At 41.5% G+C, this 57,671-nt stretch carries 48 protein-coding genes (1 of these 48 only partly in view); 19 read left to right on the top strand and 29 right to left on the bottom strand.

Annotation, left to right across the window (positions count from 1 at the left end; all coding sequences use genetic code 11):
- From AN944_RS01890 to uvrA, 3 genes are all read right to left on the bottom strand, one after another.
- Positions 1–904, bottom strand: partial view of a DEAD/DEAH box helicase gene (locus AN944_RS01890; RefSeq protein ID WP_055022881.1) — the start only. Its footprint begins 911 nt before the window's first position; only the first 904 of its 1,815 coding nucleotides appear in the window; the start codon lies at positions 902–904; its stop codon lies off the left edge, out of view.
- A 166-nt stretch (positions 905–1,070) separates the two neighbouring features.
- On the bottom strand, positions 1,071–2,075 hold the full coding sequence (locus tag AN944_RS01885) for a M20/M25/M40 family metallo-hydrolase (RefSeq protein WP_055022880.1): 1,005 nt from the start codon (positions 2,073–2,075) through the stop codon (positions 1,071–1,073).
- 40 nt (positions 2,076–2,115) lie between these two features.
- Entirely contained in the window at positions 2,116–5,010 is a 2,895-nt protein-coding gene (gene uvrA / locus AN944_RS01880; protein ID WP_055022879.1) for an excinuclease ABC subunit UvrA, read from the bottom strand.
- Positions 5,011–5,381: 371 nt separating this feature from the next.
- Between uvrA and AN944_RS01875 the strand changes: the two genes are divergently transcribed.
- The 4 genes from AN944_RS01875 to rfaD all read left to right on the top strand — a co-directional run bounded on the left by AN944_RS01875 (position 5,382) and on the right by rfaD (position 9,823).
- The gene (locus tag AN944_RS01875; protein ID WP_055022878.1) at positions 5,382–6,749 is read left to right on the top strand and encodes an MFS transporter; all 1,368 of its coding nucleotides are present in this window, start codon (positions 5,382–5,384) and stop codon (positions 6,747–6,749) included.
- Between the two features lie 121 nt (positions 6,750–6,870).
- Positions 6,871–7,599, top strand: coding sequence for a single-stranded DNA-binding protein (locus AN944_RS01870; RefSeq protein ID WP_055022877.1), 729 nt, complete (start codon positions 6,871–6,873; stop codon positions 7,597–7,599).
- Between the two features lie 177 nt (positions 7,600–7,776).
- A complete protein-coding gene (locus tag AN944_RS01865) occupies positions 7,777–8,793 on the top strand; it encodes a glycosyltransferase family 9 protein (protein ID WP_055022876.1) in 1,017 nt (338 codons plus the stop codon).
- A gap of 76 nt (positions 8,794–8,869) precedes the next feature.
- The gene (gene rfaD / locus AN944_RS01860; protein ID WP_055022875.1) at positions 8,870–9,823 is read left to right on the top strand and encodes an ADP-glyceromanno-heptose 6-epimerase; all 954 of its coding nucleotides are present in this window, start codon (positions 8,870–8,872) and stop codon (positions 9,821–9,823) included.
- Between the two features lie 75 nt (positions 9,824–9,898).
- On the opposite strand, the gene AN944_RS01855 is transcribed toward rfaD, so the two are convergent.
- From AN944_RS01855 to AN944_RS01835, 5 genes are all read right to left on the bottom strand, one after another.
- Positions 9,899–10,300 (bottom strand): CBS domain-containing protein, encoded by a 402-nt coding sequence (locus AN944_RS01855; RefSeq protein ID WP_055022874.1) that lies wholly within the window; start codon positions 10,298–10,300, stop codon positions 9,899–9,901.
- Positions 10,297–10,647, bottom strand: a complete 351-nt coding sequence (locus AN944_RS01850) for a P-II family nitrogen regulator (protein WP_055022873.1) — start codon at positions 10,645–10,647, stop codon at positions 10,297–10,299. Before AN944_RS01850 ends, AN944_RS01855 begins: the two co-directional genes overlap by 4 nt.
- 3 nt (positions 10,648–10,650) lie before the next feature.
- The gene (locus AN944_RS01845) at positions 10,651–11,538 is read right to left on the bottom strand and encodes a DUF1538 domain-containing protein (protein ID WP_080914766.1); all 888 of its coding nucleotides are present in this window, start codon (positions 11,536–11,538) and stop codon (positions 10,651–10,653) included.
- A 64-nt stretch (positions 11,539–11,602) separates the two neighbouring features.
- Entirely contained in the window at positions 11,603–12,334 is a 732-nt protein-coding gene (locus AN944_RS01840; RefSeq protein WP_055022872.1) for a DUF1538 domain-containing protein, read from the bottom strand.
- Between the two features lie 390 nt (positions 12,335–12,724).
- Positions 12,725–13,519 carry an ABC transporter substrate-binding protein gene (locus AN944_RS01835; RefSeq protein WP_055022871.1) on the bottom strand — a complete coding sequence of 265 codons (795 nt, stop codon included), beginning with the start codon at positions 13,517–13,519 and terminating at the stop codon, positions 12,725–12,727.
- A gap of 443 nt (positions 13,520–13,962) precedes the next feature.
- Between AN944_RS01835 and AN944_RS01830 the strand changes: the two genes are divergently transcribed.
- Positions 13,963–14,955, top strand: a complete 993-nt coding sequence (locus tag AN944_RS01830) for an NAD(P)H-quinone oxidoreductase (protein WP_055022870.1) — start codon at positions 13,963–13,965, stop codon at positions 14,953–14,955.
- Between the two features lie 323 nt (positions 14,956–15,278).
- Positions 15,279–15,719 (top strand): hypothetical protein, encoded by a 441-nt coding sequence (locus AN944_RS01825; protein WP_055022869.1) that lies wholly within the window; start codon positions 15,279–15,281, stop codon positions 15,717–15,719.
- Positions 15,720–15,819: 100 nt separating this feature from the next.
- Here AN944_RS01825 and AN944_RS01820 read toward each other — a convergent pair whose 3' ends face one another.
- The 4 genes from AN944_RS01820 to AN944_RS01805 all read right to left on the bottom strand — a co-directional run bounded on the left by AN944_RS01820 (position 15,820) and on the right by AN944_RS01805 (position 21,809).
- Positions 15,820–16,854 carry an aldose epimerase family protein gene (locus tag AN944_RS01820; protein ID WP_055022868.1) on the bottom strand — a complete coding sequence of 345 codons (1,035 nt, stop codon included), beginning with the start codon at positions 16,852–16,854 and terminating at the stop codon, positions 15,820–15,822.
- Between the two features lie 85 nt (positions 16,855–16,939).
- Positions 16,940–18,082 (bottom strand): galactokinase, encoded by a 1,143-nt coding sequence (galK, locus tag AN944_RS01815; protein ID WP_055022867.1) that lies wholly within the window; start codon positions 18,080–18,082, stop codon positions 16,940–16,942.
- A 332-nt stretch (positions 18,083–18,414) separates the two neighbouring features.
- A complete protein-coding gene (locus AN944_RS01810; RefSeq protein WP_055022866.1) occupies positions 18,415–19,788 on the bottom strand; it encodes a sigma-54 dependent transcriptional regulator in 1,374 nt (457 codons plus the stop codon).
- Positions 19,785–21,809, bottom strand: a complete 2,025-nt coding sequence (locus AN944_RS01805; protein WP_082419848.1) for an ATP-binding protein — start codon at positions 21,807–21,809, stop codon at positions 19,785–19,787. Before AN944_RS01805 ends, AN944_RS01810 begins: the two co-directional genes overlap by 4 nt.
- 435 nt (positions 21,810–22,244) lie before the next feature.
- On the opposite strand from AN944_RS01805, the gene AN944_RS01800 reads away from it, so the two are divergent.
- The gene (locus tag AN944_RS01800; RefSeq protein ID WP_055022865.1) at positions 22,245–24,032 is read left to right on the top strand and encodes a flavocytochrome c; all 1,788 of its coding nucleotides are present in this window, start codon (positions 22,245–22,247) and stop codon (positions 24,030–24,032) included.
- A 96-nt stretch (positions 24,033–24,128) separates the two neighbouring features.
- On the opposite strand, the gene AN944_RS01795 is transcribed toward AN944_RS01800, so the two are convergent.
- The 4 genes from AN944_RS01795 to cutA all read right to left on the bottom strand — a co-directional run bounded on the left by AN944_RS01795 (position 24,129) and on the right by cutA (position 29,087).
- Positions 24,129–24,923 (bottom strand): ABC transporter permease, encoded by a 795-nt coding sequence (locus tag AN944_RS01795; RefSeq protein ID WP_055022864.1) that lies wholly within the window; start codon positions 24,921–24,923, stop codon positions 24,129–24,131.
- Positions 24,924–25,067: 144 nt separating this feature from the next.
- On the bottom strand, positions 25,068–26,750 hold the full coding sequence (locus AN944_RS01790) for a cation:proton antiporter family protein (protein ID WP_055022863.1): 1,683 nt from the start codon (positions 26,748–26,750) through the stop codon (positions 25,068–25,070).
- A 154-nt stretch (positions 26,751–26,904) separates the two neighbouring features.
- Positions 26,905–28,767 (bottom strand): protein-disulfide reductase DsbD, encoded by a 1,863-nt coding sequence (locus AN944_RS01785; protein ID WP_055022862.1) that lies wholly within the window; start codon positions 28,765–28,767, stop codon positions 26,905–26,907.
- Positions 28,764–29,087 carry a divalent-cation tolerance protein CutA gene (gene cutA, locus AN944_RS01780; protein WP_055022861.1) on the bottom strand — a complete coding sequence of 108 codons (324 nt, stop codon included), beginning with the start codon at positions 29,085–29,087 and terminating at the stop codon, positions 28,764–28,766. The genes AN944_RS01785 and cutA overlap by 4 nt, the downstream gene beginning before the upstream one ends.
- A gap of 252 nt (positions 29,088–29,339) precedes the next feature.
- Between cutA and AN944_RS01775 the strand changes: the two genes are divergently transcribed.
- The gene (locus AN944_RS01775) at positions 29,340–29,930 is read left to right on the top strand and encodes an FxsA family protein (RefSeq protein WP_055022860.1); all 591 of its coding nucleotides are present in this window, start codon (positions 29,340–29,342) and stop codon (positions 29,928–29,930) included.
- 152 nt (positions 29,931–30,082) lie between these two features.
- Here AN944_RS01775 and AN944_RS01770 read toward each other — a convergent pair whose 3' ends face one another.
- Positions 30,083–30,445: a hypothetical protein gene (locus AN944_RS01770; RefSeq protein ID WP_055022859.1), complete on the bottom strand. Its 363-nt coding sequence runs from the start codon at positions 30,443–30,445 to the stop codon at positions 30,083–30,085.
- A gap of 159 nt (positions 30,446–30,604) precedes the next feature.
- Positions 30,605–32,020 (bottom strand): MATE family efflux transporter, encoded by a 1,416-nt coding sequence (locus AN944_RS01765; protein WP_055022858.1) that lies wholly within the window; start codon positions 32,018–32,020, stop codon positions 30,605–30,607.
- A 223-nt stretch (positions 32,021–32,243) separates the two neighbouring features.
- On the opposite strand from AN944_RS01765, the gene AN944_RS01760 reads away from it, so the two are divergent.
- The 3 genes from AN944_RS01760 to AN944_RS01750 all read left to right on the top strand — a co-directional run bounded on the left by AN944_RS01760 (position 32,244) and on the right by AN944_RS01750 (position 34,957).
- A complete protein-coding gene (locus AN944_RS01760; protein WP_055022857.1) occupies positions 32,244–32,534 on the top strand; it encodes a co-chaperone GroES in 291 nt (96 codons plus the stop codon).
- Between the two features lie 52 nt (positions 32,535–32,586).
- The gene (gene groL / locus AN944_RS01755; RefSeq protein WP_055022856.1) at positions 32,587–34,230 is read left to right on the top strand and encodes a chaperonin GroEL; all 1,644 of its coding nucleotides are present in this window, start codon (positions 32,587–32,589) and stop codon (positions 34,228–34,230) included.
- A gap of 328 nt (positions 34,231–34,558) precedes the next feature.
- A complete protein-coding gene (locus AN944_RS01750; protein ID WP_055022855.1) occupies positions 34,559–34,957 on the top strand; it encodes a hypothetical protein in 399 nt (132 codons plus the stop codon).
- Positions 34,958–35,038: 81 nt separating this feature from the next.
- Here AN944_RS01750 and AN944_RS01745 read toward each other — a convergent pair whose 3' ends face one another.
- From AN944_RS01745 to AN944_RS01730, 4 genes are all read right to left on the bottom strand, one after another.
- Positions 35,039–35,425, bottom strand: a complete 387-nt coding sequence (locus AN944_RS01745; RefSeq protein ID WP_055022854.1) for a hypothetical protein — start codon at positions 35,423–35,425, stop codon at positions 35,039–35,041.
- Between the two features lie 59 nt (positions 35,426–35,484).
- Entirely contained in the window at positions 35,485–36,033 is a 549-nt protein-coding gene (locus tag AN944_RS01740) for an excalibur calcium-binding domain-containing protein (protein WP_055022853.1), read from the bottom strand.
- Positions 36,034–36,052: 19 nt separating this feature from the next.
- Complete coding sequence (locus AN944_RS01735; RefSeq protein WP_055022852.1) at positions 36,053–37,033, bottom strand: nuclease-related domain-containing protein; 981 nt, start codon at positions 37,031–37,033, stop codon at positions 36,053–36,055.
- Between the two features lie 255 nt (positions 37,034–37,288).
- A complete protein-coding gene (locus tag AN944_RS01730; RefSeq protein ID WP_055022851.1) occupies positions 37,289–38,008 on the bottom strand; it encodes a flagellar brake protein in 720 nt (239 codons plus the stop codon).
- 85 nt (positions 38,009–38,093) lie between these two features.
- Between AN944_RS01730 and AN944_RS01725 the strand changes: the two genes are divergently transcribed.
- Both AN944_RS01725 and AN944_RS01720 read left to right on the top strand, forming a co-directional pair.
- On the top strand, positions 38,094–38,897 hold the full coding sequence (locus AN944_RS01725; protein ID WP_235530830.1) for a zinc metallopeptidase: 804 nt from the start codon (positions 38,094–38,096) through the stop codon (positions 38,895–38,897).
- Positions 38,898–39,102: 205 nt separating this feature from the next.
- Positions 39,103–39,933 carry a sulfite exporter TauE/SafE family protein gene (locus AN944_RS01720; protein ID WP_055022850.1) on the top strand — a complete coding sequence of 277 codons (831 nt, stop codon included), beginning with the start codon at positions 39,103–39,105 and terminating at the stop codon, positions 39,931–39,933.
- A gap of 537 nt (positions 39,934–40,470) precedes the next feature.
- Here the strand turns inward: AN944_RS01720 and AN944_RS01715 are convergent.
- The 4 genes from AN944_RS01715 to AN944_RS01695 all read right to left on the bottom strand — a co-directional run bounded on the left by AN944_RS01715 (position 40,471) and on the right by AN944_RS01695 (position 45,412).
- Positions 40,471–41,577, bottom strand: a complete 1,107-nt coding sequence (locus AN944_RS01715; protein WP_055022849.1) for an acyltransferase — start codon at positions 41,575–41,577, stop codon at positions 40,471–40,473.
- Positions 41,578–41,585: 8 nt separating this feature from the next.
- A complete protein-coding gene (locus tag AN944_RS01710; protein ID WP_055022848.1) occupies positions 41,586–42,611 on the bottom strand; it encodes a hypothetical protein in 1,026 nt (341 codons plus the stop codon).
- Positions 42,612–43,306: 695 nt separating this feature from the next.
- Positions 43,307–44,359 carry a methionine synthase gene (locus AN944_RS01700; RefSeq protein ID WP_055022846.1) on the bottom strand — a complete coding sequence of 351 codons (1,053 nt, stop codon included), beginning with the start codon at positions 44,357–44,359 and terminating at the stop codon, positions 43,307–43,309.
- A 75-nt stretch (positions 44,360–44,434) separates the two neighbouring features.
- Positions 44,435–45,412: a DUF1852 domain-containing protein gene (locus AN944_RS01695; protein ID WP_055022971.1), complete on the bottom strand. Its 978-nt coding sequence runs from the start codon at positions 45,410–45,412 to the stop codon at positions 44,435–44,437.
- 409 nt (positions 45,413–45,821) lie between these two features.
- Here AN944_RS01695 and AN944_RS01690 point away from each other — a divergent pair, with 409 nt between their 5' ends.
- A complete protein-coding gene (locus AN944_RS01690; protein ID WP_235530829.1) occupies positions 45,822–46,271 on the top strand; it encodes a hypothetical protein in 450 nt (149 codons plus the stop codon).
- A gap of 136 nt (positions 46,272–46,407) precedes the next feature.
- Here AN944_RS01690 and AN944_RS01685 read toward each other — a convergent pair whose 3' ends face one another.
- The 3 genes from AN944_RS01685 to AN944_RS01675 form a co-directional block, all read right to left on the bottom strand.
- Positions 46,408–46,860: a YHS domain-containing (seleno)protein gene (locus AN944_RS01685; RefSeq protein ID WP_055022845.1), complete on the bottom strand. Its 453-nt coding sequence runs from the start codon at positions 46,858–46,860 to the stop codon at positions 46,408–46,410.
- Between the two features lie 142 nt (positions 46,861–47,002).
- Complete coding sequence (locus AN944_RS01680) at positions 47,003–47,518, bottom strand: thioredoxin fold domain-containing protein (RefSeq protein WP_055022844.1); 516 nt, start codon at positions 47,516–47,518, stop codon at positions 47,003–47,005.
- Positions 47,493–49,610 (bottom strand): TonB-dependent siderophore receptor, encoded by a 2,118-nt coding sequence (locus tag AN944_RS01675; RefSeq protein ID WP_055022843.1) that lies wholly within the window; start codon positions 49,608–49,610, stop codon positions 47,493–47,495. Before AN944_RS01675 ends, AN944_RS01680 begins: the two co-directional genes overlap by 26 nt.
- Before the next feature lie 535 nt (positions 49,611–50,145).
- Between AN944_RS01675 and AN944_RS01670 the strand changes: the two genes are divergently transcribed.
- The 5 genes from AN944_RS01670 (at position 50,146) to AN944_RS01650 (ending at position 57,622) form a co-directional block, all read left to right on the top strand.
- A complete protein-coding gene (locus AN944_RS01670; RefSeq protein WP_160319068.1) occupies positions 50,146–51,858 on the top strand; it encodes a diguanylate cyclase in 1,713 nt (570 codons plus the stop codon).
- A gap of 263 nt (positions 51,859–52,121) precedes the next feature.
- Positions 52,122–53,288, top strand: a complete 1,167-nt coding sequence (locus tag AN944_RS01665; protein WP_055022841.1) for a BamA/TamA family outer membrane protein — start codon at positions 52,122–52,124, stop codon at positions 53,286–53,288.
- 54 nt (positions 53,289–53,342) lie between these two features.
- Positions 53,343–54,083, top strand: a complete 741-nt coding sequence (locus AN944_RS01660) for a hypothetical protein (RefSeq protein ID WP_235530828.1) — start codon at positions 53,343–53,345, stop codon at positions 54,081–54,083.
- Positions 54,084–54,491: 408 nt separating this feature from the next.
- The gene (locus AN944_RS01655) at positions 54,492–55,661 is read left to right on the top strand and encodes an MFS transporter (RefSeq protein ID WP_055022840.1); all 1,170 of its coding nucleotides are present in this window, start codon (positions 54,492–54,494) and stop codon (positions 55,659–55,661) included.
- A gap of 476 nt (positions 55,662–56,137) precedes the next feature.
- Positions 56,138–57,622, top strand: a complete 1,485-nt coding sequence (locus AN944_RS01650; protein ID WP_055022839.1) for a lytic polysaccharide monooxygenase — start codon at positions 56,138–56,140, stop codon at positions 57,620–57,622.
- Positions 57,623–57,671: the final 49 nt, after the last annotated feature.

Here is a 57,671-nt window from a genome sequence, read left to right as displayed (position 1 = left end):
TCGCAATAAGAATATCTAGCTTGCCACGTTTTAGCTGGTCAACAGCACGTTCACGTGCTTGTTGGTTCATGTCACCATGTAATGGTGAAGAAGCGTAACCACGAGCTTCTAATTTTTCTGCTAGTTCAACACAGCTATTACGAGTACGTACGAAGATGATAATACCTTCTGTATTTTCAACTTCTAATACACGGACTAATGCTTCAAGCTTGTTGTGTTGAGATACTTGAACAAAACGTTGTTCAATAGATTCAACAGTCGTATGACTTGCTGCGATGCTGATATGAACAGGCTTGTTAAGGTGCTTGTTAGCAACACGCTTGATTTGCTCTGGCATAGTTGCAGAGAAAAGTGCTAATTGGCTTTCAGCTGGCTTGTGCTCAAGTACCCATTCGATATCGTCGATGAAGCCCATTTTTAGCATTTCATCAGCTTCATCAAGTACTAATGCTTTAAGCGCATCAAGTTTCAGTGTGCCACGACGCATGTGGTCCATTACACGACCAGGCGTACCAACAACGACTTGTGGGCCACGACGTAGCGCACTAAGTTGTTGATGCATGCTTTGACCACCGTAAATAGGTAGTACATGGAAGCCTTTCATGTGTTTTGCGTAGCTACCAAATGCTTCAGCAACTTGTACTGCTAACTCACGAGTTGGAGCCAATACTAAGATTTGAGGAGCATTGAGTTTTTGATCGACACTATTAAGTAGTGGTAGTGCGAATGCACCAGTTTTACCAGTACCAGTTTGAGCTTGACCTAAAATATCTTTACCTTCCATTAAAGGATCGATACTAGCAGCTTGAATTGGTGTTGGTTTTTCGTAACCTAAATCGTCAAGGGCACGAAGCAAATTCTCGGATAAACCAAGTTCGCGGAAAGTTCTTTCATCGGATGACATTGAGTTGTAGCCTTGTGGGTATGCACGAAAATAGTCGCATTCGTGCTAAAGTTTCACAGACAGAAAATCAACCCCGTGTCGATTTCCCGCGTCAAAGGGGCAATATTATAGCAAGCTTTAGCCTCTATGACTATATATTTTCAATATAAAACTAAAATTGGCCTGATTATTGAAAAGCAATTTGTTGCTTATCCACTGAGATTAATTCAAAAGCGGTCTCAGTGACGGCGGCTAAAAATCCGATATCCAGTGTTTCAATTGTATCTTCTACCGTGTGGTAATATTTATGGGTAGGAACACCTAAATAAAGCCATGGAATCCCTGCCTTATGAAACGGGTAATGATCCGAAGCTCGTAACCAGTCAATTTTTACCATGCTGCCGTTTTGCATTCTTGAACGACTTTCTCTGACACACAATTGATTATAGTCTTGGAGTTGATATTTAAGCTGATTAAATTCAGTTAAATTTCTCTCGCCTTCTATATAAATGGACTTTGGTCTTGAAGGGTGACCTACCATGTCTAAATTTATCGACATTTCTATCTGCATGCTAGGTTGTGCTGTTAACTGTTCAACCACCGCATAAGAACCATATAAGCCTGACTCTTCAGCGTCGGTTGCTACAAGCATTAAGTTAACCTTGTCATCACCATTTGACTGCCAATGCTCGGCGATGGCTAGCATAGCAGCAACGCCTGAAGCATTGTCATCTGCACCAGCAAATATTTTATTGCCTTTTTTGCCAAGGTGGTCGTAATGGGCGGTAATCACTCGCCATCGTTGGCTATCATTTTCGGCTCTAACTGTGCCAATAACATTTATCCCTTCTTTATCAGCGAAGTTTGACCGATATTGAAAGGGGACTAAAAACGAATCTTGCCAAGGGGTAAGTTCGAGTTCTTGAAAGCGTTTGATGAGATATTGCCGAGATTGCTCGGCGCCAAGCGTATTGGTTTTACGTCCTTCAAATTCAGGGCTAGTTAAAATACGTATATCTTCGAGCAGTTGGCTTTTATCTGCCCAAAGACTGATAGGTTGATTGCCGCAGTTTTTAGAGGCACAAGCAGATAGCGACAATATCATCATCAGGCTCAGTAATTTAAGCGCGAAGCGAATACCCTTGTTGATAACAGTAATCGCATTAGCCAGAGGCTTGATTAGAAATTCCATTTCGTTCCCTCTGGCTTATCGTCCGATGTTGCTTGATAGCTTATTTTTTAACAGATTTTTTTATCGTCTTTTTCGCCGCTTTCTTGGGTTTTGCCTCAGTAACTTGTGGCATTTTCTCCAACAGTGGCTGTAAAAAGCGTGCGGTATGCGACTCAGTGTTTATAGCGACATCTTCAGGCGTACCTGTTACGAGTATTGTCCCGCCGCCTGAACCACCTTCTGGCCCTAAGTCCACAATCCAGTCGGCTGTTTTGATCACATCTAAATTGTGCTCAATAACAACAATAGTATTACCTTTGGCTTTTAGTCTATGTAATACATCAAGTAATAACTGAATATCAGCAAAGTGCAACCCGGTTGTTGGTTCATCAAGAATATATAAGGTTTTACCCGTATCACGCTTAGACAGTTCTTTAGCAAGTTTGACTCTCTGGGCTTCACCGCCTGATAAGGTCGTGGCGCTTTGTCCGAGGCAAATATACGATAAGCCGACATCAACTAAGGTTTGCAGTTTACGTGCAATGGCTGGAATAGGGTCAAAGAATACACGTGCTTCTTCGATGGTCATTTGCAGCACTTCGTGGATGTTTTTGCCTTTGTATTTCACGTCTAAGGTTTCACGATTATAGCGTTTGCCTTTACATGAATCACATGGCACATACACGTCAGGTAAAAAGTGCATTTCTACTTTAATGAGCCCGTCGCCCTGACAAGCTTCACAGCGTCCACCTTTTACGTTAAATGAGAAACGGCCAGGTTGGTAACCACGGCTACGCGACTCTTGTGTTGCGGCAAATAGCTCACGTATCGGAGTAAAAATGCCCGTATATGTGGCTGGGTTTGAACGAGGTGTTCGACCAATTGGGCTTTGATCGATATCAACGACCTTGTCGCATTGCTCCATGCCCTTAATACTTTTATGCGGAGCGGGCTCATCAATTGTGGCGCCATTAAGCATGCGGTGAGCAATTTTATAAAAAGTATCGTTAATTAGGGTCGACTTACCAGAACCAGATACCCCAGTTACACAAGTGAATAGCCCGATAGGAATCGTTAAATCGACATTTTTAAGGTTATTACCCGTTGCTCCAGTGAGCTCAATGACCTTTTTCGGGTCTATTGGGGTGCGCTGCTCACTGACATGGATCTGTTTTTTACCCGAAATGTACTGACCTGTGATCGATTCTTCACATTCGATGATATCGTTTAAGCCACCAGAACAAATAACTTCACCACCGTGCACTCCTGCGCCAGGGCCAATATCGATAACATGATCTGCCATGCGAATGGCATCCTCGTCATGCTCAACTACAATCACGGTATTACCTAGATCACGAAGATGGATTAAGGTATTAAGTAAGCGCTCATTATCACGCTGATGCAGGCCAATAGAGGGTTCATCTAATACATACATGACACCAACGAGTCCGGCGCCAATTTGGCTCGCTAACCGGATCCGCTGCGCTTCCCCACCTGATAGTGTGTCTGCTGAACGATCTAAGCTTAAGTAATTTAATCCCACATTAACGAGGAACCCGAGTCGATCACCCACTTCTTTTAAGATTTTTTCGGCAATTTGTGCTTTTTGCCCTGAAAATTCGACACCGTTAAAGTAGGTCATGGCTTCGCCAATAGACCACTGCGTCAATTGAGGTAGTGTTAGTTCGCCAATAAAGACATTACGTGCTTCTTCACGTAAGCGAGAACCACCACAGCTTTTACACGGTTGTGTATTAATGAATTTAGAAAGCTCATCACGAACCGAGTTACTTTCAGTTTCACGGTAGCGGCGGTCCATGTTATTTAAGATGCCTTCAAATGGATGATTTCGGATCACCACATCGCCACGGTCATTAATATATTTAAAGGCAATGCTTTGCTTGCCAGAGCCGTGGAGTACAATTTTCTGCACTTTATCTGTAAGTTGTTGGAACGGTGTTTCAACATCAAACTTATAATGTTCCGCCAGTGAGCTGAGCATTTGAAAATAATAGAAGTTACGTTTGTCCCAGCCGCGTATTGCACCTCCAGCAAGTGATAACTCACCATTGGTGATCACTCTGTCGGCATCAAAATACTGTTGAACCCCTAAGCCATCACAGGTTTGACAAGCGCCAGCTGGGTTATTGAATGAGAAAATACGTGGCTCAAGTTCTGCCATTGAATAGCCACAATGAGGGCAAGCAAAATTTGCTGAAAAGATTATCTCTTCCGTTTCACCAGCCATATCAGCGACCACAGCAATACCACCTGACATTTCAAGGGTGGTTTCAAACGATTCCGCTAAACGTTGTTTAAGATCGTCACGCACTTTGAAGCGATCAACAACAACTTCAATGGTGTGTTTTACATGTAAGTCTAAGGTTGGTGGGTCTGATAAGTCACAAACATCGCCATCAATACGCGCCCGCACATAACCTTGGGCTGCGAGACTCTCTAGGAGTTTTACATGCTCACCTTTACGTGCTTTAACGACAGGCGCCAACAGCATCTGACGACTACCTTCAGGTAACTCAAGGACTTTATCGACCATTTGACTTACTGTTTGTGCGGCTAGGGGCTGACCATGAGTGGGACAGCGAGGTTCACCTACACGGGCAAATAATAATCTTAAGTAGTCATAAATTTCGGTAATCGTACCCACAGTTGAACGTGGATTATGTGAAGTGGATTTTTGTTCAATTGAAATCGCTGGGCTTAACCCTTCAATATGATCAACATCAGGTTTTTCCATCAAACTCAAAAATTGGCGTGCGTATGCTGACAAAGACTCAACATAGCGGCGTTGACCTTCGGCATATAAGGTGTCGAAGGCCAATGAAGATTTGCCTGAACCTGACAGCCCTGTAATGACAATGAGTTTGTCACGGGGAATTTTGAGGTCAAAGTTTTTTAGATTGTGGGTTCGTGCACCGCGAATTTCAATGGTATCCATTCTTCACTCTGATGTTGTTCTCAGGGGCTTGGTAAGAGAGCTACTTCTTTAAGCCGCCGAATTTTAAATGGGTTTAAGCTATTTTTGTCTAAATAGTTTATGTTGGTTTGTCGATTTTATGATGTATTTATACAGTATTTTATACAGTGTTGTATAGGGCTAAGTGCTTAGTTCATTTTCTGCGGTGTCATTCCTATTCGGGATAACCTGAACTGGGATATAAAACACATTATAACCTGTTTGTTTAATCTCATTAGCAAATACGACAATCAGTTGCTGCTTGGTTCATTATTCCTTTTGAGCTAAATTAGGACGCTGTGATAATATGCGCAACTCAAAATTTTTACTGTGACAAAATTAAGGGCAAGTGAATGGCCAAGAATGGACTATCCGGCATAGAGAAAAAAGTCGCTTTTTCGTTAGCCAGCGTGTTTGGTTTACGAATGATGGGCTTGTTTATGATCATGCCTGTGTTTGCGCTTTACGGCCAACACTTAGAAGGATTCTCGCCATTATGGGTCGGTATTGCCATAGGGGCATACGGCTTAACGCAAGCTTGTTTGCAAATTCCCATGGGCATGTTGTCTGACAAATATGGCCGAAAGCCTATCATTTTAGGTGGTTTAGTCATTTTTGCTATCGGTAGTATTGTCGCTGCGATGTCTGATCATATTTACGGTGTGGTGCTGGGCCGTGCTTTACAGGGCATGGGAGCAATTGCTGCGGCGGTATTGGCACTCGCTGCCGACTTAACCCGTGATGAACAACGAACCAAAGTCATGGCAATTATTGGGATGTGTATTGGCTTTTCTTTCGCTTTATCCTTACTTGCTGGGCCGATAGTCGCTCAATATGCTGGCCTTGAAGGCTTATTCTTTTTAACTGCCATTTTAGCTGTGTTAGGCATGGTGATTGTGCAGGTCTTAGTACCAAACCCTGTGTCTCAAGCCCCTAAAGGGGATACTGTTGCTACGCCGACCAAGCTTAAACGTATGCTGATGGACCCTCAGTTATTTCGATTAGATGCGGGCATTTTTATTCTTCATTTAGTATTAACAGCGGTGTTTGTCGCATTACCTTTAGATTTAGTTGATGCTGGCTTAGTCAAAGAAAAGCACTGGATGTTGTACTTCCCCGCTTTTGTTGGCGCATTCTTTTTAATGGTGCCTTTGATCATTATTGGCGTTAAGCGCAATAACACTAAAACTATGTTCCAAATCTCATTGCTTATAATGATGCTATCACTCGCTGCTATGGGAATTTATGCTGATAATTTGTGGGTGCTCAGTGGTGCTGTGGTGTTATTTTTTACCGGCTTTAACTATTTAGAGGCATCATTACCTAGCTTAATCGCAAAGTTTTGTCCTATGGGCGATAAAGGTTCTGCGATGGGGGTTTACTCGACCAGTCAATTTTTAGGTGCTTTTTGTGGCGGTATGTTAGGTGGCGGCGCTTATCAATTGGTCGGCGCTTCAGGTGTCTTTTATGTCGCGTTAGCGTTGATGTTTGTGTGGTTATTATTGACCATTGGCATGGAAAAACCAGTGCTTCTTAAAAGCTATACGCTTGAAGCTGAAGCGAAAGATAGAAATCATGCCCAAGATATGGCAACTCAGCTATCACAACTTGCAGGGGTTGCTGAGGCAATTGTCGTGATTGAAGAGAAAGCTGCTTATTTAAAAGTAGATGATCAATTCGATTTAAGAGAAGCCCGAGCTGTGTTAGGCTCTGTCAGCTAAGAATTAAATTCGGATTTTTGTGTGATAGTTGATGTGTCAACAGACATAAAAATGGCATAATTGATTCAACAGAATTTGAACATAAATAAATTTAGAACATGGTAAATCGCAGGAGATTTCAATGGCCAGTCGTGGTGTGAATAAAGTAATTTTGGTTGGTAATTTAGGTAAAGATCCTGAAGTTCGTTACATGCCAAACGGTAACGCAGTCGCTAACTTTACTGTAGCAACAAGTGAATCTTGGAAAGACCAACAAGGTCAGCAACAAGAACGCACTGAATGGCACAACATTGTGATGTACCGTCGACTAGCTGAAGTAGCTGGCGAATACCTGAAAAAAGGTTCTAAAGTTTACTTAGAAGGTAAACTGCAAACCAGCAAGTGGCAGGATCAGACAACGGGTCAAGATCGCTACAAAACCGAAATCAATGCAATGGAAATGCAAATGCTTGATAGCCGTGGCCAAGGCGGTCAGCAAGGTGGTATGAACCAAGGTCAAGGTGGCTATGGTAATGCGCCTCAGCAAAGTGCACAGCAATCTCAAGGCGGATACGGCCAACAGCAGCAATCTCAAGCTGGTTATCAGCAGCCTGCTCAACAGCAAGCAGCTCAAAAGCCTGCTTACACGCCTAAGCCTCAAGCGCCAGCGCAGCAGCAAGGTAGTTACCAGCAGCCTGCTCAACGTCCAGCACCTGCCCAGCAACAAGGCGGTTTCCAACAACCTGCTCAACAACAGCAAGGTGGTTTCCAGCAACAATCTGCTCCAGCACAGCGTCCTGCGCCAACACCACAACCGCAGAACACTACGCCAGATTTAGGCGGTGATTGGGATGACGATATCCCGTTCTAATTCACAGTATTTGTTGGATTAATCGAAGTGATATTTAAAATCCCTGTTATGCAGGGATTTTTTGTTGTTCATTAACAAGTTTGATTGATGATGAGTGTGAAGCACGCTTTGTTGGTATAAAATGAAACATTCATTGGTTTATTTTGACGGATAACAAAGAGTTTAGGAACTGAGTAAATGAAAAAAATCCTGTATGTTAGACATGATAAAATTGGTGACTTCACCACGAAGTGGCCCGCACTTAGCATGTTAAAACAGGCAATACCGGACGCAACAATTGACGTATTTGTTGCTCCTGTAGTGAAAAGTTTTGCCGAGGCATGCCCTCATGTGGATAACGTCTTAGTTGATACAGGTGATGACGCCGCTATTGCAGAGCTGATTAAAGAGCAACATTACGATGCCGCTATCGTTTCATTGTCTCAATACCGAGTTTATAAACTACTTAAACCCGCTCGAATTCCTTATGTACTGGTTCCCACGCTAAATTGGTACCAATATCTCTATAAACACAGAACCAACGCACAATATCAAGATGGCATTTCTGTTTGGCGAAGAGGTTGTAATGTTGTTGAGCACTTTCTAAAAGAGCACAATTACCCTATTCCAGAAGTGAAACGACCTTTTTGGGATATGAGCAATAAAAAGCACAAGTGGCAAGAGTATTACAATAAACAGGGTGAAGAAAAGTTGATTTTCGCTCACCCTGGTACAGGTGGCTCGTCGGGCGGGGTGCCTGTTGAGTCATTTTCGAATATGCTTATTGATATTAGTCAGCGTACTGCGTTAGATTGCCGATTTGTGGTCACTTACAGCGGCCAAGAAGAAGTGCTTGCCGACGAAATGGTCGCTATTTTGTCTGAAAAAGGCATTAAGGTTGAAAAAGCCAAACCATTATCGAGCCTGAGCGAATTTGCTGAGTCATTAGTGGCTGCTGATATGTTTATCGCAGGCTCTACCGGGCCTTTGCATTTAGCAGGTCTACACAATGTGCCGACATTAGGGTTTTATGCAGGCAGACGCTCTGCACCGCATATACGTTGGCAGTCGTTATCAGCGGATGATCGCCGTTTATCTTATACACCGCCTGTTGGAAAAAGAACGGGTCGCAATATGGCGTTAGTTGATTTTGACAAGGCAGCCACTGAGGCTGCAGCGTTTTTAGATTCATTTTATTCAGACGTTAGCCGTTAAGTTAAGTTAAGGCTATCAAAACAAGATTTGGTTTAAGCGTGATGTATGTTCACGCCAATACACAGGAATTGAGCTTATGATCGTGGTTACAGGTGCTGCAGGTTTTATCGGTAGTAATTTAGTTAAATCGCTTAATGAAATGGGCCGTACAGATATCATCGCCGTCGATGATCTTACTGATGGCACGCAAATGTTTAATTTAGCCGATTGCGAAATCGCTGATTACTTAGATAAAGATGCCTTTTTAGCCAGCATTAAAGCGGGCGAGTTTGACGGTAAATTAGAAGTGATTTTCCATCAAGGAGCATGTTCATCGACCACTGAGTGGGATGGCAAGTTTATGATGCAAAACAACTATGAATACTCAAAAGTATTACTGCATTATAGCCAAGCAAATAATGTGCAATTTATCTATGCATCATCGGCATCTGTGTACGGTGGTAGTGACACTTTTGTTGAGAAGCGCGAAGTTGAAAAACCGCTAAATGTGTATGCTTACTCTAAGTTCTTGTTTGACCAATACGTCCGTCAACAAGACACAACTGCCCAAGTTGCAGGTCTTCGTTATTTTAACGTTTACGGTCCTAGAGAGCAGCATAAAGGCGGCATGGCGAGTGTAGCATTCCACTTTAATAACCAAATCAAAGCGAACGGCGTTTGTCGTTTATTTGCCGGTGTGGATGGCTATGAAGATGGTCAGCAACTACGTGATTTCGTGTTTGTTGAAGACGTCGTTAAAGTGAACATTTGGTTATGGCAGAACAAGTCAGTGTCTGGCGTGTTTAACTGCGGAACAGGTGAAGCGCAAAGCTTTAATGATGTAGCAAATGCCGTTATTCAGTACCATGGTAAAGGCGACATTGAATACATTCCTTTCCCTGATAAATTAAAGGGTGCTTACCAGAGCTATACTCAAGCAGATTTAACCTTGCTTCGTTCAGTGGGTTGCGACCATGTCTTCAAAACGGTTGAACAAGCAGTGCCTGAGTATTTAGATTGGCTAAAAGACCAACATTTTATCGGTCAGTAATCATAGATTGATGGCAAATCTATAAAGCCTTGATGAGTCAATCATCAAGGCTTTTTTATTGGCAAAACCCTAATGCTATTGACTAACCATGCCTTTAAGCACGATATCGTCATAAGTCACAAAGCCAATAATGTTGCTGTTTTCAACCACAGGTGCTTTATTGATTTGGAATTGATCAAATAGCCTAGCGGTATAACGGATATCCATATCTGCACTGACAGCCATCACCGGCTTAATCATGATTTCATATACGTTAACTCGCTCCGGTGACTTATTTGTTGCGAGGACTTTTCTGGCAATATCGCTGAGCAATAGCATGCCATATTCATCATGTTCATTACGCTTGTTGACGACCAAAATAGAGACATTCTGTTCCACCGCGATGGCAATGGCTTCACTAATGGTCAGCATACCGTCAATCATAGCGTATTGATTCATCAATACATCTCGATTTTTAATAGGCGTTGTCGGCTTCATATTTGATCCTTAATATCATTGGTGAGTTTTTCAACTTGATGAGCAACACCAACGGCATCTTCAACATCAATTTGAATCGCAATACCTTGGCCTGGGTTAGTGTTAAACCCTCCCACCTCGCATATTGTCTCTAAAATATGGCGACTCATATGCTCTTCTACTAGCCATAAAATCACATCACGCTGAACATCTAAGCCTAAGCCCATGAAGGTTTTCTTTTTCTTTAGCCCTTCACCTCTAGCATGGTTGATAACTGTGGCGCCAGTAGCGCCAGCTTCTCGGGCGGCATCAAGTACAGTGTCTGTCGTGATGTCGTCAACAAAAGCGATAATTAACTTAAATCGCATTTATTACTCCTTAATGGAATGATTATTTTTTATTGTTGATGTTGGCACTGCTGAACTAGGAAGTGCCTCTGATATATCTGCTGGAACGGCTGCATTTTTTTCATTGAGCTCAGTTTCATCAATTGCTTGGGATTTTCGTTTGTCTAGCCAGGCTACAAGTTGGGCGTAGCTCATTACAGCAATAATGGGGAACAAACTGGCAAAAGCGATAAGCCCAAAGCCATCAATAAGTGGATTACGTCCTTCAACATTTGAGGCTAAACCTAAACCTAATGCTGCGACCAGGGGCACGGTAACAGTTGAAGTGGTGACGCCACCTGAATCATACGCGAGTGGGATGATGGATTTAGGTGCGTAGAAGGTTTGGATCACTACCACCACATAACCTGCCATGATGTAATAATGGATTGGGTCACCAACGACGATGCGAAAACAGCCTAGCGAGATGCCGAAAGCCACGCCAATTGCCACCGAAATACGTAACCCTTGAGTGCTAATCGTGCCACCTGACACTTCGTTCGCTTTAATAGCGACTGCAATCAATGAGGGTTCGGCAATGGTGGTGCTGAATCCAATAGCGGCAGCAAAGACATACACCCATAAATAGTCTTGCCAGATGTAAGGCCCAGCAGAACCATCAGGGTGCAAAATTTCTGGTGAGGTTAACTGATTTGCAAGATTTTCACCGATTGGGAACAGCGCCAGTTCGAGTCCTACTAAGAAAAAGCTTAACCCGAAGGTGACATAAACAAACCCAAGCACCACCGTTTTCCAGTTAGCTATAGGACGTTTAAGTACACCTAATTGGAATCCAAATAGAATTATGGCTATCGGGATCACATCTCGCATTGTGAGCAGCAAGGTTTCTAATAACTGATAAAGCCACGTCATTTGGCCTCCTTGGCAAATTGTACCTGCTCATTAAGTAAAGTAATGTCTTTATTGCACATCATTGTCATAACACCATGCCGTAAAGTAAGACAAAAATTACCGGCGTTAAACTTGCAAAAGCAATGAGTCCAAAGCCATCTAACATTGGGTTTCGGCCTTTAATCACAGTGGCTAAGCCCACGCCTAATGCCGTCACTAATGGCACTGTAATCGTTGACGTGGTCACGCCACCCGAGTCATAAGCGATGCCGATGATATTTTCTGGGGCGAAGCTTGTGAGGATCATGACAATAATGTAGCCACCGATGATCAAGTAATGAATTGGCCAGCCTTTAACTATCCTGATTACTCCAAGCAAGATGGCTAAGCCAACGGAGACTGCCACCGTTAATCTCAGTCCCATCGCATAACTGTCCATTGCTGCTTCTGTGGCGGCAATGGCGCCACCTTCTGCTGCGACTTCAGCCGCTTCAGCTGCCACAGCGGTCAGCGCGGGTTCTGCTAGGGTCGTGCCAAAGCCGAGTGAGAAAGAAAAAATGACTAACCAGAAAGTGCTACCTTTGCGAGCAAGGGCATGAGCTAAGGACTCACCGATTGGGAATAGGCCCATTTCTAATCCGAACACAAAAAAAGTCAGTCCTAAAACGATAAAGATGACACCGACAAGGATAGAAAAAAGGTTATCAGGAGCTTGTTGGAGGATAAAAATTTCAAAAAAACTCACCACTAAAATAATGGGGACTAAATCTCGAAAACTGCCGAGCATAGATTGTAATAACTTAACTAATCCGCTCATTCCACCTCCTGTGAAAGTTAATAATGACAATCGCTTAAGCGTAATTCCTCGCGTATAGGGAAAAGAAAACGCCTTATTGGAATGGTCTAACTTATGTATTCAGTTTGCCAAGGTTATACATTGAGGCAACAGAAATTTAACAAAAGTTGCAATAGTTTTGAGCTAGATCAATTTGTCTTTGAAAATGTGCGCTAGGTGAATCGAACCGAGGGTATTTGCAATAAACAATCAAACCTAAAAGGTGCTAATTGTGGGGGGGAGTCAAATGAGGCGGTAAAATAATGCTTATGTATTTTGTTGGATAAGCATCATTGGGAGAGTCGTTCAGTGCAAGGCATGTATAACTAGGGCGTGTATAACTAGGGTATTGTAAAGCTTAGCCATTTAAAATTAAGGAGTTAGCGCTAATGGATCTGCTGGGTGCTCAATATTGTATTTATCCAATATTTGTTGGTATTCCCCCGTTTTTTTGAGCTTAGTTAGCCCTTGATTAAACATTTTGGCAGCTTTAGTCGCGCCTTGGTTAAAGCCTACATACAAAGGCAATGGTTCACCGAAGGTACCTGCAAAGCGAATTTGATCATCTAGAGCTAGCTTTTCAGCCGTGTTTTGAATAACCACTTTATTACCCAGCATGACATGAAAACGGCCTTTGATAAGCCTTTTTAGGTTCATGGTTAACGGCTGGTTTCCAGTCGCAATGTAGAAACGATTTGAATTGGCAATTTTATCGTTTAATCGCTCGCCATAGTCATAACCACGAATGATACCAACTTGCACGTTATCTAAATCTTCAAGCTGATTAAATTGCCAAGCAAACCCTGTAGTGGTGTAGAAATCTTTGCTGGCATAACCCACAACGACTTCATCAGTATATAAATTAAATTGGCTAACATGTTCTGGCGTGACGGCTAAGATTGCATCAATATTTCCGTGTTGGACTTCTTTTAAAGCACGATTGAATGGCACTGCGATAAAATGAACCGGTTGATCCATTTCAGCAAAAGCCCTTTTGGTTAATTCAGTGACATAGCCTGTTTGACCTTCACATACGTAAGGGCACCAAATATCAGATGCGATTAAAAGGGGCTTGGCAGATAAAGACGCTGACCAAAGGCTACTAAGGCACAATAGACATGCTGTAGTGCAAGCGAACAACTTAGTTAAGGCTGTGTTTAGCGTCATTTTCACAATGATATAAATTCCAGTCAGTTTATGTGTTCGCAACTCATAACAGGCCTAACAAGCAACCCATTATTAGTTTGTTGAGTCAATAGAGAACAGTATAACTAAATCTTCCCGAGTAATAAGTTACTTCGTGTACATTTGAAGTCATAAGGTTAAGCAGTGAGTCTAACTCTTTGAGTTATTGTATCTTAAAGCGGCAATCTATTAGATTAAATTTAATCGTTCTTGGTATTTTTGCCAGTTTTGTAAAGCGAAATCGTTAATCGTCGTGAGTTATTGATAAGTTATGTAGCAATGCTATCTTCATGCTTTTGTCTCGGCGCAGTTTTCGAGTTGAAGGTGTCTAGAGGCTAAATTGTTTCAAGGTCATGTTGTCCATCTGGTCACATTCTGGTGCTTGTTTCATCCTTGTGCGACTGACTATTATTGAGGTTTATATCATGAAATATATTACTTTTACTGAGCCTGGAAGCGCAGAAGTTATGAATATTGCACAATCTCAAGATGACTTAATCACTCAAGCATTAACGTCGGATCAGGTTGTCATTAACGTCCATGCTGCAGGTGTAAACGGCCCCGATATTAAGCAGCGAGAAGGGGCATATCCAGCCCCCAAAGGGGCTAGTCCTATTTTAGGCTTAGAAGTGTCAGGTGAGATTATTGCTGTCGCAGAAGGTGTTTATCAATGGCAAGCTGGCGATAAAGTATGTGCCTTAGTTCCAGGTGGCGGCTATGCCGAACAAGTCGTGACGTTTGCTAGTCATTGTTTACCTATTCCTAAAGGTTATAGCTTTGAGCAAGCTGCTGCACTACCCGAAACCTGCTTTACGGTTTGGGGCAACATGATGATCAGAGCAGGGTTGAGTAAAGGTGAGTCTGTATTAATTCACGGTGGCTCAGGTGGTATCGGAACAACAGCAATTCAAATCGCTAAGGCAATGGGAGCACGCGTATTTGTCACTTCTGGTTCTGATGAAAAGTGCCAATATTGTCTGCAACAGGGTGCAGAACTTGCCATTAATTATCACACACAAGATTTTGTCGAGCCGATACTTAATGCGACAGGTGGCCAAGGAGTCAATGTGGTGTTTGATATAGCGGGTGGAGATTTTGTAAATAAAAACCTCAAAGTGGTGGCAACGGATGGCCGAATGGTGACTGTCGCCATGCAAAGGGGAATAAGAGCTGAAGTGGATATTTTTAGACTCATGGCAAAGCGGATCAGCTGGACAGGTTCCACCTTGAGGCCGCAAAGTGTTGAAGCGAAAGCTGACATTGCTGCAGCACTGAGAGCGCAAATTTGGCCATTACTTGATAGTGGCTCAATTAACATCAAGCTGGATAAGATCTTTGCCTTTGAAGAGGTTATCGCAGCACATCAATATATGGAGTCAGGACAGCATCAAGGTAAAATTGTATTGAAAGTGATATAGAACAGATTTTTTCGAATTGAGAACTTGAAGCTTACGTATTTTGGGCTAAATTTGAGCGTGTATGAGAGGGTTAATTTTCAGCCATATTGTCTGATTATTAGCGATTGATATGCGGGTAGGTGAATCGCCTAGCTCACTATGATATCGATTTTATTGTTGAGTTCAAAATATCAAAAACTTCATAAAACATCAGTTGATTTTTGAAGAAGTTTTTGATTAATTACCCTCAATAGTCATGCGTTAACTGTATGGTTTATTTATTAAACGATGTACTCATCAGTACATTTTTAAAGGTATGTGTTGATTTAAGGGCGTTAGCATATATGTATAACACTGCAAAAAAACAAGTGTGGTTCGGTGAATTAAGAACTGCAAGAGGCACGTCAATCGTCGTTCATGATAACCGTTTACCTGACGCGTCACCTGGACGGATCTACTTATTCAATGCGAGTCGAAATACCATTGGTGAGTATGTCGAAGATATTGTTAAAGTGAATCTTCATGAACTTGATGATGCGCAACTTGCTGCGGCAAAAGCTGAACATGATGCAGCATGGCAAGCCGCTAGAGCTGAGTTTATGGCAAAGCATGAGGCACATATTGAACTATCTTCAGTGCCAGATTCAGCACCTGAAGTGAAAAGTAAGGCGCCGGTTGTTCCCGACGAGCCAATGGATGATGTCATGGATGCTGATGACGATATGGAATTTGAAGATACGGGTTTTGAAGCCAGTATGAGTGATGATGGTGACGACGACAGGTAGCATCAATGCAAAACGGCATTGGTTGACTATAGTATTGTCATTACAATAAAAAAGGCGCTCCCTTAAGGGTAGCGCCTTTTTTATGGCGAATTCTCAGGGCTTATAGCACACCAAATTCATAGCGAGTGTGATGGTGATAAGTATCACCAGCAGCAATCCACGGCTCACCCGGTAAGTGGGGTTGATTTGGAGAGTCTGGTAGCATCTGCGGCTCAATACATACAGCGCGATGGGATTGATAAATCTCCCCTTTAAAACCTTTTGTTCCCTCAAGGAAGTTTGCCCCATATAACTGAACGCCAGGCTGATCAGTGTAGATGGTCATAGTGCGGCCGCTTTTAGGGCTTGATAGGCAACCAAAGCGAACAAGATCATGATTTGTCTGAGCTAATACATAACAATGGTCAAAACCATTGGTAGCGCTTAATGCTGCTCGCTGTGTCTGCTCAGAAAAAGGCGTCGGTTTTGATAAATCTAAGTCGCTGCCGAGCGTTTCATCCATTGAGGTAGGCACGCCGACATCGTTCATTGTTAAATATTGCTGGGCATCGACTTGAATGTGATGATCCACATTCGTCTCACTATCAGCGCCTTCTAAATTAAAGTAACTGTGCTGAGTTAAACTAATAGGACAGGCTTTATCGACCTGAGCTTGCATGTCGATAAGTAAATTATTGCCTTCTAAACGGTAGTCTAGCTGAACTTTACATAGCCCAGGAAAGCCCATTTCTCCATCAGGGCTGTCGACCGTTAACCGCACTCCATCAGCTAAGGTTTCCATATGCCATTGCTTTAAATGAAACCCGTCACGACCGCCATGTAAGCAGTTTGTCGCTTGGTTAATGTCTAGTTGATAGTCTTGCCCTTGATAATGCAATTGACCATTAGCGATACGGTTAGAATAGCGACCTGCAATCGCTCCTAAATAGGCTTGCTGAGCTAAGTAGTCAGCGACACTATCACAACCCAGTACAATGTTCTGACGCTGTCCAAATTTATCTGCAGTCCATAATTCACGAATGATCCCACCTAGGCTTAGAATTTCGATTGCGATGTTGCCGTTATCGATTCGGACACGCTCGATGCTGCCACCACGAGGGTCTTGCCATGGCTCCAATGCCGTGATTTCAATCATTGTAGTCTCTTCCTGATGAGATAATTAAGCCGTGTGGCAGCCGCTACATTCACTATTAGACACTGCCAGCTGATGCTTTAGTGATTTAGTCGATTCTGCCTGCACCATCACTGGCTGAGCATAAATAAATAATGGCCTCAAGCCCCGTTTGTTCTGGGTATTTGGCTTCAATAGCGTTGACAACAGCATCGGTAAGTTCATGATCAATTAAGGCTACAACGCAGCCATCACTCATACGAACACCGCCACGGTTGCCAATGACGTCTTTAACAATACCGACAAGGGTATCGATTTCTTGCGTGGAAATGTCGAAATCGGTTTTCATTGAGTCATGAGATTGTGCCATCAACTGACTGAAACGTGTTATATCATTTTGCTCAAGTGCTCTAGCAGCATTTACAGTACGTTGATTCTCAGTTAACACATGCCTTGCTCGACAAAATAGCGTGTCACCTAGTGCATGCTTTTCACGATTTAGCTGCACCAAACTGACTTCTCTTAATGACTCAATGGCTAATAGGTCGTTAATTTCGGCACACTCTTTTTTGCGTGCTTCAAATCGTTCTATTAAACTTTGGCGATCGATATGTGGATCGACAATTAATAAACTGAGATTTTCAGGGATCGAGACAGGCTCACTATCAAGCTCTAAACAATCAATGAGCAGGGCATGATCAGCTTCAGCCAAGGCGCTAATGGTTTGATCCATAATTCCTGACTCTGTTTTTATAAAGCGGTGTTCGCCACGTTGCGCTATTTGGGCAATAGCAAGTGGTGATAAGTGCAGTTGACTGGCATAGCTGATAGCGGTGCCAAAAGCGACCTCTAAGGCAGCAGAAGATGACATGCCGGCACCTAAAGGCACATTGCCAACAATCGCTAAATCAAGCCCTTTTGCTTTTAGGCCCGATTGAAACATCGACGCGGTAAATCCTTTTAAATAATTACCCCAGCTATTACTGTCTTGGCTGGTACTTTCTTCACCAAATTTCCACTGTATTATCTGACCCGGAAACGCATCAGTTACAGCACGAAATGTATTGTCACTACGCTCTTTAACAGCGATGACAGTGTGAAAGTTAATTGCAGCGGGTAAAACAAATCCTTCGTTATAATCCGTGTGTTCGCCAATAATATTGACGCGACCTGGTGCTTGATAAAGGTCGTCAGCCGTAGTTCCAAATGTTTGTACAAACAACTTCATGGCTTTTTGAGCAGGATTAGACATACAGTTACAGTTCCAAAGAATGCCGAATTACTTAGATATTTTTACGAGTATCGAATTGACTACTTAACTTTAAACTTAGACTAAATTGAGTTAATTGTCCGATAGATATGTGATTTATATCACGATTGGTCGGAGGTGTAACTAGGATTCACTATTTTGATTCCATTTCTGACCGAAAATGGATATTTATTAAGTAAATTCATGTCGTTTGGTGTAGCTGCTTATCTTAAAGGACTATTCTAATGCGGCTATTATTTCGTTTAAAGAACAACAGCCGTCTAGATTAACCAGTATCAAGCGCCCATTTTAGACAACCTTCATCATGAATCGAGTTACTCTTTTTTTGTTATTCGTCGACTTAATGCCGACTGACTGATACCTAACATTTGCGCGGCTGCGGTTTGATTATTTGCCGTACGGCTCATTGCTTCATCAATCAAGGCTTGGCTCATATCGGCTAAGGTCGGTAAAGTCTGCGGAAAAATAATCCGATTTCCTTTAGGAGAGTTTGATGATTTAAGTGCATTAATCGCTTCCATAAATGGGGAGATGGTTAACTGCACTCCATCACTGCGACTTACTGCATCGAACACCATGCCTTTGAGCTCATGTAAGTTACCAGGGAAGTCATAATCTTGAAGCTGTGTCGCTAGATCGCTTGGTTGATGCGGCGGCGTTGTGTTCATTTCTTCAGCAGCTTGTGCGATAAAATGATTAATCAACATCGATATATCAAGTTTGCGCTGCCTTAAAGGGGGTAAATGGATTTTATGGGCACGTAAGCGATAGAGCAAATCACGCCTAAATTTACCTTCTTGGCTTAAGGCGAGTAAATCTTGTTGAGTGGAAGCTATGATGCGGCAATTGACTGGATAGGGTCTGTCACTGCCCATTGGGTAATATTGTTTTTGCTGCAAAATATCAACAAGCTTCGCTTGGCATGATAAAGGCAAATCTGCAATCTCATTAAGGTAGAGCAACCCTTTGCCTACTTGGTGTAATGCGCCAGCTTGCGATTGGCCTGGTTCTTGGCTTAAGCGCCCAAAGACCTGAAGTTCAAAAGCGCTTTCACTTATTCCTGCTAAATTGATATTAATAAAAGGGGCATCAGGGCTGCATAACTGATGGCAACTCTTTGCAAATTCATCTTTGCCTGTGCCACTTTCACCGTAAATAAGTATTGGCTCAGGGCTAAAAGCCACCGCTTCTAAATAGCGAAATTGATCAAGCAAGGCTGGCTCGCAGGTCAGAATATTATTAAACGCACTGGGCTGGGTTAACGTTTTGCTTAAAAAGCTTTCTTTTATTCTATGGTAATTACGCTCTAGTCCGACGACTTCTAAAGCACGGCGCACCGTTAATGCTAATTCAGCGACATCATCAGTTTTAATAAAGTAGTTATAAGCGCCATGTTTAATACAGCGCACCGCTGTTTCTACTTCATTGACACCAGTAACAATAATCACTCGAGTGTTGGGATACTCAAGGCGGATTTGCTCGAGTAAATCTTCGCCCGAATGAAATGGCATCGTTAAATCAAGTAACACAAGGGCGTAGTCAGTGCCTTCTAATCGACTCATCACTTGGCGGCTATCAACACAGGTGTCGATAACAGCTTCGGGTACTAAACGATTTAAGGTCACTGATAGTGTACGTAGCCATGAGGCTTCATCGTCGACGAGTAAGATATTACGTGCGAGTTTCACTGTATTGGCTTCCTGCTATTTGTTGTTGATGAGCTTATTGGCGAAAAAGGCGCAGATTGTTCAGGTTCGATGGCACTAAACACCAAAGTAAACTGACTACCTTGATTGAGTGTTGAAGTGACTTTCATCTCACCGTGATGCTCTTTTAAAATGCGGCTGCACACCGAGAGCCCTAGGCCGCTTCCACCGTATGAGCGACGTGTCGTGAAGAATGGCTCAGTGATCCGCTTCAGCGTCGCTTTGTCCATGCCTGCACCATTATCTTCAACACTGACATAGGCAGCTTTGCCTTTCATTGCTGTACGTAAATGGATATGGCCATTAGTGGTGTCCATGGCATGACATGCATTTTGAATAAGGTTAATTAACACTTGGTGTAACTGCTGGGCGTCGCCTTTGATAATTGGACTTGGGTCAGCAAGCTCAACGGTAACTTGGAACCGTTTAAGCTGGTTGGTGGTTAAACGCTGGGCTACCTGTACCACTTCATTTAAGCTGGTAGCTTGATGGTTCGCTGACAAATTTGGTAATGCGTAACATTTAAGATCATTAACGATTCTGGAGATGCGTTTAGCACTCTCTTCTACGACCTCATTACTGTGGTTAATCTCGGCGAAAGCCGCTTGAGGATCTAATCCTGCAATTAACCAAAACGGATTTTGTTGTTGGTAATACTCGGCTGCAGGTTGCAGATCTTTCATTGCCTCGGCAAACAGAGCAATAGAGTGAATAATAATGCCGGTTGGGTTATTAATTTCATGGGCGACACCAGCCGATAACTCGCCTAATGAGGCTAAGCGACTGGCTTCATCATTGGCTTGGCGCAAATGCTGTTGCTCAGTGTTTTCTTCAAGTAGTACAACGGCTTGCTCGTCAGCAATTGGATGAATTTGCACTTGCCAATACTGAGCAAGATATCCCATGTCAGCAATAAAGGACTTTTTAGAGTCAATGACGCTTTTAACACTTTCAGCTAAATCAAAAGGTGTCCCATCAATGTAATGAAACTGGCTATGAGTCAATAACTGATTATTGTCATTACTCCACAGGCACTGCATTTGTTTATCAAAGATGGTCATTCCATGAGGGATACCATCCAGCACAGCTTGGAACTGCTGCGATAATGAACGGATTTTTTGCTCGGCGATTTTACGTTGTTGTAGCTCAAGCGCTAATGCTTCAGAGCGATATTTCAAACTACGGCTTACGGAAAAGGTATACAGCATGCCCATTGCCGAAATTATCGAAATAACAATAGATAAAGTGAGCATCTTTTGGTGAGTTGAGGTGATATCAAACTTTTCTCGTCCCATGCCAAACCATTTATTGACTAATCTGTCATATTCTCCCGAAATTTTCAGTTGCCTTAGAGCATCATTGATTTCTTTCAATAGCGGGGCATTGGCAGGATGACTAACAAAGGTAAATGCACCAAAAATTAATGCATCACTGGCGCTGCGAACTGATGGGTATTTGGGTTGTAACCGTCTAGCGACAAAATTCTCCGCTAGGACCACATCCACTTCTTTACTCATCAACATTTGAAAGCCTGTTTCGTACAAATCGACTTTCACTTGGGTGAAATCTTGTGGCTGATTTTTTAAAAAGATATCCACAAATGCGCCATTTTTAATGGCCACCCGTTTACCAACTAAGTCAGACCAATTATCGATGTAGTCTTCACCTTGCAAAGTAAAGGCCTTGGCATGCGTGGCATACACAGGATCGGATTGCGCCAGTTCTCGACGAAAGTTAACAGGGCTAACAACTGCAATCACATCCACATCACTATCGCTATTGTGCATGTCACTGACTAATTGCTGAAATGTCTTGCGTCTCACTGTAATAGGCTTGTTCAACAGTAAACCAATGCTTTCCATGAGTTCCACATTAAACCCTTGATCCACGCCATTATCTCGCCACTCAAGCGGCGCAGTTGTGGAGTGCACACCAAACACAATTGCCTCTTCAGCATTAGCAGGTATGGATAGTATTAGCAGTAATAGCGCAAAATATTTCATCAAAGGATAATGGATTTACAAGAGATATTAGCTGCACTTTAGCAAATGATAATCTTTCGAACTGTGGCATTGAGCGTAAATATGACACAAAGATGAACAGTGAGATTCAAGCTTGATTTTAGTCAGTTTATTTCTAAGCTTTGACACGTCTTAGTTTGAAAGAACCAAGAAATTCAGCACCAATTGATTGTGACACGGATCACTACAGGCTATGCAAAAATGCATAGTCACCATTGAGGTTATGCGCTTTTGCATAGCCATAAATGGCAGATGTGATCCGCTGTAAAGTTTCAAATTGAGTCTGCAGAGTTTGATTGAGGCCGCATTAACCCAGAGTCAAAATAGTCTTACATCAGGTTCAATAGCAAAAGGTATGGCTTAGTGATTAAGCATGCCAAGGCGAATTAGCGTCATTGCTATTTTTAAGGAGTTACCATGAAATTAACACGATGCGCAGCCTTGTTAGCTGTACTACTTGGCTCAGCGGGGTTAGCTGGAGGCGCAATTGCAGCTGACAACCTTGCTGACTTTCACTCAGAAAATCAAGATTGTGAAAGCTGTCATTTACCAAGTGGTGAATTGTCTAATGACAGCTTAACTTATGAAAATGAACAGTGTGTGTCGTGTCATGGCACGTTAGCGGAAGTGGCAGAAAGCAATACTCGTGAAAATTATAATGCCCATGAATCTCACTTCCCAGGTGATGTCGCATGTACATCATGTCATAGCGGCCATGAAAAATCAGTCGTGTATTGTGACTCTTGCCATAGCTTTGAGTTTGATATGCCGTTTGGCAGCAAATGGGAGCGCTACGAACTTACGATTGCAGAATTAGCAAAAGATGCAGCAGATCGTAAAGCGGCATTATCAGCAGCGCCAAGTGACATTGTGAATGTGGTGGTTGTGGGCTCTGGTGGCGCAGGCTTCTCAGCAGCAGTGGCAGCAACGGATGCAGGCGCTAAAGTTATTTTGATTGAAAAAGAGCCAGTGATTGGTGGTAACGCTAAATTGGCTGCAGGTGGTATGAACGCCGCGTGGACTGATCAACAAAAAGCTAAAGATATTAAAGATAGCGTTGAGTCTATGTATAAAGACACCATGAAAGGTGGTCGCGAGTTAAACGATCCTAAGTTAGTGGATGTATTAACCTCTCACTCTAAAGGCTCTGTTGATTGGATGACAGGCATGGGCGCTGATTTAAATGATGTTGGTCGTATGGGCGGCGCATCAGCTAACCGTTCTCATCGTCCTACAGGTGGTGCAGGTGTAGGAGCTCACGTCATTCAAGTGCTTTATGATAATGCACTTAAGCGTGATATCGACATGCGTATGAATACCCGTGGTGTTGAAGTTATCAAAGATGATTCAGGTAAAGTGGAAGGTTTACTGGTTAAAGGTAAATACAAAGGTTACTACTGGATTAAAGCTGAAGCGGTCGTCATGGCAACGGGTGGATTTGGTCGTAACAATGAACGTGTTGCTAAACTTGATCCTAAGTTAAAAGGCTTTATTTCAACTAACCAACCAGGTGCGACAGGTGATGGTTTAGATGTTGCGGGTAACGCTGGTGCAGGCATGACAGATATCCAATACATTCAAGCGCATCCTACTTTGTCAGTGAAAGGCGGGGTGATGGTGACTGAAGCGGTGCGTGGTAACGGTGCCATTTTGGTTAATAAAGAAGGTAAGCGCTTCGTTAATGAAATCACTACTCGTGATAAAGCTGCTGCGGCAATTCTTAATCAAACCGATAAAGTGGCTTACTTAATCTTTGATGATTCAGTGCGTAAATCATTGAAGAAAATCGATAAGTACATTCAACTTGGTGTCGTGCCATCAGCTGAAACGCCAGAGAAGTTAGGCAAAATTGAAGGTATTGATGGTAAAGCACTAACGGCAACGATTGCTCAATACAACAAGTTAGTTGCAGCAGGCAAAGACACTGACTTTGAACGTGCGAACTTACCACGTGCCTTAAATGAAGGTAATTACTACGCCATTGAAGTTACACCAGGTGTGCATCACACTATGGGCGGTGTCTCAATTGACGATAAAGCGGAAGTGCTCTCAGAAGATAAGAAAGTGATTCCTGGTTTATACGGTGCAGGTGAAGTGACAGGTGGTGTTCATGGTGCCAACCGCTTAGGTGGTAACGCAATCTCTGACATCATTACCTTTGGCCGCTTAGCAGGTGAGCAAGCGGCAGCCTATTCAAAAAAATAGTCATCAATTTTGAATCGGTAGTAACAAAATAGCATGACTCCCCTTCATGTTATTAACTAAAAAGTGAGCCTCATGGCTCACTTTTTTATGTCTGGTTTACCTGTGATTATCAGTGTTGGTGAGTAAGTTAAAACGCATTTTGCCTGTATGCGCGAGCAGTTTATGTAAAGCAAAGCTAATTGAACTTGTCACAGAAATCGTTAAGGTCGCAAAAATGGCAACCAAAATGACGATCTGATATTTGACTGCGATTATGGGGTCTACACCCCCTAAAATTTGTCCAGTCATCATGCCAGGTAAACTGACTAATCCCGTTGTCGCCATCGATGCCAGAATCGGGGCAAAAGATTGTTGCAGCGCTGTTTGCACAAAAGGCGCTGCCGCTTGTTTAGGTGTTGCACCCAAGGCAAGCGCGCCTTGATATTGTGCTTGCTGTTGGTCAAATGCGGCAAATAATCGCTGCAGAGCAATAATATTGCTACTTAAACTATTTCCCAGCAACATTCCTGCTGTGGGTATCAAATATTGCGCATTGTAAATCGGTGTAGGCTGAAATAACCACAACATCATGATGAGCAATATTGGCACAAGTCCTAGTATTAAGCCTGATATAACAGGCGCCATCAGTGGGTGTTTGGGTAAATTAGCCTTGCTGATTATGGCGCTAGCCCCCACAAGTAACATCACAACAAGCCAAATGAGGTTAACCCAAAGGTTATCAAGGTGAAAAAGATACTGCAGATACACACCAATTAACGCCATTTGTACCGTCATACGAGTCACCGCAATGGCCATATCTTTGCCCAAGTGAAGCTGATAAACCTGATTAATCGCAATGGGGGCGATTAATACCAGCATAAATAACCCAAGCGCTAACCAGCTAATATCCATTTGGTGTCTCGTTTAATTGATGAATACAGTTCCCCGTCGTTGACAGGCATTGTAGATAAAATATGAGCATAAAAAAGGCCTTATGAAACCATAAGGCGCAGATAGATTCACGTTAGCGTGTCACGCTATGCTATTACTGAGAAGCTATGGCTTACTGAGAATTTGGTTTATTTCATCAGACGCGACAGCCTTATCTTGTGAATTATCTTGTGAATTGTCTTGTGAATTGTCTTGTTCGTCTTCAATGACTGGCTCTAATAACTCATGGATTACATTATCCACAAAACCTGCACCAGCAGCTTCGTACAAGTTATATACGCTGTCTACACCTTGCTCTTTGAGTGACAATGCATCTTCTGAGTACTGGACTATCGCACTAATTTTGCCTTTATACTCCAGTTTTTTCAGTTGCTCTACAGCAAACATATTCCCCACATGGTGCGGCATGGCAAGTAACACGAGTTCTAGACTTGGGGCACGCTCAAGCTTTTCCCAAAAGTCGGTATCGCTGGCATCACCTTGCACAACATTACGGCCCTCATTACGATGAAAATCGACCAAATCTTGTTTATGTTCAATTCCTAGGATTTCGCCTTTATATTTACTGCGAAGCTCATCGTAGGCGCCCGAGCCAATGCGGCCCATACCTAGAATTAAAAAGCGTGGATTGCCGACAGGAATTTGTCTGTCTTCAGGATGCAATGGGTGCTTTTCTAAGGTAGTTACTGTTGTCTGAAAACGCTGATAAATGCGGTTGACGCTGGCATTGAGCGGCGCTGCAATTAAAAAGCTAATACTTAACGCTACGGCGAGAATAATCAACCACTCAGCAGGTAACCAGCCTTTTTGCGCGGCAACGGCTGCTACGATTAAGCCAAACTCACTGTAATTACCTAAGTTAAACGATGCAAACATTGAAGTACGAGCACGCAGTTTAAAGCGAGTTAATATGACAAAGAACAGCATGATTTTAAACGGCACTAATAGTACCAATAGGCCTGCTAAACCGACATCTTCAATGGTTGGTAGTCCATTTAAGCCAATGGTTAAAAAGAACGCCACTAAGAACAATTCTTTAAAGTAATAAATTGATTTGGCCAGCTCAGAGGATTTAGCGTGACCAGCAAGTAAAATCCCCATGATTAAGGCGCCTAAATCTGGTTTTAATCCGACTGCCTCAAATACCCAAGCGCCCATGACTAATGCCATAGCAAGACCAAATAGAATAAGCATTTCACCGTGGCCAACACGATCAAACACTTTATAAATAACCGGTTTTAACAGCGGCAATAACAATAAACCAAAGGCATAAACTGAAGGAAACTCACCTTTGGAAATGGTTAAAAACAGCACCGCGAAGATATCTTGCATAATCAAGATACCAATAGCGATGCGGCCGTATAACGCTTGGCCATCGCCGTTTTCATCTAGCACTTTCACGGCAAATACCGTACTGGAGAAGCTTAATGCGAAGCTCAGCAGCAATAGTTGGTTCATTTCAAGATCAACCAATCTATCTAAGCCAACCAAGCCTAACAATTTAAGGATAGGTAAAAAGAATAAAATTGAGCCAACTAAGTGAAGACTGGAACTGGCCCAAATCTCCGACTTAAGTAAGCTTTTAACATCCAGCTTTAAGCCAATGGCGAACAGTAACAACATGACGCCTAAGTCTGCTAACTCTTGTAGCAGTGGAACACTTTCATCTTGTACGCCAAAGATAAACAGTAAGAAGCCGGCCGCTAAATAACCAATGAGTGGAGGGAGTCCCACTCGGCTGACTAGCATGCCGCAAAGAAGGGTAATAATGAAAATTGCTGGTTCCATAATGCCTTAAGTCTAGTTGTTGAAAAGAGGTTGTAGGTAAGTAGATTGTATAAGAAATTAATTAACTTGATATTAAAAATTGCGTATGAAATAAAAAAATGGCCAATTTAATTACTAAATTGACCATTTATCAGTAGTTTACTATGTAGTGAAATTATTTTTTAAGTAATAAATCTAGGTGTTCAGCAAACGGTTTAGGCCCCATAAAGCCTGTTACTCGTAAATCTTCACGTTGGTTGCCATTTTCATCAAACATCAACAAGGTAGGTAAGCCTAATACGCTGAAATGTTCTAGCAATTCCACATCAATCGCATCACTCTTAGTGACATCAGCTTGTAGTAACACCATTTGATCTAAACGTGACATCACTTCAGGGTCAACAAAGGTAATATTTTCAAACTCTTTACACGCCACACACCAGTCGGCGTATAAATCTAACATTACGGTTTTGCCACTAATACTGGCCTTATCGAGCTCAACTTCTAAATCTTCTACAGATTTAATAATTGTAAACTCAGCATGCTCAACTTTAGCTGTTTGACTAATTTGAGTGCTCATTGAAGGCGCTTGCATCCCCAATGCAGACATTACCGCTTGGAAACCATACGAGAAACTGGCAAGCAAAGTCAGCATCAGTAGCACGCCTCGAGTGGTTTGCTTCCAGTTAAATTCTGATAGTTTATTCTGGTGCATTAAGTAGCCTGTTAAGCTAATGCCCCAAATTGACCACAGTACATCAGACACTACGCCAGGCCAGATACGGCCGACCATCACAATCGATACCGAAATCAGTAAGAAACCGAAGATGGTCTTGATGATATCCATCCATGCACCTGCACGAGGTAACAGCTTACCACCAGATGTACCAATAATTAGAAGGGGAACACCCATACCCATGCTTAATACATACAAGGCTAAGAAGCCTTGGAGCAGATCACCACTTTGTGCAACATAAATAAGCGCACCAGACAGCGGCGCAGTAGTACAAGGGGAGGCCACTAAGCCTGAAATCACACCCATAAAGAATACGCCAACAAGGTTGCCACCTTTTTGGTTATTCGACAGGGTGTTCATTTTGTCTTGCCATTTACCAGGTAGACGCAGCTCGTACAGACCAAACATCGATAAACTTAATAGCACAAACATGACGGCTAAGAAGATTAAGATAGCGGGATGCTGCAGCGCCGCTTGAAACTTCATTCCGGCAGAAGCTACCACTAAACCTAATAGCGAATAGGTGATGGCCATACCTTGAACATAGGCCATCGATAAGGTGAATGCTTTAGCCGTTGATAACTGCTTGCCTTGGCCAACAATAATGCCAGACAAAATAGGGTACATTGGGAATACACATGGGGTTAACGCTAATCCAATACCTAAACCAAAGAAGATAATTAAGGTCCACATTAGACTGTCGTTAGCTAACATCTGGCTCAAACTATCTTGTTGCGTAATTGGCGCTTGTGTGTCAGTGTTTTCTGAGGCGTTATCAGCCGCTTTCTTTGCTGCATAAGCATCGCCGATGATGGCTTTTTTCGTTGCAATTTTACCGTCGTTTGCTTCAACCGCATCTAAAATGACATCACGTTTGGTTGGTGGGTAACATAGCTTGCCTTCAGCACAGCCCATAAAGGTTACTTGTACCTTGGCATCGTCAGCGGCTTCTTTTATCGCTAATGGCAATGTAACAAATGAATAGTAAACGGCTTGCTCGCCAAAGTATTCATCGTCATGCATTTTACCTTTCGGTAAATCGATATCGCCAATGACCGCACCATCTGCACTAAACTGCAGTTTATCTCGGTACATGTAATAACCGTCAGCAATGACAAAGCTTATGGCGACTTGATTACCTTTTTGCTGGTAATCAAATACAAAAGCTTCTTCAACGGGCATTAATTCAGGCTCATCTTGCAAAAAACTGAATTTATTACTGTTGCTAAAAATGTCTTCACTGTGAGCTAAAGGAGAGAGCAGCAGTAAAGTGGTAAATATAAGCGCAAATATTTTTTTCATGATTGAGAAGTTTCTTTTATCCATTGTAAATAGTTTGGCAAGCCTTGAGCGATCGGCACAGCGATTAACTCTGGTACTTCATAAGGGTGTTGTTGGATCACTAATTGTTCAATGGCATCATAATGACTGGCCAAACATTTTATGTGCATTCCTACTTCACTACTATGACAAACCTCATCCTCCCATACATAGACTGACTCCATTTGTGGATACAGTTGTACGCATGCTGCCAGTTTTGCATCGACTAAGGCACTAGCCAGTTTCTTGGCACTGGCAATATCAGGACAAGTTGTTATAACTAATAAATACGCTGCTGACATAGGGAGTCTATCATCTTTGGTTTATCTTAAAGTTAGCTTAAGCTTAATAACCTAAAATAGGTGATTGCCAAGGCTGGTATATTTATCACGACCCTTTATTGCAACTAATTTTCATTATTCACAATAAAGCAATACTGTACGATTTTTTGTAATCGGTTGCATTAGTCATTAATGATTATCGTGACGCGTCTTGAATTAAGACCCGACTACCCCCATATATCGTTCATAGCCAATGAAAAAATTGAGGCCAACATGCTGTTAGTTATATTTTTAGTGTTTATTCTTGTCCCTGCTATTGAATTATCAGTACTGATTTCAGTAGGTGAAGTGTTCGGCTCATTAAATACCATTGCATTAGTGTTTTTAACTGCGATTGTGGGTGTGTCATTGGTTCGTAGCCAAGGCTTGAGCACCTTGATGTCTGTGCAATCTAAGCTTGAGCGTGGCGAAGCGCCAGGCAAAGAAATTGTTGAAGGTATGATGCTTGCTGCTGCTGGTTTATTACTGTTATTCCCAGGGTTTGTGACTGACTTTATTGGTTTATTACTGCTTACCCCCATCACTCGCTCGCCGATTGCGAGTTATATTTTTAAACGCATGCAAATGCGAGTTGTTGCTGGTGGCGGTTTTCAAGGACAAGCTGGGCAAAACCCGTTTGGTCAACAAGGTTTTGGTCAAAATCCATTTGAACAAGGGCGTCATGGAGATAACGGTAATACGTTCGATGGCGACTTTGAGCGTAAATTCGATCCAAGTGAATTAACCCCAGAAACTCATCAAGTTGAAGTGAAAGATATTACGCCGAAAAGCGACGAAAAGTCAGAAGATGAAAAAACGAAATAGCGACGCAATGTAAGTCACTGCGCTATATACCTTAATGCTGATGCAGTTAACTAAAGACTGCCCATTTCGTATAAATGCGACTAAAAAAGAAAGCCGGCTGAGAATACTCAGCCGGCTTTTTAGTTATGTTTTTTGTTACTGCTTGGCAAATATTAATCACTGGAATGAGCAGCGGCATCATCCATTTTTTTACCCATTATAAAAGCGCTAATGGTGCCACCAATCCAACAGAGTAAAAAGGCGTACATTGCCAAAGTGGCCGACGTGGGTAAGTTGGCTGTGACACTCGTGTGCACTGCGCTATATATGGCTGTAAAGTCTAGGGCGATGTTACCTGCGACAATATCATCGGCTATGGCTTGAGCTCGCTCGATAACCACAATCATCATGGCGCATAAACTGGCAAAACAGGTGATGATAATACCCCAACCCATTGCCTTTTTGCCCAAATATAAATGTCCTGTGCCAGGGCAGACAAAGGCATTGAGTAGCGCGGCATTAATGGATTTACTCATAAATGATTCCTCATATTCTTCCTTGAATGCTTGCGTCATGACAGTCGTTTACATAAACCTGTATAACGCTACGTTATGACACATTGGGCAAGTAATACAAATTAATAAATCGTCATCTTGATAAGTTGCTTAAGCGCCAGATGTTAGATTCCAGATGGCTTAGATAACGCTGTCAGCGGAGTTTGTAACGCCACTATCACTACCGCTATTACCATTTGAATTATTATTGGTGTACTTAACCGAAGGATGTTCAGTGATCCTGCAAGCCATTATGTAACAGGCTATTCCCATAATGACGTTAGTCACTGGTATAGCAATAAGCAAGCCTTTTACGCCGCCCAAATACATCCCTAAAGCAGCCAGTGGCAACATCAAACCAAACAACCTGATGACATTAATGACTAATGACTTGAGTGGTCGGTGGTAGGCATTTAAACAGGTGGCAAACATGATAACGATAGCCAGCCAGCCGTACGCCGCTGGCAATACTTGAATATAAAAACTCAGCCAATCGATGACTAAAGGGTCGCTACTGAACAACTTAGCAATGGATTCGCCACTTAACAATATTGGAATATACATCAAGCTTTGAAACACAAATGCAAACCGTAGTGCGAGCAACATGCCCTCTTTGGCTCGCTTGTGTTGTCCAGCCCCGAGGTTTTGCCCAACAAATGGCATAAGACTGGAGGTCATCGCCATGGTGACTACAATAAATAAGGTTTCTAAGCGAATACCTGCACCATAAGCTGCCACAGCGGCTTGGTCTGCTCGGGCTAGCATGGCTAATATCACCCCATTGGCAATAGGATTTAGCATATTCATTAAGGCGGCAGGTCGTGCAATGTGACCTAATGTTTTCCAGTTCTTTTTTATCCTTAGCTTACATAAACTCATCATTTCGAGGATTTGTTTTTTAAACACTAAGATATAAACAGATACGGTAAATGAAACGACCCAAGAAACCAATGTCGCAATGGCAGCCCCTTGGATTTCTAATCGTGGAAATGGCCCGATACCAAAAATAAGGAAGGGATCTAAAACCAGATTAATGATGGCGGCAACAGACATAATAATTGCTGGTGAGCGGGTGTCACCAGTTGCTCTTATTCCTTGGTTACCGACCATTAATAAGACTAAAAGCGGAGCACTGATGAACCAAATCAGCATGTAATCGTGGATCAGTGGTAACGTTTTTTCGTTTGCCCCCATTAGGGTAAACAATGGGTCAATGGCCATAATCCCTAATGACACCAGGACACTGACTAATAAAAACGTCAGTAATAGGGCATCAAACAAGAAGTTTTTCGCCTTATCATGATGGCCTGCGCCAATGAGCCTTGCTAAGTTTGTTGATACAGCGGCACCAATGCCTATTGCAATACTTGCAAAAACAACAGCGACTGGAAAAGTAAAACTGACAGCAGTAAGCGCATCAGTCCCTAATTGGCTAATGAAAAACGTATCTATAAGGCTTCCACCATAAATGGTGAGGATACCGATAAGGTTAGGGAAACTCATGTTAAATAGCACGCGGCCAATGGGTGCGCTGAGTAACCCGTGTTTATCTATCATTAATCTCGACTTAAACACGAAAACGGGAGGCAAATACTACCAGCATTCATTCTGTATTAATAAATACTCGCTACAAATTTTACAAAAAAATCGCAGTTTTTTAGAAAAGCCCCTTGGAACTGTGATCATCTACCCCCATATATCATTCATCAAAGGGTAAATACCCTTATCATTTGTTTAAACCGCCTCGTTTGTGGGCAGCAATCATTAGGAGAGTCCGTAGATGAATATTCGTCCATTACATGACCGCGTAATCGTAAAACGTTTAGAGGTTGAGTCAACTTCAGCTGGTGGCATCGTATTAACTGGTAGTGCTGCAGAAGTTTCAACACGTGGTGAAATCCTAGCTGTAGGCAATGGTCGCATCTTAGAAAACGGTGAAGTTAAAGCCCTTGACGTAAAAGTCGGCGACGTAGTGATTTTCAATGAAGGTTACGGTGTGAAGAAAGAAAAGATTGATGGTGAAGAAGTTCTTATCCTATCAGAATCTGACTTAATGGCAGTTGTAGGTTAATCCTAATTATTAACTCGCTTTCAATCATCAACAAATTTTAAGGAACAGACAAATGTCAGCAAAAGAAGTTAAATTTGGCAGTGACGCTCGCGTTAAAATGCTAGACGGCGTAAACATTCTTGCAAACGCAGTTAAAGTGACGTTAGGCCCTAAAGGTCGTAACGTTGTTTTAGATAAAAGCTTTGGCGCACCGCTAATCACTAAAGATGGTGTATCGGTAGCAAAAGAAATCGAACTAGAAGATAAGTTCGAGAACATGGGCGCACAAATGGTGAAAGAAGTTGCTTCTAAAGCCAATGATGCTGCTGGTGACGGTACGACTACTGCTACTGTTCTTGCACAATCAATTGTGACTGAAGGTCTTAAGGCTGTTGCCGCGGGTATGAACCCAATGGATCTTAAGCGTGGTATCGACAAAGCCGTTGTTGCCGCTGTAACTGAGCTTAAAGCATTGTCTCAAGAGTGTTCAGACTCTAAAGCGATTGCTCAGGTTGGTACTATTTCAGCTAACTCTGACGAATCAATCGGTGAAATCATTGCCACTGCAATGGAGCGCGTCGGTAAAGAAGGCGTTATCACTGTTGAAGAAGGCCAAGCACTAGAAAACGAATTAGACGTTGTTGAAGGTATGCAGTTTGACCGTGGTTACCTATCACCATACTTCATCAATAAGCCAGAAACTGGCAGCGTAGAGTTAGATTCTCCATTTATCTTATTAGTTGATAAGAAAATCTCTAACATCCGTGAATTACTACCGATTCTTGAAGGTCTAGCAAAAACAGGTAAGCCATTGCTTATCGTTGCAGAAGACGTTGAAGGTGAAGCATTAGCAACATTAGTTGTGAACAACATGCGTGGCATCGTTAAAGTGGCTGCTGTTAAAGCACCAGGCTTTGGTGATCGTCGTAAAGCAATGCTACAAGACATCGCAATCTTAACTGGCGGTACAGTTATCGCTGAAGAAATCGGTCTTGAAATTGAAAAAGCGACATTAGAAGATTTAGGTACAGCTAAGCGCGTAGTTATCACTAAAGATAACGCAACCATCATCGATGGTAACGGTGAGCAAGTACAAATATCTGCACGTGTATCGCAAATCAAACAACAAGTTGAAGAGTCAACGTCTGACTACGACAAAGAAAAACTTCAAGAGCGTATGGCTAAACTTGCTGGCGGCGTAGCTGTTATCAAAGTTGGCGCAGCGACAGAAGTTGAAATGAAAGAGAAAAAAGCGCGCGTAGAAGATGCATTACATGCAACTCGTGCAGCTGTTGAAGAAGGTGTTGTACCAGGAGGCGGGGTAGCGCTAGTACGTGTTGCGTCTAAAATCTCTGAAGTTGAAGTTAGCAACGAAGACCAAAAACACGGTGTTATTATCGCACTACGTTCAATGGAAGCACCACTTCGTCAAATCGCGACTAACGCAGGTGAAGAAGCATCAGTTGTGGCTAACAACGTGAAAAATGGTAACGGCAACTACGGTTACAACGCAGGTAACGACACTTACGGCGACATGCTAGAAATGGGTATTCTTGATCCAACTAAAGTAACCCGTAGTGCATTACAGTTTGCAGCATCTATTGCGGGTCTAATGATCACAACAGAAGCAATGGTAGCTGAAATTCCACAAGAAGCTGCAGCGCCTGATATGGGCGGCATGGGCGGCGGAATGGGCGGAATGGGCGGCATGATGTAATTATTGCTTCTTTGCTGGTCTAAATCGGTGATAACTGCGTTGCTTCACCACTCGTTTAGTGTACTAAACGTCGTGGTAAAGCGCCTTGTTCTAACCCAATTTATCCTGCGCCAAGAATGCAAAATTCATTGCTGGTCTAAAGCCTAAAAGCTTAGAACCGAACTTCTTGTAAAAGAAAATGAAAGCCCCGATACCTAACGGTATCGGGGCTTTTCGTTATGTTATGACATATAAACATTACTTAGGGTAATTTTGTTTTAATTGAAGTTAGTTTATTCTGACTTCACTAATTTCTTACTCAAGTTTGTCATAATCAAGGTCTTCAGATATGAAACGTTATTTTCTTATGTTTTTATTATGTATAAATTGGAGTTTAATTGCTGAAGAGAAGAACCAACTTAGTTTTGACGAATTGATGAGTGAAGGTTTTAATAATCTTTTAGTGAAAGACTTTAAACAGGCTGAAACTGATTATTTAGAAGCCATTAATCGATACTGCCCTAATCTTGATAAGAAATGTTCAATGGCCTATTCAATGCTGAGAGATATAAAGCTTTATCAAGGTTATGCGCAAGAAGCATTAAAGTATGCTGTAATTGTTGAGTCACTTTATGATGCAGAGGAAGTCGCAGCCAAAACTAATATACATCAAATATGTGAAAGTGATTATTTCGAAAAATACAAGAATGATTTTATATCATTCTGTAAGGTCGATGATAAAAAGTAAGATTATAATTTGATGGATTAAGTGGGGTCAGAGAGTGGGGGATTCGTCAGGGGCAGAGTAAACTTTAACCACTTGCTCTTATCACTTTTGATGTTTTTTTATATAAAAATCAAATAAAGCCAATAAAACTAGATAAAATACAATGTATATAAAAATAGTAACTTTCTTTTCTGGAACAAACTGTAGTTTATAAATCAAGTCGTTAAAAACCACAAAAGCGCCATAGCCCATACAACCAGTAAGCAACTTTGTTTTCTTTCGTTTATATATAGAGCTACACAATTTTGAATAGACGGTATTAAAATGCACTAAAGTAAATAATATTGAATAAGCTAAAAATTCAATATACCAATCAGAAAAACCTACCAAATAAACAACTATATAAACACAAAACCAAGTTAGCATTACCATAATTGCTTGATTGAAAACTTGGTCATTATCCATGTTTTCTGATTTTATTCCCCGCATATATATCCTTAAAAGTGGAAAGTTGGGGTCAGAGTAAATTTTATCCTGACCTCTTAATATCAGTTACACCACTGCCTTTCGCAGGGGACGCCATCGTTATTACCATCCATTTTTGTGTCAGGGCAGTACTTGTTGTAATACATTGCTTCTTCACATGACCGCATATGGCTACAGTGGGTTTTTCCTGCCTCACAGCGGAAATTTTGTACGGGCTTAAACTCCATTTGTTCAATGTCTTGGTTCGTTAGTACTGGCGTTGCTGTCATTTCTTTATATTTCTGAAAGCCAAATATGCCGAGGGCAAATATGACTAATAGAGGGATAAGCATGCCGCTTGTTGATTTATTTTTGTCGTGTCGGCGATGATTATTATTGGACTTGCGGGTAGAGATAACAGCGACACCTTCGATATTGGCTTTTATCGCTTTGATCTTTCCATCACTTTGAGTTTCTGAAAAGTAGTTAATTTGGTCGCCTACGAGTGGTTTTCTCGCCATGTGTTTGAGTATTGATATATGAATGAATATATCTTTATTACCTGTGGAATCAGGTTTGATAAAACCAAAGCCTTTGTCGTCGTTCCAACGAACAAGTTTGCCTTTTTCCATGTTGTTCAATTTCTATTCCTTAGACTATTTGCTGACTATGACTGCAATCTTGGCAATTCAAGGTGTAAGTCTCTTTGCGCTTTTGGACTCTAGTATTTTTACTTTGGCACTGCGGGCAGGCTTGTTTCATGGGCGTATTTTTAGTGCATTGATTACAGTTAATGTAATAACCAAACTTACCGTACATTGGGGTGTAGTTTGTTGATTCACCACAATGTTTACAGCTTAATTTTGTTGCTGATGTAGGTTGGTTATTCGTTATTGGAGTGGTGTTATTAACTGCTGTTGGTACTTGGGGTTGCTGATTTTTTTCAGGAGTTTTAGCAACCACTTCACTTGCTTGGTTACTGCTATCAATATGCTGGCTGAGAATGAAGTGTCCAATTGAGTCTAGCTCAGCTTGATTAAAGTCAGGTCGAGTGTCTTTTACATTAATAAATCGCATGAATTTATTCGTTAAATTCATTATCTCTTTGAGCTTATCCACCAAAAACTCAGATTTTACTAATTGCTCAGAGATTACTTTTGGCATAGCGTTTCTATCAATAATCGCATCGCTTGATATCACACACAGGTGATCCCAACACCTTAGGTTAAATCCTTGCTGCTTTATGCCTAACAATTTACCCAATATTTCACTTTTATGGTGGGCTAATAGTTCTTTTAGTAAGATTTGCTGCAGTTCTACCTGCTTTATAGGTGATGCTATACCAGACCATTGTTGATTAAAGCTTCGAGTCCATTCACCTTGTTTATTAACGTTCACATGCCCTTTAATGCTTTTTGATTCAATGAGTACAAAGCCATAGGGATAAACAATTAGGTGATCGATTTGAGCGGTTTCATCATTAAAAGTGAATTTGAAATCATTGATGACCAGAATTTCAGGATTGTCTTTGAAAGCTCGGCGCAAAAAGAAGGCCACGTTTTGCTCTTGCTTTTGACCAGCAATAGCCTGTGGTGAAACCGTATTTTGAAGGGTTTTGGTTTTTAGAATCATTTATCAACAGCATCCATTCATAACTTGATAATAATCAGTACCATAATACTCATAGAATACGTTTTAAGGCTATATATTATTTAAGTTTGAGAATGACTGGCGAAATAAGTGAGGTCATAAGTAGCAACAGAGTAAATTTTTCAAAATCCCACTTTAAGAATATGAAAAGAAAGTCCTGATACAGTTAAGTATCGGGGCTTTTTGATCGGGAGAGGAATCATTTGGTTTAAGATTACTCTGCTTCCAGTTATTTCTTTAGCTAGCTTGAGGGAGCATAGGATATTGCAGAAGCTGAGCGAGCTGTTGATTGATTTTAGGGCTCATTTGCTCGCTCAAAAACTCTATTCCTAATGACAGCACTCCATTACGACCAGCATTGCTATTGCTCACTTTGGCCTTGATTTTAAGTGGCACAGTACTCGCGTCTAAACTAATAGCTAGCTCAATCAATCTGTCTAAATGATGTAAGGCTTTAGGTTGGCTATCGGTTTTAAAGCGACAACCCGATACCGAAATATCATGGATTGTCCCGGTCAGTAATTGGCTATGTTGCTCAGAGTTAGCTTGCTGAACGCTCAAGCTAGCAGGGAGATGAGTACTCAACCTTGCTTGTTTGCGCAGGTTAATCATCTCTAATTTTTTTGGGAAATCGATAAACAACAGATAATAGGGAGCTCTACTTACCGACTGGATACGCACTTTAAAAGCAACGCAGGCACCTGTATTACCTTCAATAATTGATCTTACTACCACAGTCTGCCCTTCAACTAGCATGCTTTCTTGAGTACGAAATACCGTTTTAGGTAACGCCAATAGAAAATACTTGCCAGCTTGAGCACCTACAACACGGCCTTTGATGCGCTCGTTACTAAAAAAGGCAAACTCGATGTCAATTTGGCTATCAGCCTTGAGCAAACCTAAAGTGTGATTGATTTTCTCTGGTTCAGTAACAAGCTGTACGCGTTTATTAGTCACTCTAATGCCGCCTCGTGATAAATAGGCCGCAGCCTAAAATGAGTCTAGATTTAGACTTATGCTAACGGATAAATAGGCTACTAATTTGCCATTTGGCGCCAAGCTTGATGGGAAAATAATAAAAAAGAGTCAGCCAATGCTAATGGCCTTGAGTAATCATGGTGAGAGTTATATGCCCGTTTATGGCATACTGGTTTTCATGCTATGGATCATTTTACTTATTGTCATTGCAGGCTGCGTATTCTTGCCCAGCTTGTGGGTCAATCACATCATTAACAAGTTTAAGCAGCCTGCTGATCGCTACCGTCAGCAAGGGAGCGGTGGTGAACTTGCACGTCATCTTCTAGATCGTTTTGGCCTGCATGACGTCAAGGTTGAAGAGACACCCGACGGTGATCATTATGATCCCACCGCGAAGACTGTTCGCCTAACGCCAGATAACTATTCCGGTTACTCTCTAACTGCTGTGACTGTCGCTGCCCACGAGGTCGGGCATGCGCTGCAGGACTCTCGCGGCGAATCTCTATTTCTTGCAAGACAGAAGCTCGCTAGAGCTGCGATGGTCGGTGAGCGAATTGCTGGCATAATGATGTTCGCGGCGCCAGTGGTGTTTATGCTAACCCGTATACCGCAGGCTGGCGCGTTGACCATTTTGATTGGCGTGCTGTCGATGGGGTTGAGCACTATTGTGCATCTGGTGACCTTGCCTGTGGAGTTAGACGCCAGTTATGGCAAGGCGCTGCCCATATTAAAAGAGGGCAATTATCTGCATGACGGTGACTTAAAAAATGCGGAGAAGATCCTAAAAGCAGCGGCGCTGACCTACGTGGCTGGCTCGCTGGCCAGTTTACTTAATCTTGGCCGCTGGATAGCGGTGCTACGTCGCTAATAGAATATGCGAGGTTAGAGTAAACTTTCCCAAAATTATTCATTACAACTTCCAGCAAACTCTTTTGTTTCCTACTTTTGCCCATGTTGAATTTCATTCATGTGTTGATGAATGCAATTCAATTCATCAATCAGCTGAGTTTATTTACAATGACCAGTTCAACATCAATAACGACTTAATTGAAAACAAATAGAAGTTGCCATTAATGAGTATCATTGAATTTATAACAGCGAATATAACAACCTTTTTGGCCTTGGTGGCCACAGGTATTTTCGCTGGAATTTTAGCGGGTTTGTTAGGTGTCGGCGGCGGGATTGTTATCGTGCCAGTGCTGTTTTTCTTGTTCCAAAGCTTTGGTGTGTCACCTGAGTCGGCGATGCTGGTGGCGACGGCGACTTCGCTGGCAACCATAGTGCCGACCTCTATTAGCTCAATACGATCCCATCATCATAAAGGCAATGTCGATTTTGAGCTGCTTAAACGGTGGGCTGGATTTATTCTGGTTGGCGTGTTGCTGGGCAGTTGGTTGGTGACACGTGTTGACGGTACAATACTGACAATATTGTTTGGGATTATTGCGGTGCTTTCAGCGCTTAATATGTTATTGAGAACGGGTAAGACTGCGCTCTATCATCAGTTACCCGGTAACGTTGGGCAAACGGTGATGGGGACTTCGATTGGCTTTTTCAGTTCAATGGTAGGCATTGGCGGCGGCACGATTTCGGTGCCATTACTGACGCTTTATAACTACCCAGCTCATAAGGCGGTAGGCACGGCTGCAGCGATTGGATTAATTATTTCGTTGCCTGCGGCGCTCACTATGTTGGTATTAGGCAGTACCCCAAGCGATGCGCCAGCTGGCACTTGGGGGTTGGTTAATCTGGTGGGGTTTATCTGCATTGTGCCGCTAACAGTATTATTTGCACCTGTTGGGGCCATATTGGCAGTCAAATTGGATGCGAGAAAATTGAAGAGAATATTTGCAGTAGTATTGCTCATAACAGGCTTAAGAATGTTAGCTCAGTTGCTTATATAAGCATTTCCTATAAACTGCTTTAGAGACTTAAGATGAGTTTATAGCTATAGTGTTCTTGTTGAACACTAGCTTATTTTACAGACGACTGGTGTGTTGCTTTGGTTCTCGGGTTCGTCAAGGTCAGAGTAAACTTTTTTAGTCTATTTCAAGTGGATCTGCTGGCTAAATGTTTCCCTTTAGTCTGGCGTGGGCTATGTGCCACGACTTTCTGTATTCGAAAACAAGTTAAAAAGTGAGGTCAAAATAAACATCTCACAGAATCATATCACTTCATTTTATTAATATTATGAGTGTGATAATTGAAAGTCTTGTCCCTTCATTATTTGCTTTGACGCCTTCATTTTACCGTGACGTTACAACTACCTTATAAAACTGATTTCGTCACCCACTATAGGCTTTCGAGTCAAGTGTTTTAGTGTGGTGAGGTGGATTTAAACATTTGCTTTATCAGTGCTAGTTGTTGGCTTAATAAAACCAAACCCTTTTCAACATTCCACTACATATAAGACTGTTAATATCTAGGATATTTCCGAGAATTTAAAAATTTCTCTTGAGTTTCATAAAAGGATTCTCAATACAAATGTGTAAAATATATGCACTTAATACACTTGATAAAATATAAATTACTACGAATTGCAATATTGAGTTCGAAAGTTGAAGACTACACGGGATAACAACCATATGAATTGCGTAGAGTGGATATGAAATCTTTGAGATGAAGTGGCTTATTTTTGAGCTTAGAATTTTATTGATTAGGCTTTTAGAGTAGATCGCTCCGAGAATTAATAAGCTATATAAAGCGATAGATATTGCAATTATGAAGATAGTAAGAATCCAGTTAGCATTATCACTAGCATAGCTTTGTGAGGATAATATAAAGGTAAGCAATGCTAGAGAAAAAAGAACGACGATATTTCCTTTATTTTTTATCCATAAGGGAATTCCATCTTTGGCATAAAAGATAGCCAGTATCATACCGATAAACAGCCCCAAAAAAGCGTAATGAAATGGTGCTCTGTACTTCCAAAAAAAGTGACTATATGAAATGAAGCTGAGTTCTTCACTAAGAGCTATGTATTGACTGTAAAGTATTAAACTAATAACGGTAAAAGTGATTATCAACAGGATTTTACTGTTAACTTTTAAAAAAAAATAAAGTATGAGGGGGGCTAAAATATAAAACTTAATTTCTGAAGCCAGACTCCAAAGAGATACAATAAAGTTAGAGCCTAAGTAATCTTGTAAGAATACGCTGTGAATAGCTAGATCATAAGTAACATTATGGCTATGTATACTATATATACTTGTAGGAAGTAACAGTACTACGGCAATAGAAGCATAGTATATTGGCAAAATTCTAACGCACCGTTTATAGATGTAACTTCTTATGAAACTCTCGAATTTTGAAGGTTCGTTAGGCCATCGGTTTTGCAAATGGTAACCAATTAAAAAACCGCTTAATACAAAAAACAAATCTACACCGCTCCAACCATTAATCATGAATATTACAAAAGGAGAGTCGATATTAATATTGAACTTTTCCAAAGCTCCTTTAACTCCATGGCGAAAAATAACTAGTAAAATTGCTAGAGCTCTTATTCCAGAAAGGGATTCAATCATCATAGGTGGATTTTTAATAATCAATCATGGGCCTATATGTTTTCACGTATTGACTTTTTTCTAAGCTTCCATATACATGTATCTACGATATAGTGATGGAAATTAATGCTTTGGTAAGCAATGACAATTAAAGGTAATGATGTGTAAGGAGACAGCTGCTTGATAGACCAATCTACTCCAGAATAAAAGAAATAAGTAACGAGAATAGAAACGGAGAAATAGCAAAAAACTCTTAGATATCCTTGCTGGCTTAACCAAGAAATAACAGGGTGGTTTTTATCAAACCCTTTTTGAAATTTTTGTGAGTTGTAATGCCATACAAAAGAAATATATTGAGAGTTATGCCATATGTTGATAGCGAGCCAGCCAACATTAATATCGGTGAATAAAGCATAAGCTACCCAGTATATTGTTTGGTGGCTTACTAAATACCCAAAATGTCTTGGTTTTAATTTACCGCTACGAAGAGCTCCTATTTGGTTATACAACCATATGCACTGAAGAATAATTACTATACAAACTAGAGCGATAGCAACGGACATAGATATTGGAAGAGTTCTTACTTCCATAAATAGGAACGTATTTGGATTCCTTGCTGACATGAATGAGAAAGCAGCTATAGGTACCGCATAAAATACTATTCGATTAAATAGTTCATTGCCACCTTCACTGCTTTGGACTTTATATCGTATGGCTTTTGACACACCTTCGCTTTGCCGTGTGTAATGCCACCATTGCCAATGTAGGTATATAGTTGATATTAGCCATGAAGAGTTAATATAAATACACGTAAAAACAAAAGCTATTACAATAAATGGTAAAATCAAGGTCAAAAATCGCGTTTCTGAATCACTTAACTGTGATATGCCTAGCCTTGTATAGGTTGAAATGACGTGATGATAGCCTAAGAAAAATATATTTAATGAAAATATAAGGTTGTACAAAATTGAGGAAGTGTTAGCAATAGATGCAACTGCAATGGCAAATACAGGCAATAGTAAGATAAAAAATACATCAAATTGAGGATTTCTGAAAGAAGAGTGTGAAATCGCTGACATTAAAAAAATCCTTTTATTTTCAGGGAAAATAATTTTTTAAAAGAGCTCAATGACGTTTGAGTTGCTTGCTTACAAAATAGAATGCTTCCTGACAGTCTATCATTTTTTTGTTTTTAGCTGTTACTATTTATTAACAATTGTTTTGGCATCTGCGTCCAGTGTAAATATTGAACACTCTTTCAAATTTGTGCTTTTGTACCATCTAATAAGTAACTGTCACAAGGCAAGTAATAACGCAAAAGATGGCGGATTTTTTCCTAACAAACTTTATTTCTATGTCCTGATTCATTGGTTAAAGGCGACGAAATGTTAAAAAAGAATAGTTGGGGGGAATACATGAGGGTAGAGCAAACTCTTTCAAGCTATTTCATTATTGTTAATTGTATTTTTGTATATATTGCAGAGAAGGATACATTACCTCGTCACGCTGAAATTGTTAAGGCTAGAAACATAAATTCGTGGTAAAAAGCCTTTTTCTACAGCGATTTATTCTGCCCCTAGTGTAAAATTCATTGCTGATCTTCGTGGGTACGGGCTTAGTTAACCTTTTTTATAGCTATTTGTTTAGTTTTATATTTAGACTTTCCATTTTGATACCTATTTGCTATCTGTTTAGTTTCTCACTTTAGGTTGATTGGACAAGTGCTCCGGCTGAGCACTTGCCATTAACTTTTCTAGCGTAGGATTTTAAGCTTTTATCGTGTGCTCATTGATAGTTCTTTTCTAACGATGTCAGCTCCAGCTGTTAACGCCTGTAACTTGCCTCTTGCGACATCACGTGATAAAGGTGCCATGCCGCAGTTAGTACATGGGTAAAGCTTGTCGGCATCCACATATTTGAGTGCTTCACGTAGAGTTGCTGCGACTTCTTCAGGTGTTTCGATGGTGTCGGTGGCGACATCAATTGCACCCACCATTACCTTTTTACCTCGTATTAGCTCAAGCAGTTCGATGGGCACATGGGAGTTATGACATTCTAGCGAGATAATATCGATAGTAGACTGCTGCAGTTTAGGAAAGGCCTGCTCGTATTGGCGCCACTCTGTGCCTAAGGTCTTTTTCCAGTCTGTGTTGGCTTTGATGCCATAGCCGTAGCAAATATGCACCGCGGTTTCGCATTTTAGGCCTTCGATGGCTCGCTCTAAACACGCAATCCCCCATTCATTCACCTCATCAAAAAATACGTTAAATGCAGGCTCATCAAATTGGATAATATCAACCCCTGCTGCTTCTAATTCTTTCGCCTCTTGATTAAGTATTTTGGCAAACTCCCAAGCGAGTTTCTCTCGGCTGTGGTAATGGTCATCATAGAGGGTGTCTATCATGGTCATTGGGCCAGGTAAGGCCCATTTAATGGGTTGCTTAGTTTGCTGGCGTAGAACTTTGGCGTCTTCAACAAAAACCGATTTAGGACGTGAAACAGCGCCCACTACCGTTGGAACGCTAGCATCGTAGCGGTCACGAATTTTGACCGTTTTTCGGTTTTCAAAGTCGACGCCAGTTAAGTGCTCGATAAAGGTGGTCACAAAGTGTTGGCGGGTTTGCTCGCCATCACTGACGATATCAATCCCCGCTTGTTGCTGTTCATGTAATGACAAGCGCAGCGCATCGTGTTTACCATCAATTAATTCCTTGCCTTGTAATTTCCAGGGCGACCATAAGGCCTCAGGCTCTGCAAGCCATGACGGTTTCGCTAAGCTGCCCGCTGTTGATGTTGGCAGTAGGGGTGTTTGTGTATTAGTTTTCATAATAATGCTGCGGCGCCTTAAATTTTGCGTGTGTAGCTTAATGTCATCGCTACAATGAATACTTAAAATTAGTACTTAAACTGCGTAATTCGCTGACCATTGTTCGAGTAATGATTGGTAAGGTTTGATGAAGTGTTCTTCTGCAAACTTGCCTTGTTTCACTGCTAACTTACTGCGCTCTTCTCGGTCATAAATAATTTGCGTGAGCGAGTGGTCTTGGTTTTTCAAATTAGGCTGATAGCAGTTTCCTGCCACCGCATTGGCATTATAAATTTCAGGTCGATAAATTTTTTGAAAGGTTTCCATTGTGCTGATGGTGCTAATTAACTCAAGGTTGCTGTAATCATTCAGTAAATCGCCAAAAAAGTAGAACGCTAATGGTGCAACACTTTTAGGCGGCATAAAGTAGCGAACCTGTAAGCCCATTTTTTTGAAGTATTGCTCGGTTAACGATGACTCATTGGGCTGATACTCAAACCCCAATAATGGATGTTGATTACCCGTTCGCTGGTAGGTTTTGTTGTCTGATACACTCAGGCAAATAACCGGTGTTTTTTTGAAGTGCTGCTTATAGGTATCTGAGTTCACGAAATACTTAAACAATTTGCCATGCAGATCGCCAAAGGTATCAGGGATACTAAATTGGCTTTGACCTTTATTATGCTCAGACAGTAAGACGCTAAAGTCATAATCTCGCACGTAAGATGAAAAGTTATTGCCGACAATGCCTTCAATCCGTTCCTTGGTGTGATGATCTACAATATGGGTTTTCAATATCTCAATTGACGGGAAGGCTTGATTATTTCCTTCAATTCTCATATCTACAGAAATGATTTCAAGTTCGACAGAATATCGATCACCTTTGGGGTTATCCCAATAGGCGAGGGCATTAAAACTGTTATCGATCATCGTCAATGCGTTTCGTAAGTTCTGCTGACGACTTTCACCTCTGGCTAAGTTGGCAAAGTTAGTGGTAATGCGAGTGCTGTCTGATGGTTGATAATTTTCATCAAGACAAATATTTTTAATCGAAAATGTAAAATCGTTACTCATGATCTGCTGTCCCTTTTCCGTAATAAACCCTGAACCTGTCGCTAATGCTTGCTTGGCTTTCAATTCCATCTGAAGGTGCCTTCGATTAGCCTTCATCGTTTTTGTAAGCCGAGTGTGTTTTATACGTGTTTCAGCAGATGATGAAAATTGATTAAATTTCCGCTGCAACATGAGCGTTGTTCATGTTGAGGGTGTCGAGAAAGAGCTTGGCTTAACTATAAGATTTTAAATGTTTTAAGTGTTTTTTAGATATTTAGGTAAAGTGAGGTAAGGGCTGAATTTAGCGCTTTATGATGAATTAATTATGTTGTGGAGTGAGTTTCAATAGCTTAAAAATTAGCGCACTTAAAAATAAAGCGCTAAAGTTTTAAGCTAATTCTCAGATACGTTTATTACAATTCACACCTTATTGTGTATTTCACCCGTTAAAGAGGGACTTGTTATCAAGGATACAACTCAATCTAGTCAGTCAACTAAGTCTCGCAAGCCTTGGATTGCGTTAGGCGTCATTGCTGCCATTGTGATGTTAATTGCTGTGGTATTTAGTGTATTGCCGAAAGGTTTTAAAACGACACATGAAGATATTGGTTCTGGTAAACCCGTTTTAGTGTTTGTTTACGACCCTAACCTTGCAGTGAGTAACAGTCAGACTGAGCAAATGAATACAGCACGTGCAACGTTAGGTGATGACGTGTCATTTTTGATTGCGAGAATAGGGACGCCTGAGGGCGATCAATTTATTCGTAAATACCAAGCAAGACCTGCAGAGCTACTCATGTTTGAGCCCGCTGGTAGTTTGGTAAAAAGGCAATATGCCTTAATGCAATCCAATGAAATCATGCAGTGGGTAAGTTATTGAAATAGCTAGTGAAATAGCTAGTGAAATCGCTAAATTTCAACGCGTGATATTTCACAGCTTTAGTCATTAAAAAGGGCCGAATGGTATCATTCGGCCCTTTTTATATGTTAACTAACAGTCATAACTTAATTGATGTTCAATTTTTGGCGACTTTTTGCTGCCAATATCCATCGGCTTCTTGAATAAATTGCGCTTTATTTTCGAGCCAGTTTTCTCGCACACTTAAACTGTAGTTTAAATATAGTTTGTCTTGATACACAGTAAAAGCTTGTGGATCACTGCTGACAACAAAACCACTGCTCATGGCGTAGGCGCAATAACCGCCGTATTGTGGAATGTAACGTTCGGGGGATTGTTCAAACTGTCGTTGATGTTGTTTAGTTGCAAACAACCACTGTGAGCCTTGGTATTCTGTTTGGAATGCTGTACTGCCTTTAACTGCTTTATTATCAGTAAAATACGCAACGACATCATAACCTGTAACCGCATAGCCTTGGTCGTTATAAATTGGCTTGTCACTCAAGCTAGTGCATCCCATCAGAGCCATGGATAAACCGAGTAATATTAAAAGGCGGTGTAATGTTCTCATCTTATTTCCTTTGATGTCCGTTGACTGATGACAGTCACTGTTTAAGTCATTGGTAAATAAGACCCCGCAAACGAGAAAAACATTTCATTGTTGGGTATATCATGGAGGAGGTTATCTTTGGGAGTTTTAACGGCATCCCCTGTTATTGCAGGGCACATTCTCCTTGGCTGAGCTCATTTGTTAATTTGCGTAGCATTGCTTCATCAGTAAAACCACGGCGTTTAGCCAGCACATGACCTTGAGTATCGAGCACTAAGGTGGTGGGGAACCCTTTAACACCGCCACTTTTACGGGCAAATAGCTGTGTGCTTTGCTGAGAGGGAATCGTTTCTGAAAAATGACGCAACTCTCGTTTGAGTTGTCTTTTAGAACCTTTATCTCCAACTAAAGTAAAGTGGACGCTGTTACCGCACTCACTGACTAGTTGAGTAATGATCTTGCCCTGCTTTTTGCACCAACTACAGTCAGGTTGAAAGAACATCAATACGGTGGGCTTTTGTGAGTGATAACTGACGGATGACTGACTGGTACGCAAATCCTTTAGCTGGATTTGCGCCACAGACAGTTCAGTGCTGTTGTTACCTGCACTGGCAGCGCTACTAACAGCTAACGCTGTCAGTAGCACTAGGCTGTTAAAGCTTGCCTTCAATGCCAACATAGAATTCACGACCGTGAAGTGGACCATAAATGTAAGCAACGTCATAGCCGCCATCAGCATCATAAAACAGTGGTGATTCCCCTTCTTCAATTTGGGTATAGTTAAAGATATTTGATAAGCCGCCGTAGACTTTGATTTGGTCTGTTAGGCTGTACTGTACTTTTACATCAGATACTGTAAAGGCAGGTGCATCTTGGCTTTTAAGCGAGCTAGGGTCACCTTTGATGTCATAACCTTCGTAACCGTAATCGGTTAAGTCACGCTCGCCAAACCATGTGGTATTCCAAAATACGGTGAAATCGTCAGTTTTCCACTCAAGCTCAATACCTGCACGGGTTTCAACCGGGGCAATTGAGTATGAAGAGCGAAATACGTCGTTATAATCAAAGTATTCAGCACTGGCATTAATGGTAAGCTCATCAGTTAGGCTGTAGCCTGCCACGATGTCGACTGTAGTGACTGATGCATCTTCATCAAGCTGAGTCAGAATCGGTACACCGTCGTCAGTTTCTTGCAGTGATGCTAAGTTTTGCACGTTTGAATGCGCGACTGAGAAAGTTCCCGTTAATGTGCCAGCATCATAGCTTAAGGCGTAGTTAGCTGATAATGATTCTTCTAATGAGTCGACATCAATCAAGTAACCCTTTTCTGAATCTAAAATACCGTGGTCGGTTTCAAAGAAAGACAGTGGCGCACGGTATCCTCGACCTGCAGACAAGCGTGAAGTCCATGTGTCACTGTGGAAATAACGCATGTCGACACGAGGGGCGATAAAGGTTTCGTCGATTTCAGTGCCAGGTTTTTTGTCATCAACAAAATCAGCGGTCACTTTGTCTACCCGAAGTGCCATCGCGATTTCAATATCGTCAGTAGGAGTCCATGTATCTTGAATGAATACGCCTTTTACATCGTAATCAAATGAGTCACTGACATAAGCTTCAACGTCATGCAGCGCATCGGTATGCGAGCGCATTTCTTCGGTGCGAATATCTGCGCCGTAGGTTAAAAAGTGATTGTCGGTCAGTTCTGTATCAAACTTAGCTCGGGCATAGTACATGGTGTCTTTTGCACGGTAATCAATGCCTTCATAAAAAGAGTCTTGCTCATGTCTTGCATAGCTTACGGCAAACTCAGAGGTGGTGTAATCGGTTAGTTCGCTTAACCATTTAATGTAGGCTTCGTCACGGTTGGTTTCAATCCACTCAGTGGTTTCCCACGCTTTACCTATGTACTCATTACGGACATCATCACCAACAAATAAGCTATCAGATTCTACGCCATCATAGCTGCTGATCGCCTCTTGAATAGAGCCAACATTGTCGCCAATCACAGGGCCACCAAAGATCTCGCTCCGCACTTTTGCTACACGCAGGTGAATGTTATTGGTGTCGTTTAAATCATGGCTGACTAACGAACTGACGGTATAGTTCTCTTGGAAAGGCGCTTCACTAACACCATTATCATCATGATCTTCCTGATCTTGTTTATCATATTGGCCGATTAAGGTGATACCCGTTTTGCTGTCATCTGAAATTCCTGTTGCCATTCCTTTCATTGCGGTGAAGTCATGTGATCCCTTAGCGATATCAACAGACACTTCGTTTTCGTAGGCTTGTTTAGTGACAACGTTTACGGTTCCGCCAATCGCTTCTGGGGCAATCAAGGAAGCGCCTGCGCCACGTGCAATTTCGATACGGTCAACACCCGTGGTTGAAATCGCATCAACCGCATAGTAACCAGAAATCATAGTATGTGTTGGTAGGCCATCTACTAAAATTGTCGTATGTTCGCCTTTCATACCATTGAGCATGATGCGCTTAACACCACACATTGAACATTCATTTGAAACATTTACGCCGGGTTCATTATTGATTGCATCAGTTAAACTCAAGGCGTTTTTGTTTTGAATCATCAGTTCATCCAACACTTCTGTTTTTTGAATGACATCTTTCAAACGACCATCTTGCTGTAATTTTTGACGCACACCTCTGACTTCAATTTTTTCGATTTCATCATCGGTGGCTGTGGTCTCAGCTTGAGCCGAAAAGGTCAGTGCGCTGAGTATTGCTGCGGCTAAAATTGAATGCTTCATATTGTCAACTTTTGTGATTGTTAGTGTATGTAAATGTTGCTTTCGTGCTGCACTTGTTAAGCTTGTTGCGATTTTATGGCGTAGATAAAGCTGATACAAATGATAATGATTAGCATTTGCTGTAATTGTGGGCTGGTGCACAAAGGTGTGAATTACTTGGTTTTATAGATGATCTAGATCAATAAATGTTGCGATTCATTTTGCTGCATTTGGTGTGTAAATGACATATATCAGCTGAAAGTGGAGGCGTTTGCGATTTAATAAACTGCCAAGGATGTTAATTTTAGTATTTCCTTTATCATGTTTTTGGGCATGAAAAATGCCATTTAAAAGCTGTAATCACTTTTACCCTACATGATTAGAACGGCTTGTTCTTCAATTGAAACAAGCATCTATCGAAGATTTATTGCTTCAGTGTTATTATCAAAAAAATAACAACTATATATCATTTGTTTTTATGCTTGAGCTGAGTGTATGGAATAAAATATTTTCAAAGAAAGCGGCGTGTGTTGGTTTCCAACATACGAGGCTGGTGATGATACTTTTTTACTCAGTCATGTCATTATTCATGAGCTTTACACTGCATGCAGACACAATTGAGATCCCTAGCTTTAGTAAAGGCAGTGTTGGTAAACATACGGCATATTTTCGTGAACGTGACGGTAAGCTATCTTTAACAGAAGCGCGTCAACAATTTCAAACAACTGAACTTTCTCTTGGTTCAAGTAACTCTATTTCTTTGGGCATTGGCGTTGATCCTGTGTGGATGTCAGTCAAGGTCAATAATGTCGCTAATACAAGCCAAGACTATCGCTTATCAGTAGAAACGCCATGGATTGATTATATTGATACTTGGCTGATTAAAGATGGGCAGGTAATCAAACATATTGCTGGTGGCGATGCTTTTAGTTTCGATACTAGGCCAATGCAGTATCGCTTTTACGCTTTCGAACATGCCTATTTACCTGGCGTCACAGACATTATTATGCGTGTTGAAACGAAAGGTCCAATGGCGCTACCTGTGCAATTTAATAGTGTAGAAAATGCGATAAATCGCGACATTGTCAGTGGTTATCAGTATGGCGCGTTATACGGAATTATGGTGGCGCTAGCATTATATAATTTAGTGCTATTTGTGTTTATTCGTCAGCGTGAATATGGCTTATATGGTTTGTATCTGTTGGGCTTTGTTTTAAATAGCTTGTCTTATACTGGTCAGTTGCACACGATTATTACCTATGATTTTGGTCCTTATTTCCAAGATTGGCTCGATATCTTTTTAATGATCACTTATAGCGTTGCAGGGCTACATTTTGCAAGATCGCTACTGCACACCAAAGAATATGCACCAAGATTAGATAAATTTGTATTGCGTACAACGCTGTATATTCCGCTAGGGATGTTAATTGGCTTTGTGTTTAACCAACTATTTTTTTCGATGGTGTTGGCATTTATCTTAAACACCTGTTTTGTCATGTTATTTATCGCCATGGGGGTAAAAGCATTGCAAGCACAAAAGCCATTTGCGGTTCTTTTCATTTTATCTTCGGTGACTGCCGCGGTGTGTATAACCATTTCAACACTCGCTGTTGCAGGCGTGTTAGTGCCTTATAACGATTACACGTTTAAAGCGATTGAAGTGGGGATGGCATTCGAAGCAATTTTACTGGCATCCATTTTGGCAAGGCAGTTTAGAATAGCGCAAATAGACAAGTTGATAGCTGAAAAATATGCCCGTACGGATCCGTTAACTGAACTGAATAATCGTCGTGGTTTTAAAGTGCTTACAGAATTAACTTGGCCAAACATTGTCGATACTCAACGTAATATCTCAGTTGCTCTTATTGATATTGATTTCTTTAAAAAAGTAAATGATGAGTATGGGCATAGTAAAGGCGATGAAGTATTAAAAAAAGTGGCGAAAGCCATTGCTGAAACATCAAGAGAAGGCGATATCTCAGCCCGCTGGGGAGGTGAGGAGTTTATTGTATTTTTACCTGATACCACACGAGATGGCGCTATTATGCATGCAGAAAGAATACGTGAGGCTATTGAGGCCATTTCATTTACGGGAATTGATTGCGAATTAATGTTAACTGCAAGTATTGGTGTTGCTGGTAGCGTCGCTGCTCGATTTGAGGATGAATCAATTAATCACGACACCCTTGAGGTTATGATAAAAAATGCCGATAGGGCACTTTATATTGCAAAGCAAGATGGTAAAAACCAAGTTAGAGTGGTGAGTTAATGGTCACCTCTGTCATTCCGATTAAGTTCATTGATGAATTCTTAAACTTATAAATCAAACTCTTACCCTAATGATGAAGTTCAGCACACCTCAGTGCTAGGTCAATCTTCATATTGAAACGCCTTAATATAAAATGTAAGCGCATTAAATTAATACCTAAGTTATAACAAAATTAATTGTTGAAAATTTTTGTAATGGTAGAATGCGCCCCACGAGCCACATGGCAATTTTCCCGATATTTTTCACTTCACATTAGAGCCGCTATGAAACGGATTTTATTACTCACTTTATTGGCATTTTCGAGTGCTACTCTTGCTGTTGAGCCATTAATCGATACACCAGAAGACATGGAGCCGACTTGGGTCGATGATATCTTGTCGATATTTGGTGCCGATGGTGAGTTTGATGACAGTAAACCCATCGATATGAGTTATCTGCCTACGGCTTATTACACACCAGAAAAGAAGTTTGGTGTGGGGTTACTCATGGTCGGGTTATATAAAACTGAAGGGGCAGCCGTAGATGAACAGCCTTCATCATTGGTATTGAATTCATTTGTATCGATGAACAACTCTTATGGTATTGAAGCTGAAAACATGACGTTTTTTAATGGCGGTAAGCAGCGCTTACTGTTAGACGTCGAATTATATAATGAAGCGGCGGTGTATTATGGCAAAGGAATTGATGATGGTAATCTAGACATTAATCATCATGAATATGAAGAACAGCTTTATAGCTTTAAACCTCGCTGGATGACAGAGGTTGCCGATAATTACTTTCTAGGTATAGGTGCAGACTTTACTTATGCAAGTGCCGATAAATTAGAATATGTTGAAACAGGTGAGCCTGTCGACGAAAGCACGATTTTACCAAGTAACTTTAGTTCTGGTGTTGTCGTCACTAGTATTTATGACTCACGAGATTATCGCTTAAACGCCACCAAAGGGTGGTTGTTTCAAGTTGATGCTGGTGTATACCAAAACAGTGAGTATTCGACGTTTTCAACTTACAATGTCGAGCTGGCAAACTACATCGATTTAAGCTCTACGTCTATGTTAAGTCATGCGCCTGGGTTAATTGCTTGGCAAGTTCAAGGTCATTTTACTAGTGGTGACGTACCGTGGAATGCATTACCTGATTTAGGTGGCTCAAGTGCTATGCGTGGTTTCATTAAAGGCCGTTATAGAGATGAGCAAATGATGATGGGCCAAGTTGAGTATCGTTTACCGATATTTCAGCGCTATGGCATGGTATTTTGGGGCGCGGTTGGCAGTGTAGCTCCTTCAGTGAGTGACTTAACTGATGAGTTATTAGCCTCTTACGGCACAGGCTTTCGCTTTAAAATTAAAGACAATATCAACTTACGATTTGATGCGGGTGTAGGCGAAAACGAAACTAACTTCTACCTTAATGTGAATGAAGTTTTTTAATCTACATCACTCAAGTTGTATGTTTGAGCACGATAGTAAAATAGTAGAGAAGTAATGAGCGTATTAAAACTGACAATAGCGGTAAAATTAGTGCTGGTGGTTATCTTGTTTCCACTTTGTACCAATGCATCTGAACAGGATGCTACTGTCGAAAGTCAGTGTAGTCGTACTTCTCACTATGATATTTATTTGAGTGGCATTCACACTGGCACCATGAAAAGAACCGAAACATGGCAAGGCCAGTCGGCTGTGGTTACCTCCACAAGTAAAGCCAGTATTTTAGGGATCGGCACTCAATACGATCAGCGCGCTGAGCTGTCTTGGTCGAATACCCGTGATGAATGGATAACCGATAACTTTCATCAATTAGTGACAGGCTTTCGCGCTCGGGATATGAAGGTGTCATTTAGCCATGATGGGCTTACATCCGAGGTCGATATAGATGGTGAAAAAGATCGTTATACATCTACCGAAATCCCCCTTCGAGATGTCGATACGCTAGCCATTCAAATGCGTCAATTATTACTCCAAGGTCGAACTCAATTCGCCTTAGTTAGGCAAGCATCTGATGCAATTGAGCCTTATCAACTGTATGTCAAAAAGCCTGTTTCCGAACAGATTGAACCATGGGGAGAAATGACCTTAATCCCTGTTGAGCAGTCTGGTGCAGAGGAAGTCACATATTTCTTCGCCCCAGAAATGGACTACCAACTTGTTAAAGCACGCTATCACGGCATTATTTTAAAAGGCCTAATTGAGCTTAATCATTACCATTCTACTTGTGATAAACAATAACGGAAATTTAAGTGAATAGTTTAATCTTGTCATTATTGTTCAATACATTAGTATAGGTAAGCTAAACGTCTATAACTGGTGCTTTAATTTTGCTTTGTGGCTTTTTTTTAGCTTATAAATATATTTTTTATTCATATATCTCCCTCCTTTTTTATTTGATGAAAGGTCTTTCCCTTTAAACTATTGCACTTGCTAGTGCTATTTTACTAGCGTGTTTTACGTACTAAAACATGATCTATATTCCATTTTTGAAGCATTTTTAACCATTTTTGATTTTGGAAACAAAAATAGCTTTACTTGTAATTGCTTCAAGAATACATTCGCCGAAAATAGTCTAAGGGTGATTTTGCCCTTTTAGCCGACAAGCACGATTTAACCCTTCAAAACCTTTCATTAAGTAGTACTAAATTGACGATAATCACGCATGATAATGTTGAAAATAACATTGTTACCCCTGTAGTTGGTTTAACTTTTTTCGCGGTGGCTTCAGGCTTTTTAATGAGCCTAATTCCTTTATCTGTGACCCATTTTGATATCGATTTATCATTAATACCTTGGCTCGCCAGTGTGTTTTATTTTGGTCTATTGGTTGGTGCTACCTGTATTCAACGAGTGATTAAACGACTTGGACATAGGCGATCTTTCATCTCTTTTTTGACTCTGGTGGCGCTGACCGTTGTTGTTATGATATTGGTGCCACATCAAGTGACTTGGTTAGTCGCTCGTTTTGTTGCTGGCATGGCTGTGGCAGGTGTATTTGTAGTCGTAGAGTCTTGGTTGTTAATGGCAAATTGCTCTAAGCAACGTGCTAAGCGGTTAGGGCTATACATGGCGGCTTTGTATGGCGGTAGTGCTGTAGGCCAGTTAGCTATTTCAGTGTTTGGTACCGACGGAATACAGCCATATTTGTGTGTATTGTTACTCTTGTTTATGGCGACATTGGCTCCCATTCTGATTCGTTCTGGCCAGCCCCATAGTCACGATCAACAAAGTATTAGCCGCAAAGAAATCCGCCATATCAACCGCCCAGCGATTATTGGCTGTATGGTGTCAGGGTTATTGCTCGGTCCAATTTATGGATTAATGCCATCATATTTAACGCATATCAGTGTTTTTGCAGAGCACACAGGACTGCTAATGGCGAGCATCATTATGGGGGGCATGTTAGTGCAACCCATTGCCAGTGCGATGTCGACCCGAATGAGTAAAAGCTTATTAATGGCGATATTTTGCATGCTAGGTTGTTTAGCGGTTATGGGCGTACTTGAGTCTTCCACGTTAGTAATGATGGGGTTTAGTTTATTGCTATTAGGTGCGAGTAGTTTTGCACTCTACCCCATCGCCATCACACTGGCATGTGATCATTTACCGACTGAAAAAATGGTATCGGCTACAGAAATGATGCTGCTGTGCTATAGCGTGGGTTCTGTTTTAGGTCCGCTGTTAGCCACAACATTTACCGAAGTCGGAAATGGCTTGATCATGTACCTAGGTGTTTGCTTAATAACAACCTGTATTTATATGTTGATGAAAAGCGCTGAAACCATTTCGTCAGGCCAAAAGCCCATTGCGGGTTAACGCCCTTACGGCAGCTGCGAAGTCCTCGCAGCTGCACTTCATTCTACAAGCTTTACTGCCTGTTATAGGCAGTAAAGCCATCAGTTGAACCAAGCGTGCTAGCTTGGATAAATCGAGTCACTTTGTCTATTCAAAGACAGTTCATGACACAAACTTATCAATATGTAGCATCGGTGGTGCAGTCTTTTTTACACTCAGCTTCATTTATTAACGTGTAAATTTCCCACTCTATTAACGCTTCTATTTGTTTGTATTGTATTTTTTAGCAAATAAAAGCAGTTTTTCTTTCGTTAAAGCTTATCTGGCAGCGTACTCATTGCGCTGATAATAGTTCTTTGTGTTACATAATTACTCTTATTTATTAGTAATTTGATACTTAGGTTTATTTTTTGTTGAATTGGTCGCTTTGTTCAACATGTCGACCGAAATGAATATTAATGAGTGAGTTAATATTCAAAAACTATAAAGGATATTTAATGACAACAATAAGACTCATAGGTGCAATGGCAGCTGTTTCTGCTTTGTATTTCACTATGCCTAATCAACAAGCACACGCTCATGGCTGGGCTGAGTTTCCTGAAGCAAGGCAATCAATCTGTTATGAGCAAGGTGGGCTTTGGAGTGGTACACCGCCGAATGCGGCTTGTGCACAAGCAAAAGAGATTTCTGGTACGTATCCATTTATTCAGCGTAATGAATTTGCCATTAACATACCTGCGCCTGCTTATAATGACATGGATGCGGTGAAAGCGGCGATCCCTGATGGCAGTTTATGTTACGCCAATGATGCTCAAAAGCGGGGAATGGGGGCTGAACATACAGCATGGACACGAACTGAATTAGCACCAGGTGAATTTGAGTATGTGTTTAATGCAACTGCACCTCACAACCCTTCATTTTGGCAATTTTATTTAACCAAACCTGGAGTGGATGTGTCTAAGCCACTTAATTGGAATGATTTAGTCTTACTGCAAGAGTACGGCAATGTTGCAGTCGGTGAAGATAAAAAGTATCGGATGAATATTACAATACCAGCAGACCGTTCTGGTGATGCGATTTTGTATACTCGCTGGCAACGTGAAGATCCAGTCGGTGAAGGGTTTTATAACTGTAGTGATATCACAATTACTGGTGACGGCCCAATTGATCCTGAGCCAACAGAACCCTATTTAGAGCAGGGGGATGCGTTTATTCCAAAAGAGGTGAGCTTAACAACGCCACAAATAGGCGAGTCAGTTAACTACAAAGTCTACAATAACAATGGCGAAATCCATTCTAGCTTTTCACTCGTTATCACCGAAGAGAACCAGCTGGCTTGGGATCGTTTATTGGCTGCTGAAGTCAGTGGTTATTATCACGACCATTATGATGGCAATGTGTTTATTGGTCGCTGGCATGCTGAGATGAATCACTATATGTATTTTCAAAATCAGCTGCATGAGAATTTCTTTAACTCAAAGAATGCTCAAGCCTATGGTGAGTTTAGTATTTCTGAGAAGAATGAGTTTGTCGAAGCCGTCATTACGCCAACGGTATTAAAACCTATTACCGATGCTACGGTGTCACATGGCGAGTATGTCGTATTAACCCCAGCGAACAGCCAGGGTGATATTGAGCATGTGGCATGGGTGCAAGTGAGTGGCACACCAATTGAGACTGAAATTGGTCAGCATGACGAACTAATTATTAACACTGCACGACTCGATAATCTCGCTCAAAGCTTCAGCTTTGAACTCACTGTCACAGGGCAAGGTGAGGAAGATAAATCAGTTTATAGCTTTAGCGTAACGCCAAGCGATGTTGAGCCAGGACCAGGCCCTGAGCCTGGGGAGCAATGGAGTGCATCTGCAGTGTATACCGGTGGTGAAACCGTTATACATAATAATCAAACTTGGACAGCTCAGTGGTGGACTCAAGGTGAAGAACCAGGTACCACAGGTGAGTGGGGAGTGTGGCGCTAAGTCACAGTGGTATGGTCAATTTGTCATGTAAGGTGGTGAGTATTGATCT

It is taken from the genome of Shewanella sp. P1-14-1 (assembly GCF_001401775.1).
In the GTDB taxonomy this organism is placed as follows: Bacteria; Pseudomonadota; Gammaproteobacteria; order Enterobacterales; family Shewanellaceae; genus Shewanella; species Shewanella japonica.
The sequence above is the reverse complement of the archived record's forward strand: the minus strand, read 5'-3'. Positions and strand labels throughout refer to the sequence as shown.

Excerpts from the sequence above, each read along its gene's own strand:
- AN944_RS01680 (WP_055022844.1), bottom strand. The coding sequence starts at position 47,518 with ATGTTGGCATTGAAGGCAAGCTTTAACAGCCTAGTGCTACTGACAGCG.
- AN944_RS01750 (WP_055022855.1), top strand. The coding sequence starts at position 34,559 with ATGAAACGTTATTTTCTTATGTTTTTATTATGTATAAATTGGAGTTTA.
- AN944_RS01720 (WP_055022850.1), top strand. The coding sequence starts at position 39,103 with ATGAGTATCATTGAATTTATAACAGCGAATATAACAACCTTTTTGGCC.
- AN944_RS01745 (WP_055022854.1), bottom strand. The coding sequence starts at position 35,425 with ATGCGGGGAATAAAATCAGAAAACATGGATAATGACCAAGTTTTCAAT.
- AN944_RS01760 (WP_055022857.1), top strand. The coding sequence starts at position 32,244 with ATGAATATTCGTCCATTACATGACCGCGTAATCGTAAAACGTTTAGAG.
- AN944_RS01740 (WP_055022853.1), bottom strand. The coding sequence starts at position 36,033 with ATGGAAAAAGGCAAACTTGTTCGTTGGAACGACGACAAAGGCTTTGGT.
- AN944_RS01865 (WP_055022876.1), top strand. The coding sequence starts at position 7,777 with ATGAAAAAAATCCTGTATGTTAGACATGATAAAATTGGTGACTTCACC.
- AN944_RS01650 (WP_055022839.1), top strand. The coding sequence starts at position 56,138 with ATGACAACAATAAGACTCATAGGTGCAATGGCAGCTGTTTCTGCTTTG.
- AN944_RS01785 (WP_055022862.1), bottom strand. The coding sequence starts at position 28,767 with ATGAAAAAAATATTTGCGCTTATATTTACCACTTTACTGCTGCTCTCT.
- AN944_RS01845 (WP_080914766.1), bottom strand. The coding sequence starts at position 11,538 with ATGACGTGGCTTTATCAGTTATTAGAAACCTTGCTGCTCACAATGCGA.
- uvrA (WP_055022879.1), bottom strand. The coding sequence starts at position 5,010 with ATGGATACCATTGAAATTCGCGGTGCACGAACCCACAATCTAAAAAAC.
- AN944_RS01765 (WP_055022858.1), bottom strand. The coding sequence starts at position 32,020 with ATGATAGATAAACACGGGTTACTCAGCGCACCCATTGGCCGCGTGCTA.
- AN944_RS01805 (WP_082419848.1), bottom strand. The coding sequence starts at position 21,809 with ATGAAATATTTTGCGCTATTACTGCTAATACTATCCATACCTGCTAAT.
- AN944_RS01695 (WP_055022971.1), bottom strand. The coding sequence starts at position 45,412 with ATGAGTAACGATTTTACATTTTCGATTAAAAATATTTGTCTTGATGAA.
- AN944_RS01840 (WP_055022872.1), bottom strand. The coding sequence starts at position 12,334 with ATGAGCGGATTAGTTAAGTTATTACAATCTATGCTCGGCAGTTTTCGA.
- AN944_RS01735 (WP_055022852.1), bottom strand. The coding sequence starts at position 37,033 with ATGATTCTAAAAACCAAAACCCTTCAAAATACGGTTTCACCACAGGCT.
- galK (WP_055022867.1), bottom strand. The coding sequence starts at position 18,082 with ATGTCTAATCCTGCTCAAAAAGCCATGAAGTTGTTTGTACAAACATTT.
- AN944_RS01830 (WP_055022870.1), top strand. The coding sequence starts at position 13,963 with ATGAAATATATTACTTTTACTGAGCCTGGAAGCGCAGAAGTTATGAAT.
- AN944_RS01665 (WP_055022841.1), top strand. The coding sequence starts at position 52,122 with ATGAAACGGATTTTATTACTCACTTTATTGGCATTTTCGAGTGCTACT.
- AN944_RS01825 (WP_055022869.1), top strand. The coding sequence starts at position 15,279 with ATGTATAACACTGCAAAAAAACAAGTGTGGTTCGGTGAATTAAGAACT.
- AN944_RS01885 (WP_055022880.1), bottom strand. The coding sequence starts at position 2,075 with ATGGAATTTCTAATCAAGCCTCTGGCTAATGCGATTACTGTTATCAAC.
- AN944_RS01835 (WP_055022871.1), bottom strand. The coding sequence starts at position 13,519 with ATGACGCTAAACACAGCCTTAACTAAGTTGTTCGCTTGCACTACAGCA.
- AN944_RS01670 (WP_160319068.1), top strand. The coding sequence starts at position 50,146 with ATGATACTTTTTTACTCAGTCATGTCATTATTCATGAGCTTTACACTG.
- AN944_RS01795 (WP_055022864.1), bottom strand. The coding sequence starts at position 24,923 with ATGGATATTAGCTGGTTAGCGCTTGGGTTATTTATGCTGGTATTAATC.
- groL (WP_055022856.1), top strand. The coding sequence starts at position 32,587 with ATGTCAGCAAAAGAAGTTAAATTTGGCAGTGACGCTCGCGTTAAAATG.
- AN944_RS01800 (WP_055022865.1), top strand. The coding sequence starts at position 22,245 with ATGAAATTAACACGATGCGCAGCCTTGTTAGCTGTACTACTTGGCTCA.
- AN944_RS01710 (WP_055022848.1), bottom strand. The coding sequence starts at position 42,611 with ATGTCAGCGATTTCACACTCTTCTTTCAGAAATCCTCAATTTGATGTA.
- AN944_RS01660 (WP_235530828.1), top strand. The coding sequence starts at position 53,343 with ATGAGCGTATTAAAACTGACAATAGCGGTAAAATTAGTGCTGGTGGTT.
- AN944_RS01685 (WP_055022845.1), bottom strand. The coding sequence starts at position 46,860 with ATGAGAACATTACACCGCCTTTTAATATTACTCGGTTTATCCATGGCT.
- AN944_RS01775 (WP_055022860.1), top strand. The coding sequence starts at position 29,340 with ATGCTGTTAGTTATATTTTTAGTGTTTATTCTTGTCCCTGCTATTGAA.
- AN944_RS01855 (WP_055022874.1), bottom strand. The coding sequence starts at position 10,300 with ATGAAGCCGACAACGCCTATTAAAAATCGAGATGTATTGATGAATCAA.
- AN944_RS01850 (WP_055022873.1), bottom strand. The coding sequence starts at position 10,647 with ATGCGATTTAAGTTAATTATCGCTTTTGTTGACGACATCACGACAGAC.
- AN944_RS01675 (WP_055022843.1), bottom strand. The coding sequence starts at position 49,610 with ATGAAGCATTCAATTTTAGCCGCAGCAATACTCAGCGCACTGACCTTT.
- AN944_RS01790 (WP_055022863.1), bottom strand. The coding sequence starts at position 26,750 with ATGGAACCAGCAATTTTCATTATTACCCTTCTTTGCGGCATGCTAGTC.
- rfaD (WP_055022875.1), top strand. The coding sequence starts at position 8,870 with ATGATCGTGGTTACAGGTGCTGCAGGTTTTATCGGTAGTAATTTAGTT.
- AN944_RS01820 (WP_055022868.1), bottom strand. The coding sequence starts at position 16,854 with ATGATTGAAATCACGGCATTGGAGCCATGGCAAGACCCTCGTGGTGGC.
- AN944_RS01770 (WP_055022859.1), bottom strand. The coding sequence starts at position 30,445 with ATGAGTAAATCCATTAATGCCGCGCTACTCAATGCCTTTGTCTGCCCT.
- AN944_RS01875 (WP_055022878.1), top strand. The coding sequence starts at position 5,382 with ATGGCCAAGAATGGACTATCCGGCATAGAGAAAAAAGTCGCTTTTTCG.
- AN944_RS01700 (WP_055022846.1), bottom strand. The coding sequence starts at position 44,359 with ATGAAAACTAATACACAAACACCCCTACTGCCAACATCAACAGCGGGC.
- cutA (WP_055022861.1), bottom strand. The coding sequence starts at position 29,087 with ATGTCAGCAGCGTATTTATTAGTTATAACAACTTGTCCTGATATTGCC.
- AN944_RS01870 (WP_055022877.1), top strand. The coding sequence starts at position 6,871 with ATGGCCAGTCGTGGTGTGAATAAAGTAATTTTGGTTGGTAATTTAGGT.